Source organism: Helicobacter labetoulli (assembly GCF_003670275.1).
Taxonomy (GTDB): Bacteria; Campylobacterota; Campylobacteria; order Campylobacterales; family Helicobacteraceae; genus Helicobacter_C; species Helicobacter_C labetoulli.
Window position 1 is genome coordinate 1 of record NZ_QXJF01000002.1, and the last position, 57,671, is coordinate 57,671.

The following is a 57,671-nucleotide window of genomic DNA, read 5'->3' on the forward strand; positions in this document are numbered from 1 at the left end:
CACGCATAGGACGGATAAAGTCTTTATAGAGTGGGTTATTTTTAACAAGTTGTTTTAATGTGGATTTTAGTTGCATAAAAGCTCCTTTGGGGAAATGAAATGGTGGAATGATACTATATTTTGATTAAATTAAAAATATCAAACTAAGACTTGGCAACTTGCCTTTTTCTATAATCCCACACAAGAAAAATATACGCACTTAAGAGCAAGATAATACCATTAAGATTTAACATAAAAGGTATGCCGCCATATCGCACAAGGGGCTGTGTGATAAAGGGCGAACAGAACTGCCCCATAAACACACTTGCTGATAAGAATCCTGCTGCCCTAGCCCTTTCACGCTCCTGTGCTACGCTTAAAAGCCACGAGCTATTATTCACAAGGATAATGCCAAGCCCAGAGCCAATAAGCACAAGAGCAAAAAGCAAAATCTCATAACTTTGCACAATACCTATGAGTAAGAATCCGCTCCCAATGCTGCCAAGCGAGATAAAATACAGCACAAAAACGCTGAATCTTGAACGCAGTCTCGCATAAAAAAGTGAAAGAAAAGCCGTGCAAAGTGAGCTTACCGCCAAACTCACACCGATAAGATTCCCGCTTTTATTGAGATTATGCGTGATAAAGTGCGGTATTTGGGTAGGCATCACATAAAACATACTCATCGCATAAAATGAAAAAAGATAAATAGGCAAGAATCTAAAAAAATTAAACTTTGATTCATTCTTGCTGACGGGAGTAGGCACATTGCGTTGTGGCTCAAATAGCACAAAAACCGCCATAAGCAGAATAAGAAAGCCCGAAGTATAGACCAAAAAGGGATACCGCCAATCCACATCGCTTAGCACCCCACCTAGCACCAAAAATACAGCTCCACCCCCTGCCATAAAAAAGCCCTGCAACCCTAAAGCCCTTTCACGCCTTGCCCCTTGGTAATAATCCCCCACCAACGCACTTACAGAAGTCATCACAAAAGCCGTTGCTATACCAAAGATAGCCCTTGAGATAAGAATAAGATAAATACTAGATTCTAAAAAGAATCCACTAGCCCCACTCACACTCCATACAAATATCGCCGGATACAAAAACCGCAGCCGCCCATATCTATCTAGCAAAAATCCACTCAAAGGTGCAAATATCATAATAAATAATGCAGGAAGCGTCAGCACAAGACGAGAGAGCATATCAATATGTGGAATATGGCTAAATTGCTCTTCAAAATGCGGGATAGAAGGTGCGATAATCGTGCCACCTAGCACGGTCATTGAGGCGGTAGCAAAAAGGGCAGTTTGGAATATTATAGAATCTGTGAGTTGTGTTGTTGTGTTTGGCTTATTTGACATATACACTCCTACTATACTTTTATGCTCCGCAAAATAGTTAGGGATCAGCCACTCTTTAGCCTTACCTCCCCCTTGCTCTTACTGCCTTCTACCAAAAGTGATTCCATAAGTCTCATTGCGTATGTCAAATAGCGGATCTTTTGGAGCTTCTACACCATTTGGTAGCATACTTGGCATAAATACATCGCCATTACACACATCGCCCCTATGTTCTTTTACAAGCAAAGTGCCAACCTCAATTTCCTTATGCTTACCGCTCCAAAGGGCTGTGGTATCATCGGTTTTGTCCTTAGGATTTGCTAGGACTAGAATCATCTTATAAGCAATCGGGGCTTTTTTAGCCTTTTCTTTAAAATCAGATTCTAAAAAGTCATTGCTAAGTTTTTGCAATTCATTTTCTTTGAGATAGGCTACGCCACTTGCTGGGACAAATTTAAATCTCGCTGGAATGAGTTTGTTCTTACTATCCTTAAAATAAAATGTGTGAATGCTATGATACATTGTATTTGCCACACTGCCTGTTATACCGACATTTTTCATATATTCTTCAAAGTTTTTGTATGATGCGACCTCACTTGTTCTCTTAGTGATATAGGCGGTATCTACCTTGTCATCTTTTGGGATTCTCATCGCAAAAAATTCGCCAAATTCCTGTGGATTCTTCGCAAAGTTAATCTCCGTATTTAGCATAACAATTTCCCATTCATCTTGCTGCCCTTGAATTTTTAGAGCCATACCTCTAGGCTTTGACTTATCGCTAAGCATCGCCCCACCGAGTGAATACCGCACAAGCGTATTAATGCTCTTTTCCTTTAGCAAGGGGATATTTAGCGTTTTTGTAATGTTATCTACCGGGATAAACTCCCCATTCGCACAAAAGCCCTTTGTATGATTAATCTTTTTATGCGGGTCTTTAGAATCCCCATTCAACGCATAAAATACATCAGCAATGCCCTCTGCATCATATTGTTTTGCCTCATTTGCATAAGCTGACACTGCCGCAATAAGCAAACCTGAAACGATACATTTACCAGTCTTTCTTAAGCAAAACATTTACAATCCTTAGTGTTGAAATAAAAGCACAATCCTACAATATTTTTATGTTGAATCTGCAAATTAAGATTCAAATCTCGCATTATCCCAACCAAGCCAAAACTAAGCATTATCCATACTCTGCTGAATCCCGCTCTTAAGCTCTTCAACCAAGCCTTTTATAGCTGAATCTGTAGCTATCTCATCTTCAATAGTGGCAAGTGCCTTGCTCACAGAGCTGTGGTCTTTCATATTAAGTTCTTTTGCAATCATTGGCATAGAATTAATCGTCAAAGCCCGAGCCAAATACATCACCACCCTGCGTGCAAATGCCACTTTACGACTTCGCCCTTTACCTACAATCTCGCTTGGCTTGATGTTAAGCTCTTTGCCAACAAACTTGATAATATTTTCAAGCGTAATGCCCTCTAAGCGTTCGTTTTGATAGTTTTTCAATACATTCTTAACCACCTTCAAGGCATTTGCTTCAGGAGATAGATTCATATGCGTATTTATAGTAGAGAGAATCCCTTCAATCTGGCGGATATTGCCATAAATATTTGAAGCAATATATTCAATCACTTCTTTATCAAAATCAATACGATTAATTTGGCACTTCAGCTCAATAATAGAGATTTTTGTCTCAAGCTCTGGATTTGTAATCTCCGCCATAACACCACCCTCAAAACGCGACCGCAACCTATCTTCTAGCCCTTTAATTTCCTTTGGCGGCTTATCACTTGTCATAATAATCTGTTTTTGTGTGCTGTATAGAGCATTAAAGGTATTAAGCACCTCTTCTTGCACCCCTTCTCTACCGCCAAGAAACTGCACATCATCAATAAGGAGATAATCACATTTACGATATTTTTCACGGAAGCTATCCATTGTGCCTCGCCTCAACCTATCAATAAAATCATTCAACAGCTCTTCAGCAGTCGTATAAAGCACATTTTTATTCTGCTCTTTGACAACATTCCCCACAGCGTGGAGCAAATGCGTCTTGCCAAGCCCAGATTTTCCATAAAACAAGACAGGATTATAAGCTAGAGCCTGTTGCCTAGCGACAACTTTTGCAATCGTATAGGCGTGTTCATTTGACTTGCCAACGACAAATTTTTCAAAAGTATAAAATGGATTTAAAGAAAGTAAATTTTGTTGAAAATGAGTTTGTATTTTATTGAAGTTTAAACTTTTCACATTCTGCTTTTTTTCTTTAACTTTTATGTGAATTTCTGGGCGAATCCCATTAGCATTTTCCTCCATAAACGCATCGGCGATAGATTCTAAATAGTTACTTTTTATCCAATTTGCTACAAATATATTAGGCACATAAAAAACCTCTAAGTCCGTCCTTGAGGCACTTTCATCATACTCCATAAGGGAGATATAAGAGCTGTATTCCAAATCCGATAGCTTATTTTTAAGTTTTTTTAATATACTATCCAAATGCAATTTATTTCCTAAAGTGAGATGCATAATCTTTAATTCCACGATGTGAATAAAATGTGAAAAGTCAAGAAATCTTTTAAGGTTATTGCCTTAAAAAGTGGAAGTGAAATCATAATGAAAAAATCTTTTAATTTGGATTAAATCGTGTATATTTTAGGTATAGATCCCGGCAGTAGGAATTGTGGCTATGCTATCATTGATGTGCCACATCTCCCACAAAATACTCCCACCACACACCCACCAATGAGACAAGCACAGAATCTTAGGCTTCAACCACAAAGATTAAGACTTGTGGAGGCTGGGATTATTAAAATCAAAGAACGAGCCTTGCAGGAGCAAATTGTAGAGTTTGTGGAAGGCATTGACTTGGTGCTAAAGCAGTTTCACATTGATGAGGTGGCTATTGAGGATATATTTTTTGCCTATAATCCAAAAAGTGTGATTAAACTCGCACAATTCCGCGGGGCATTGAGCCTAAAAATCCTCCAAGATATTGGTAATTTTGCCGAATACACACCCCTACAAGTCAAAAAAGCCATCACAGGCAATGGCAAGGCAGACAAAGCACAAGTTGCCTTTATGGTAAAAAAAATCCTAGGTATCAAAGGCGAAATAAAGCCGCTTGATATTACCGATGCACTCGCCATTGCCATTACACATTCCCAACGCGTAAGCTTAGAATCTAGCCTCAAATCAGCACGATGAAAACGCTTTATTTTTTAGATACCAAAGCCACTTATGCCCTAGCCAATGATACCATTACTCAGCTAGACCATCATAAAAAACGCTGCTTTGATATTGTCTCGCTTGACCCAAATGCCCTTATTCACAGCTGCATTGAAATAGACAAAAAAGATTCTAGCAAGATTCCCACTTTACTTTATGTCAAAGCAAGGCAAAAAGGCATTCTTACCTTGCTAGATGAATCTTATACGCATTATTTTTGCGAACGCGAACATTTATTTGATGAACAAAAATGCGTGTATGAGAGCTTTTTTTACGCTAAAGATAAAAATCTCAAATCACGCATTATTACAAGCGATATATTTTTGCCCCTTGCACTGCCTTGCTATAATGATTTTATCGTGCTTATCCCACCTTATTTGTGCTATTTTGAAAATACCACCTTTAAAGAAGCCCTTAAAATAGAAACGCTTTCTAACATAGATTCAAATACACATCTATATGAAAATCTCATCTCGCTTATTGCCTATCCGCAAGAAGCCTATCATAAGGACTTTGACACACTTTATTATTTTACCGATAAACAATCTTTGCTCGATTCATTACTCACCTACAATGCCACCAACACCGCACAATCTCTCCCCACTCTACTCCCCCTTAGCCACATCACAGAACAAAGCAAGAATCTTGACTTTTACACCCTAAGAGCCTATCTTGGCTTTGAGTATGCACTCAAGCATAAAGCAAATTTACAATCAAGCCACAAATCACATTTGCCAAATTTTACGCCACAGCCATCTACTTATGCGAGATTCTTCCCACTTTTACTTGTGTGCATTGTTCTTTTTGTCTTCATTATTCCCATTGCACTTAAATTTTACAACCACCATTTGCAAAGCCAAATTACAGCCCTAAACACACAAAATGAAATGCTTTTTGCCCCACCTGATTCGCTCTCACAAGCCCAAGATATTCACACCCTAACGCTTAGACACACAGCACTTTCATACACCTTGCAGGAGCTAGAATCTTGGCAGAGAGACTATCCCAAACGCTACGCTTTTATGGAGAGCATCTTTTCACAATGTGCCACAAATGATATTCAGCTAGAATCTGTGAGTTTTGCTTTTGCTCAAAGCCATTTTGTCGCCACACTAAGGCTTAAGAGTAGCTCAAGACTTGATACTTCAGCCTTTTTAGCAAAGCTCAATTCCAACACGCAATACGCCTTTTTGCAACAGAGTTTAGATTCTACAGAATCTAGCACACACGAGCAACACACCTCACACATCATCGTGGTGCAAAATGTCCTCTAAAATCCAAGCCCTTATCACACGCTTTCTTTCCACAAAAACAAAGCGTGAAAAGATTCTACTGCTTGTTGCAGTGATTGTGCTTTGTGTGTTTGTTATGATGGAGTTTATTTATCTACCACTTTTGCAAACCCAAAGCACCCTTTTACAAATCCACAGCCACAGCCTTGCGGAGTTTGCCCTCTCTACAGATTCTATGCACTCTCTTAAAGAGCAACAGCGAAAGCAAACTGATGAAGCTAAAAATTTGCAAGAGCAAATCACCACATTGCAAGAGACGCTAAATCATACAGCCACGCAAGAGCCATTTTTAAATCCCTTTGCCCTTATCCCTCATCTCATCACTTTTGCTAAAAATGAAAATCTCACCCTAAATGCCTTTCACCCACACCCAACACTTAACGCCCTAGATATAGAGGGTAGTGGGGAGTTTTGGCAGATTCTAAACTTACTTTCTTTCTTAGAATCTCATCACTTTTTAAGCCTAGAATCTTTGCAGCTCACTTCACAAGAAAACAATCAAATCCATTTTTATATGCTTGTTATGGATATTCGCCAAGTCTCACTGCAAAAGCAAAGCCCAAAGGAATAATGTGAAAAAATATGCTTTTATTTTGATTATTTTTGCTCTAAGCCAAGCCATAGAATCCCCTTATAGCACATCTACTAAGCACAACATACAAGAATCACTCCAAGCTCTAACAAACCCATTCAAACACAATGATTCAGGGCAGAATCTACAACTTAAAGCCATTGTCAATAACAAAGTGCTATTAAACCAAGAGTGGCACAAGCTTGGAGATGTGGTGGAGGGCTACACTATCATCGCTTTGCACCCTCAAGCCATTATCCTACAAAAATCAAGCAACCGCTTCAAGCTATCATTCAATGGTGAGCTAGAAAAGCTAGAACCATAAAAGCCTTAATCACAGCGTTTAAAAAGTTACAAGATTCCACACAAAGGCTTAAAAACAACGAGCTATTATTTACAATCCCGCGTAAAATTGTAAAATCAAGGAATGCCTTAAGAATTAAGAATCTAGATTCTAAAGACTCGTGAGTGCTTTTACGCTTAAGGCACGACCTTAAGCGTATAAAATAAAATCGCACGCAGTGCCACCTCTTAAAGCGTTGTAGGGGGTGAGCGGCACGACTGCGAACGATTTTTAAGGGGGAGGGAGCGATTTCGCGTGCAGTAGCGAAGCTACACTTGCAAATTTAAGCCCCTCCCCCTTAAAGAAAAAAGAATCCAAATTCTAAAAAAACATTTTGCTACGCTAAGGAATAATATTGAGAGAATCTAGATTCAAAAATGGGGGAATATGAAACAATCAAAACCTTACCAAATCCCTGTGCTTGTGCGGATATGTGGGATATTGTTTTTATTTTTACAAACTAGCCTAGCTTGTAATACCCCCATTAATATCCACTCCGGAAGCAATGTCGCCCTAAGCAAAATCATAGAGGAAATCGCCTCAATCTGTCATCTTAATGTCATCTATCTCCAAGAGCAAACACAATCTATGCTTGATAGCAAGAAAACTTCCATTCATATCAACAATAAACCCCTGCCCCAAGTCCTAGATAGCCTATTAAAAAGCAATGACTTTCACTACACTTTGCAAAAAGACACCTTGCAAATTGGCTTTTTGCTCACAAAAACTTTTGAGATTAGCTACATTGCTACAACACGCGTTGGCTCAAGCAATACCGACATTGTCTTTTCACAGGATAATCAAACACTCTCACCCTACAACACCCACACAAACGCACCGCTTGGCTTTTCAAACTTTGAGATAGAATCTCAAGCCCACAAAATGGCGATGAATAAAGCCACATCAAATACACAAACTATGGGCAAGAGTGGGACGAAAATTTATAGCATTGATGAGATTGACTTTTGGGGCGAATTACAAAATGAAATTACCGGGGTAGCCTACGCTCCGGGCGATAGCTATCAGCCCAAAAAAGAGGAGCTTAAAGGCAAAAAAGACATCATCATCAATAAAGCCGCGGGGCTACTTACCATTACGGCTACGCCAAAGCAAATCCGCCGCGTAGAATCCTATCTCGCCACGCTTAATAATAAGATTCAAAAACAAGTGCTGATTGATGTGTATATTTTTAATATCCAACACAGCAATAACCAAACCTATGGCATAGACTGGAATGAGTTTTACAAACTTGGCAATCTCTTAACGCTCCCGCCAAATGCTGAAGGCTCTAACAATGCCCTTACAGGCATAAATAATGGCGATTTTGCTATTAGCATTTTTTCACAAGGAGTGAGCATTAACCGCATTGTTGAGTTTTTACAAACCTATGGCAAGGTGCAGTCTGTTTCTAATCCAAAAGTTTTGACGCTTAATAACCAACCTGCCATTATATCCGTTGGCAGTGTGCTTCGCTACTTTCAAAACACTACTTATCAAACCACCACGCAAGGCACTTCTATCCAAAACCTTTCTCAAACCTTCCCTTCTGTCTTTGCGGGAATCTTGCTTGATGTAACGCCAAGTGTGAAAAATGACAAAATCATTTTAAAAATCAACCCCTCAATCACCAAAACCAAAGACATCTCTATTGAAAATCAAACCACCGCCCTAGAATCCCCGCCAAACCTCTCCACAAAACAACTCTCCTCTCTCGTGCAGGTTAAAGATGGGGAAAAAATAGTCCTTGGTGGATTGATAGATAAAACTGAAGGGCAGATTCTACGCAAACTCCCCATTTTAGGCGATATACCGCTTATAAAATATCTCTTTAGCTATAAGAAAAACATCAAAGAAACCCAAGAAATGGTGATTATCATATCCCCACATATTGTGCGATTAGACGCAAGAGAGCAAGAACAAGATAAAATTGAAGAGATTATAAACTTTACAAAGGAATCTGATTTTAAGCCACAAGATTCAAAAAATACTACAAAAGATTCTGCCTCGCAAGATTCCACAATAGATACTGACACACATTCCACTCCCCAAAATAAGCAAGATTCTACACAAAGCCTAGAATCTCCATTAGAATCTCAACCCAACAAGCAAGACTCCACACTTTCACAACCCTTAGCCTACAAGACAGATAGTCTCATACCTCCACACAAAGCCCATATATGAATCCCAATAGCCTAAAACCCATTAATCTCCACACCATTACGCTAAGCCAACCCTGCCTACTCGCACTAGATTCTAAATTTATAACAAAGCACAAATGCCTTATTTTTGACTTGCAAGACTCTCACATTTCCATCGCACTCTCTTGTGAAAATGCACCGCTTGGGCTTATCACAAATCACATCAATTCACTTTTTCCGCATAGGCATTTGGAGTTTTTTCTCGCCCCAAATGAAAGCTTTGAAGTACAGCTAGAATCCATTACAGACTTTCAAGCCTTTAAAAAACTTCAAGACAATCTACTTTTTCTCCTGCAAAGCCAAAATCACCACGATGACGATGAAAGAGCAGCCATAGCATTGCTTGATTATATTTTAGAGCTTTGTATTAAGCATAGGGCGAGTGATATACATTTTGAATCTCAAGATTCTATCCATTGTGTTAGAATCCGCGTAGATGGTATGTTGCGAGAGATTTTAAAGCTACAAGAAGCGGTATTTGAATCTTTGAGTGCGTGTTTAAAGCTTGAGTGCAAACTTGATATAAACCAAAAACGACAAGCCCAAGATGGACGCTTTAGCCGAGTTTTTGACAGCAAAGCTTTTGACTTTCGGCTTTCTGTTTTACCCACTTTTAGCGGAGAATCACTCGTGCTTAGAATCCTGCATAAAAATGCAAAAATCGCCACACTTCAAGAGCTAGGATTCCACAAGTTACCATTGCATCTCATCACGCATTTTGCCAACTCCCCAAGCGGACTAATACTCCTATCAGGTCCCACAGGCAGCGGAAAATCAACTACTCTTTATGCGATTTTAGAATCTATAAAATCCCCTAGCAAAAAAATCATCACGCTTGAAGACCCCATAGAATACCGCATACACAACACAACGCAAGTGCTTGTTAATGACAAACACCATTTTGGCTTTTCAAATGCGTTAAAAGCCTTGTTGCGACACGATCCGGATATTTTGATGATTGGTGAGATACGCGATGAAAATAGCCTTGATATTGCCATGCGTGCGTCTTTAACAGGGCATTTGGTGCTATCTACCATTCACGCCAATGACTCTCTAAGCGTGATTGAGCGATTGCTTGATATGGGAGCAAAGGATTATCTTTTAAGCTCTACTTTGCGGCTGCTTATCTCCCAAAGGCTTGTGCGGAGGCTTTGCCCTTATTGTAAGATTCCATTATCATTCCAGCAAATATGTGAAAAGTTTGAATCCTTTAAGCTTGAAACGCATATTTTAGAGCCATACAAAAATGCTAGATTCTACACATCTAGTGGTTGTCAGCATTGCTATATGCAGGGCTATAATGGGCGATTGCTCATCGCAGAATGCCTAGAAAACTCTAACCTCTTACAGCACTACATTCAAGCCCCACAAGATAAAGAAATCATCACAAAAGAGCTTCAAAAAGATGGGTTTGAAAGTATGTTTGAAGCAGGCATAAAGCTTTTAGCTCAAGGTCAAACCTCCTTTGAAGAAATTTATAGAGTGTGTCGGCTATGAAAGAGACAAAAGGCTTTTCAACTTTTTATCCCAAAGATTCTTCCCCACAAGAGCCAAATCCACTCTCCACTCCGCCTTTTTCCATATTCCAAAAACGCATCTCTACAAAAGATATAAGTATGCTCTTTTTGCAAATTGCTACTATGCTGCAATCTCACCTACCACTTTTACACATCATACAAATATGTGCGACAAACACTAAAAATGCAAGGTTAAAAGCGATTTTGCAAGATATAGCCTACCACTTGCAGTTAGGACAGAATCTCTCTTTTGGATTCAAAAAATATGCAAAAGTTTTTGGCGATATAAGCTATCAAATGATAAGCATTGGAGAAAAAAGCGGGGAGCTAAAAGAGATTTTTAATATGCTAAGCACTCATCTCACAAAAGAGCATAAAAACAAAAATAAAATAAAACGCGCTCTTTTTTATCCCACCCTTGTGCTGATAAGTATCATTGTTGCATTTGGTGTGCTTGTGGCTTTTGTGCTACCACAATTTTTAGAGATGTTTGCCTCTATGCACATAGAGCTGCCTATTTATACGCGGATTCTACTTGTTATTGAGCAATTTTTCACAGATTTTGGGCTTATTGTATTAGGGCTTTTGCTTGGGGTTGGGAGCTTAACTTGGTATGTATATAAAAACTCTCTTGGGTTTAAAACTCACATTCACGCCTATGCTTTAAATCTCCCGCTTATTGGGGCAATTATAAAAGCACATTTTTATTATCAATACACTTTTTCACTCGCCTTACAGCTCAAATCCGCCACGCCTATGGATCTAGCCTTATCTTTAAGCAAAGAAATAAGCAATCTCGCTTTGAAGGCAAAATATGAATCTGTGCTAGAATCCCTTAAAAATGGCAAACCCTTATCGGTCAGCTTAAAAGAGCAGAATCTGCTTGATGATATTGCTCTAGCCCTTATTAGTGCGGGGGAACAAAGTGGGAATCTAGCTCAAATGCTTGAAGTATGCTCCCAACATTTTGAAGAAATCACGGAAGAAAAAACCGATACGCTCATCTCTCTCATAGAGCCAAGCCTTAGCCTTGCTATGGGGATTTTGCTGCTCTTTTTGGCATTGGGGATTTTTGTGCCTATGTGGGATATGAGTGCATATGCTTTTGGAGCTTAGGATTCTCTTCAAAAAGCTACAACAACGCCTTGATATGCGAGATAAACATATCTATATCTATGCCATTTTTAGCAAAAAGAGAATCTTGCCTTTCGTATAAACGCGGTTTGGATAGAATATCTACAATGCCATCCACCGCTTCAGCAGCACTTTTAGCGTGTTTCATCAAAGCATTATCAAGCAAAAATCTATCGTGAAAAAGCAAAAGTGAGCGAGTGGAAATCACAGGTATGCCAAGATAACACGCCTCTAGATTCATAGTCCCGCCACCGCCTAAAAGCACATCAACAAAAGGATAAAAATCCTTTGGCTCTAGCTTATGGTGCAAAATCTTGAAGCGACTTTTTGCATCTTGCGGAAGCTCTGCAAGGCAAGATTCTAGCTCATCTTTACCATAGCGGGGCATACACAGCACATTGGCTTTAATCTTTTGAGCCAAAAGGGCAAAGCTCTCATAAATAATTGGTAACTTGTGCTTGACATAATGTGCCTTATACTCCTCTTCACGCACCAAAATAATAGGCAAAGCAGAATCTAGCCCTAGATTCTCACAAAATGCCTTTCTCTGCGAAGATTCTAGCTCATAATGCAAAGGAATAGAATCTAGCCATAATGCCACATCAATAAAGTCATATTCCACCACTTGAGTAGAATCTAGCCCCAAACTTGTATAACAAATCTCAGGCACGACAAAAGGGCGGAATACAAGATGGGAAAGCGGAAGTGTCAAGCGGGATAAAATCGTTACAGATTCTAAAGAGAATTTTTCATCAGCCACCGGCGTATCAGCAAAATGCACCACCGGTATCCCTAGCCCATACGCACACTGCACTCCATCAACACTAGCTCCGGTGATAAAAATCTTTGGCATTGCATTAAGCCTTGCAAAAAGCTCCAAAAAGCCCTTTTGCCGATTGATTCTTGCTTCAAACTTACCTAGTTTGCTTGCCCCGCCATAGCCACCAACACAATAATGCTCTATGTTAAAAAGCTCTAAAAGTCTCAAACACTCATCATAGTTCTTACTCTCACGCGTGGTAACAATCACAGAATCTAAAGCCTTGAGTTTGGGTAAAATGGGCTTAAAAAACAGCACATATTTTGGGTCAATAATATCAAGCCAAATCATTTTTTGCCTTTGTGTTTTGCGTTTTGTGTTGTATTTGTGTAATCAAAAATGCGTTAAGATTCTAGCACAAGTTTAATCCAAATAATCTAGGAGAGCAATATGGCAGAACACGCCCCTTGTAAGATTGACATCACACTTTTACACTACACCCCACTACATATTTGTAGCAACGCCATTCGCACTTGTTGGCAGAGCTTTGATAAGGGCGATTGTGGGGGAGAGAAAGATAGAGAACTCATTGATAGAGTGGGGAATAAATTTAAACACGCAAGCACCTTGGAACATTTATTTTATAATTTTTATATTAAGGGTATTTCAAGGGCGTGTTTGCAGGAGCTTACACGGCATCGTATGGCAAGCTTTAGCGTGAAAAGCTCCCGCTATACGCTAAAAGAGCTAAAAGATGAGCCTAGCTTTTTGCCTATTGATGAGACAAATACGCAAAGAGCGGAAAGGTTTGTCGTTTTCACAAGTAATGAAAAAGTCAATCACGCTTCCATTCACGCCCTAGAAAATTTACGCCAAATTCTAGGTGAAAATATCAGCAACGACATTGCCAAATTTGCTATGCCAGAATCTTACCGCACGGAGCTTAGCTTTTCTATCAATGCTAGAAGTTTGCAAAACTTCCTATCCCTTAGAAGCTCAAAATCCGCCCTTTGGGAGATTCGTGCTTTGGCTTTAGCAATATTTGAATCTTTGCCAGAGGAGCATAAGTTTATTTTCACAGACTGCATAGCACAAAATCCTACGCATTAAAATCTAGCCTTGTGAGCTTTTTGAAAAAAACCAACAATACCAACTTACGCTTAAAGTATATCTTTAAGCGTGTAAAATTAATCGCACAAAGTGCCAACCTCTTAAAGCGTCGTAGGGGGTGAGTGGCACGCCCACGAACGCCCTTAAGGGCAATGGGCGGATATATAAGGGGGAGTGAGCGGTATATCTGCGAACCGACTTCGCATTTTTGCGTAAGCTACACTCGTGCGAAGCACTAGTCCACACTTGCAAATTCAAGCCCCTCCCCCTTATAAAAAACAATAAAATAAAAATAAAAAAACTTAGAATCTAAAAAAACATAAATACTTCGCTCACGCTCAATATGACAAAAACTTACTACATAGATTCAAGGAATTTAAACACTTAATGTATAATCCACGCTCTACATTGCACATTTTCTAAGGAGCCTTGATGTTGGTTTTGAAGCAATATATCCTTATCCTTTTTGTAGCCTTAGCAATGCTTTTTAGAGAGCTAAAATATGAGCTAGATGAACTAATAAGATTTAAAAGCCTTAGCCTTATGGAGAGTGAAAGATATTGGCGAATGATTTTTGCTGAAGTGATTTTAGTGCTGCTTTTAGGCGGGGGCTTAGGGGCGATATTGCCATTGCTTGGCTTTATAGATTCTAGCATTGTCAATGGCATTGTTATTATAATAGCGATTATAGGCATTGTGGGTGGCTTTGTGCTTTTTGCACTCAATGTAAGAATCACAACTAAAAGGCTAAAGACTTTGCATAAGGAATTGATAGAACAATCAGCTCGCCCCATAGATTCTAGCTTGGCAGATTCTAAGCCCTCTTATTTTTCACGCTTTGTTATCCGCTTTATTACACCAAAATATTTTTACATCTCTCTTGTGATTTGTGTGGGGTGTTTATGGGGTGTTTTGGCAGGGGAGATAAATCAATGGGAAAAGATTGCTACTATATTTTTTGCTGTGCTTGGTGCTTTTATAGGCTTATTTTATAGCATTATCCTTTTACCAAATCTCACAAAAGTTTTAGATATAAGGCAATGTAACCAAGATTGTAAAAAAAATGCTTTTAAGCATTGTGCTTTTCTGTGCGGGTTTTTGCTTATAGGCTTTAGTCCTATAATAAATTTTATCTATGCTTATGAATATTCTGTTTCTTTTCTTTATATACTTTATGGTGGAATTGGGCTTGTGCTTTTAGGGCTGTGGCAATATAGCGGGATATATATGAGAATCTGGCTTTTTATAGCGGCGTATAATGTTTTAGTATATTTGATTATAGCTTTACATATGCCATATTCCTTAGATTTTAGATATATGGCAGAAGAAGCAAAGCTCACACTCATCCTGCTATGTTTTTTGCCGCTTTTAATATGGCATATAAGGCAAAGGGCGTTTGTGGGGCTCTTGGCATAATATGGATATATAATCATATAGTGAATGGCTATTTTTTTGATGATGACTATATGTTTTTAGATAGTGTGATTTTTAATGCTATTACATTTTATATTTTTGCGATGATTGGCTTTTATTGCGTGAGATTTTTTAGTGAGAGTGAAAGCTTCTTTGGGAAATTGATAAGGCTATTTTCTAAGCTATGGATATATGGATATGCGGAAGTATCAGTGGGCTAATCTTTCTAGGCTTATTCTTTAATGGACTTGCATTTTTTGCGTTAGGCAAGGGCGTTGCAGCATTGCTTGGCTTCTCTCTTAGCTTAAGTTTGCAAAGGCTAAAAATAGAGTATTTTGCCTTGCTTTTGCTATTTAGCATATATGTGGGCATTTTCTTTTTTAAAAGTTTTGAGCATTTGCACTTTTTTGGCGAGTTTGCATACAATCCTTTCTACACGATACTTGGATTTGATTCTCTACTTGGCTATTTTGTTGTGTCCTTTGTTTTGCTTTTTTTGTTTATTCTCTCAAAGCACACAGGAGCAGATTCTACATATCAAGGCTTTATTCATCTTAGGCTTTGTCTTGTGCTATGATTTTGTTTTGTATAAAATATCTTCATATAGCCCTAAATAGTTATGCTTATAGCCTTTGGGGAGTAATGGAAATCTCCGTGTTTTTTATCATTACATTTAGCGTTGTGCTCTTGGGGCTATTTTGGCGGTATAATGTCTTATTTGCCCTAAGCTTTATGGGCTTAATGGCGGATTTTATATTTTTCCCTAGATTTAGTGTGTTTCTTATCCTACTCTTTTTTGGTGTGTTGTGGGAGATTAAGATTTTATTTTTTAATAGGCAAAAGATAGAATCTATAAGCTAGATTCTATTTAGAGCTTTTAGAGTTGCTTTAAGAGCTTGTCTATCACAAGCTCATTTGCTTTTACAAATTTTGTGGCAAAGCTTTCATCTTCTAGGTTTTGTAGCTCCACTTCTTGCGTGATAATACCGCTTTTGGTGCTTTGTGCTGATGAAGCATTAAGCACTTCATAAAATACGCTTATTTGAGCCTTATATTTGTCGCTATCTTCTATCACTTGTAAGCCAAGCAAAGAGACTTTCAAAATCTTACTTAGCTTTTGTGTGCCAAAGGGCGAGATTGCCACTTGAAAGCAGTTTTGTTCTAAAGCTTGTAGGAGATTAGATTCTAGCATTTGATTAGGAGAGTTTATCCATTTTTTATGCTGAAGTTGAGTGATTTGAAGCGTTTGTGCGTTGTATAAAATAATGGCATTATCATTAAAAGGTGCATTGGCATTGACTTGCAATAGCCCGATTTTACCTTTGCTTATTTTACCTTTATTTATTTGACATTTCACATCACTTGCTTGAGATTGAAGCTTTTGCAAACTTAAGTATGTTACATTTGGAATCTGTGAAGCGATTTTCACATCTACACAACCACCAAATATAAGTATCGCCACTATCCCCAACACGAAGATTCTATATTTTTTACTCATTTGCTCCCCTTAGATTCTGTATTTTGTTTGCCAAAAAGGCTATCATAGGGATTTTTATCCACCTTATCTACAAAATGCGTGAGCGTGTTAAAAAATCTACTCATATCTTGCAAACTCCCCTGCAACTGCAAAAGCGTAGGGCTTAGAATCTCACGCACATTATATTCGCCATTTTTCATATTTTTATCCATTTGACTACTAAGACTTGCTAGAGAACTTGTGCTACTTCTAAGCTCTTTTATCATTTCAGTGAGATTATTGAGATTTTCTTCATTAAAAGTGCGATTAAGATTAGCAAGTAAAGCCGTTATATCTTCACCAATCTCCCCAGCCTTACCTAGAATCTTATCCAATCCGCCCTTATCAAGCATAATCACCTTATTGCCAGATTCATCAGCTTGTAATATCTCGCCCTCGCCCTGAATGAGTGAAAGATAATTCGCCCCGGCTAGTCCTTGTGAAGCCACAACAACTTTTGCATTTTGCTTAATCTCAAGGTTAGAATCCACAAGCATTTCAATGGCAATAATACCACTTTTCATATCTTTAAAGCTCACGCTCTGCACCCTACCAACACTTATGCCCTTATAGCGAATAGGCGTATTTGTGCCTACTCCGCTCACCTCATCAGCACTGAAAGCATAATATCGCGTATATTTTGCTGAATCTAGCTCAAAGCGATTAAGCCAAAACACAAACATTATCATCAATATTAAAATGATAAAAAATACCGCTCCAATCCACACATACCGCACATTTCTTTCCATATTTACTCCTATTACTCTATGAGCTTATTGTGTATGTTCCATATCAAAATCTTGCCAAAATCGCTCTCCTCTTTTGCCTGAAAATATTTTAGCTTGATTAAATCCTTGCTTCTTTTGTGCGTAAAGCTCATTTAAACTCCCTTCAAACACTATCTTTTTATCCTCTAACAAAATAAGCCTATCAACACTATCTTTTATAGAATCCAAATCGTGTGTTACCATTACAATCGTGATGTTCAAAATTTCTTTGAGCTTTACAATAAGCCTATCAAACCGCTCTGCACTTTGCAAATCAAGCCCACTTGTAGGCTCATCTAAAAATAAAATATCAGGGCTTAAAGCCAATGCACGAGCCAATGCCACACGCTTTTTCATTCCGCCAGATAGCTCATAAGGATATTTATCTGCCACCTTAGAATCTAACCCTACTAAATCAAGCCACATTCTTGATAAACGCTCAATAGTAGCATTATCATAATGACTTTTTTGCGTGAGTAGAAAGCCAACATTATCCAAAACATTCATAGAAGAAAATAACGCCCCAAACTGGAACATCACTCCACAACGATTTAAGATTCTATCGCGTTTAGATTCTGCTATATCCCAAATATTTTCATCAAAAAATGTAATTGTGCCACTCTTTGGTTTTTCCAAAAATAGCATATTTTTAAGCAAAGTGCTTTTGCCACTCCCACTGCCACCTAAGATTCCAAATATTTCACCTCTTTTCACACTAAAGCTAATCCCATTGTGAATAATATTCTGTCCATACTGCGTATAAAGCTCTTCAACACGAATAATACTCATATATTTAACCTTGTAGTAATCACTGAAAAAATAGCATTTATCAAAATCACCCAAAAAATGGCATTAACCACACTTTTTGTCATCTCCAATCCCACAGATTCTGTATCACCCTTAACATATAGCCCACGAAAACACCCCACTAATGCTACCGCTGCACCAAAAAATGGAGCCTTTATCACGCCAACCCAAAAATTATTAATCCCCACATACTCATAAAATCGCTCCAAATAATGCACAAAATCTAATCCTGTTTGAATATTAATCGCCAAAAAACACGCAAATAAACTTACCGCATCAGCTAAAAACACAAGCAAAGGCATAATAATGACTAGAGCTAAGATTCTAGGTAATATGATGTAATCAAACAGGCTAAGATTCATCGTTTTTAACGCGTCATTTTCTTCAGTGAGATTCATTACACCTATTTGAGCGGCAAAAGATGATGAGCTTCTCCCAGCTATAACAATGGCTAAGATGAAAGGTCCAATTTCACGCAAAGAGAGCTTAGCGACAATCTCCACACTCATTAAAGGTGCGTCCATTTTTTCTAGCTGTAATACCCCTTGTAACATAATAGTATAGCTCACAATAAAGCAAATGAGTAATGCCACAGGCAAAGCTTTAAAGCCTGATTCATTGATATGATACATAATTGAGCCGAGTTTAAAATGCCTTAAATTCACACAAGAGCGGAAAAAGTAAAATAAGCACATTCCGCAAAAATTTAAAAAATCAAGGGTGTTTTGATAGAATCTTGTGATAAAACTTCCAAAACACAATAAAGATTCTACTAAAAAGGAATGTGATTTTTGAATCTCTAAGGATTCTTCTTTGGGTAGGGCTTGAGTAATGCTTTGAAAAATTTCTTGAGTTTGGGTATCTGCGTTTAAAATCTCATAGTCTTTGCCCTCTAAAAGCCCATAAATAAAAGCACAAAATACAAAATCCACCTTTGTAACCTGTGAAAAATCAAAAATGATTCTCTCATTTGCACTAATAAGTTTGTAAAGAGAATCTCTAAGCTTTTTATCAAGTGAATAATCGCACACCCCTTGAAGCTTTATAAGCATTTTACCACTTACAAAGCTCACTTTAAAATCCATACTTTTCCCTTTAATCTCTCTTAAATTGAACCCGAGATTATAACAAAAGCTTGTAATATTAAGTTACGCAGGATAAAAATCTCGCTCTTTATCCAAGCCAAAAGCCAAAAAATTATGCAAAAATAAGGATTTTTAGCTATAATCAGCGTGAAAATTTGTGATGTAACCTTATGCGTTATTCACACATTCAAATAAAGCTCTAGGCGGTTTTAGAAGCAGTTTTTCACTTTTTCACTTCTCCTACTACCCCTATTACAAATTTATATCTTAAAGGACATTTATGAAAATCTCACTTCCAAAAAGTTTGCTTGAAACAACACTCACAAACTGCCAAAATTTCCTTGATAAGAGAGATAGGTCGCAAATCACATCTCACATTTATTTTGAAACCAAAGATGATAAGCTTATACTTAAAGCTACTGATTATGAGATTTGGCTTGAATCTTACATCAATGTCCCCTCTCAAGCTCAAGGTAATGCTACGGCAAATGGGAAGCAGATTCTAGATATTATCAAACGCTTAAAAGATGGCGATGTAAGCCTTGAAGTCAAAGAAGATACACTCCATATCTCACAAGGACGCTCACGCACTAAACTTCCTATGTTTAACGCTGATGAGTTTCCCAAATTCCCAGAATATGATAACAACGCACAAATCAATATAGAAGCTCAAAAATTCCTCACTTCACTTAAGAAAATTAATCCTGCTGTTGATACAAATAACCCAAAATACGAACTTAACGGCTCTTTACTTGATATTAGAGAATATAGCTTTAACTTTGTTGCCACGGACACACGGCGTTTAGCTGTGATTGAATATAAATCTCAATCCGTTAATGCTCTTTCTCTTATTATCCCTAAAAAGGCAATTAATGAGATTTCTAAACTTTTTATAGATTCCCTTGAGATTTATCATAATCCCACACATCTTATTTTGAAAAATGACGAATACACTTTCTATACAAAGCTCATTAATGGAAAATTCCCTGATTATGAAAAAATCATTCCTAAAGATTTTAAACATAAAATTGTGTTACCAAAGGATAAATTTGTTGATGCCTTGCAATTTGTAAAATCCCTTGCAAATAATATTAAAATCACATTTAGCCTTAATGAAGTGCTTTTTGAATCTTTAAATGAAGAAAGCGGTGAAGCTTCTACACAAATTGAAACACAAACAGGCATAGAATCTTTAACTTTAGGGATTAATTCTAAATATATCCTTGATTTTCTCTCACAAATTGATGGGAATGAATTTACTTTCTGTATCAATGAGCCAAATACCCCATTTATCGTTGCTTACGAAAATTTTTCTACCGTTATTATGCCTACGATTCTATAAGAATCTAGGCTTTTATTTTCTTCTCTTGGAGTTTATATATGGAAAAAAAAGAATATCAAGCAAGTAATATTAAAGTTTTAAAAGGCTTAGAAGCGGTGCGAAAACGCCCGGGAATGTATATTGGCGATACAAACTCCGGTGGTTTGCATCATATGATTTATGAAGTCGTGGATAACTCCGTAGATGAAGCTATGGCAGGGCATTGTGATAGAATCAATATTACGCTCACAATGGAAGGCAGTGCCATTATTGAAGATAATGGACGCGGGATTCCCGTAGATATTCACCCAACTGAAAATCTCCCTGCAGCTACACTTGTGCTTACAACACTCCACGCTGGAGGGAAGTTTGACCAAGATACTTATAAAGTCTCGGGTGGTTTGCACGGGGTGGGTGTATCTGTCGTCAATGCTCTCTCTAAAAAGCTTATTATGACAATTAAGAAAAATGGACATATCTACCGCCAAGAATTTGCCAAAGGGATTCCACAAAGTGAGCTAGAAATTATCGGTAATACAAAAGAGCACGGCACGATTATAGAGTTTTACCCTGATGGTGAAGTAATGGAAGTGCTAGAATTTGATGCTGAAATCCTTACTCGCAGATTCAAAGAAATGGCATATCTTAATCACAATATCACTATTCATTTTAAAGATGAACGCACAGGGCAAGAAGAATCTTATCATTTTGATGGCGGTTTAAGACAATTTATCCAAGATGTGAATAAAAAGCCTCTTGTTTCCTCAATCATTAGTTTTGAAGCTTTAGAGCAAGAAACTGAAGTAGAGATTGCCCTTGCTTATAATGATGGCTATGATGAGAAAGTTTTGAGCTTTGTTAATAATATTAGAACGCCTGATGGTGGGACACACGAGGCAGGATTTAGAGCGGGACTAAGCCGTGCAATTATGAATTATATTGAAGCCAACGCCAACACACGAGAGAAAGATTCTAAAGTTACAGGCGATGATGTGCGTGAGGGGCTTGTAGCGATTATCTCTACAAAGGTGATTGACCCACAATTTGAGGGACAGACAAAAGGCAAACTAGGCAGTGCGTTTGTTAAACCTATTGTGCAAAAGCTCACTTATGAGAAACTCGCTAAATTCTTTGAAGAAAATCCCCTTGAAGCTAAAATCATTATGCAAAAAGCCATTATGGCAGCTCGTGGGCGAGAAGCAGCAAAAAAAGCACGAGATCTAACACGCAAAAAAGAAAGCTTTTCTGTAGGGACATTACCGGGCAAACTAGCAGATTGCCAAAGTAAAGATCCTAGAGAATCTGAGATTTATTTGGTTGAGGGAGATAGTGCTGGTGGTAGTGCGAAACAAGGGAGAGATAGAGCATTTCAAGCGATTTTGCCATTGCGTGGGAAGATTCTCAATGTGGAAAAATCTAGACTTGATAAGATTCTAAAAAGTGATGAAATTAAAAATATGATTACTGCTTTTGGTTGTGGCATAGGAGATGAGTTTAATATAGAAAAGCTCCGCTATCATAAAATCATCATTATGACTGATGCCGATGTAGATGGTAGCCATATCCAAACGCTTTTAATGACATTTTTCTATCGCTATTTGAAGCCTTTAGTAGAAAATGGGCATATTTATATCGCACAGCCCCCACTCTATCGCTATAAAAAGGGTAAGACGGAGATTTATCTCAAAGATGAGAGGGCATTGAGCGAGTATCTTATAGAAAATGGTATTGGAAATTTTAGCTTTGAGGGCATTGGCAATAAAGAGCTTTTAGAAGTGCTTAAATTCATCTCGCATTATCGCTCTATCCTAAAAGAGCTTGAGAAACGCTATCCTATGATTGATGTGGTGCGGTATCTTGTGGAAAATGAGCATTTAGATAATCTCTCTTTAGATGAGCTTAGCCAAAATATAGAATCTTATCTTCAATCACAAGAATGCAATATTTTAAATAAAATCACAAGTGAAGAGCAAATCACGCTTTTTGTGCAAACAAAAATGGGGCTTGTGGAGATAGGGATAAATGATAGCTTGTTTATGGATAATTTCTTCCAAGAAGCCCGATTTATCTATAAAAAAATCGCTGATAGGAATTTAGACTTTTTAAAGGGCGAAGGGCTTATTGCGTTTTTAGAAAAGATTGAAGAGAGTGCGAAAAAAGATGCCTATATCCAACGCTACAAAGGCTTAGGCGAGATGAATCCAGACCAGCTATGGGAGACAACGATGACACCTGCAAACCGCACACTTTTACGCGTAAAAATTGATAATGATGCGGATACTGATGAGATTTTCACACTTTTTATGGGTGATGAAGTAGAGCCAAGACGAGCCTATATCCAAGAGCACGCCAAAGATGTAAAACACTTAGATGTGTGATTCACATCTTAAAACTGCTAAAATTGCTTTAATCGCCTCTGCAATCCCCTTGACAAACACTAGGTGTCAGGCTTTATAATATGTTCTAGATTCTATATGTTTGCCTAGATGTGTATGAATTTGCTTGTTAGCACTTCTTATAAACAAATATTATAGAATCTTAGCTATTTATTATTCAAAGGAAACACTATGCTTTTAGAAGACAATTTAGCCCAAGCCAAAAATGGGCAAAAAATCACCGCAAAAGGCTATGCAGTCGCACATAAAGATGACACATTTAAGCCTTTTAGCTTCACGCGACACGCGATGGGGGAGAATGATATTTTACTTGAGATTCTCTATGCTGGAATCTGCCATAGCGATATACACTCCGCTAGAAGTGAGTGGAAAGAGGGAATTTATCCTATGGTGCCCGGGCACGAGATAGCTGGGCGTGTGGTGGCTGTGGGCAAAAATGTGAGTAAGTTTAAGATCGGCGATTATGCAGGGGTTGGCTGTATGGTGAATTCCTGTGGGGAGTGTAGTGCTTGCAAACAAAGTCAAGAGCAGTTTTGCGAAAATGGCAAGGCGGTTTTCACCTATGATTGCCTTGATTGCTTCCACGATAATGCCCCAACTTATGGAGGCTACTCAAATAATATCGTTGTGAGTGAAAACTTTGCGATTAAAGTGCCGCAAAATGCCCCATTAGACAAGGTCGCCCCATTGCTTTGTGCGGGTATCACCACTTATAGCCCCTTAAAATTTAGCAAAGTCAAAAAGGGTGATAAAGTCGCAGTAGCGGGATTTGGCGGACTTGGGCTTATGGCGGTAAAATACGCCCTGTATCTTGGCGCGGAAGTGAGTATCTTTGCACGAAATACGCTTAAGGCACAAGAAGCTAAAGATTTGGGGATAAAGGCTCTCTACACAAATACGAGTGAGTGTAAGGAGCGATTTGACTTTATCATCTCTACCATTCCTACCGCTTATGATGTCAATAGCTATGTGGATTTGCTGAAGTTTGGCGGAGAGCTGGCAATCGTAGGGCTGCCCCCTGTGGAGCTAAAAACGCATATTGATGTAACGCGTCTTGTCTTTTCTGCTGGGAAAAAGGTGTATGGCTCACTCATTGGCGGCATAAAAGAGACGCAAGAAATGCTAGATATTTCCGTGCAGCAGGGAATCTACCCTGAAGTAGAAATCATTAGTGTAAAGGACATTGACAAAGCATATAGCAATCTTACAAGCGGGAAGGCAAGATTCCGCTATGTGATTGATATGGGAAGCTTGGAGGGATGAGACTACAAGGATTCTGCTAGAATCCTTGCTCTAGATTCTATTACTTTGGGTGAGTGTGGAGACTAAAAATATCAAATACCAAAGGCTTTGGACTTGACTATAACATATATTATTTATAGAATCTCGTTTAGTTTTGTTTTCATAATAACAAACGAGCTATAGATGGCTTGAAAGCAGTGCTAATATATGAGTCTGTAGGCAAAGGAGATACTTCATATTCTTACATTGTAAGTTTTTACACATTACATTTTGCAGTTAGGAGAAGTTATGAAAAATGAATTATTGCAAGATTTAGAAAATCGCTTTGAAACTTTAAAGTATATTAGAAATTTAGCACAAAGCTATGATGAAAAATTGTTTTGTTATCTTTTGGAGCAAAGCACATACAAAGATGAGTTTAAGAATAGATTTTTTATTATGCGAAATAACACTTATATTTTTAAGCTTAATGACTTTTTGACCTTTTTAGACCTTAGAAATTTAAGCGGTAGCTTCACAAGTTATACAAATAAAATAGGACTAGGATTTAAAACAAAAAGCTTTTTAAAAACAAATAATGAAGTCGTGCTAAATTTTGCTTTTAAAGATGGCGTGATAAAAGGCGGACAAAGTAAAGATGAGGATAAAAAGAATGAGATATTTTTCAATGAGATTTTGGCAAAAGATGAAATAGATGTGCTATTTGCTAGAAAAGCACTACAAAACTTTGAGCTAGTTAGTGGTAATTACTTATCTTGTCATACTGAGCATTCCCCTTGTCATACTGAGCGAAGCGAAGTATCTCAAAGAGATTCTTCGGCTTTTTCAAAGCCTCAGAATGACAAAATAAAATCCGCACTCAAAAACACTCCAAATTTACTCATCAAAGGCAATAACCTTTTAGCTTTGCACTCTTTAAAAAAGAAGTTTGCAAATAAAGTAAAGCTTATCTACATAGACCCGCCTTATAATACAGGCAATGACAGCTTTAATTATAATGATAGATTCAACCACTCATCGTGGCTTTGCTTTATGAAAAACCGCCTTGAAATAGCAAGGGAATTTTTAAGAGATGATGGCGTGATATTTATACAATGCGATGATAACGAACAGGCTTATTTAAAAGTGTTAATGGACGAGATTTTCGGGCGGGAGAATTTTGTCGGTTGTATTGTATGGCTTAAAGGTAACGCACAAAATGATGCCGATACAATGCAAAGAAATCAAGAATATATCCTATGCTAAAAATATAGAATCTAAACCCCTTTATAAAATCAAGCAAAAAGTCAATGTAAAAGCCTTTAAAGATGAAAAAACAGGTAGATTCTACTACGAGGGAGCGGGACTTACCACAGGTGGAGCAGGTGGAACACTAAATGCAAGACCAAATTTAGGATTTAGCATTTATTATAATCCGCAAACAAAAGATTTTTTTGCAAAAGATGATTATGATAGAGAATTAGCAAAAATTAGTAATGATGAAAATGAAGTTTATACCAGCGATTCCACTTTTTTGGAGGGCGGTTATGAAATAATCCGTCCTCCAAAAAAGGGTGTTGGACTTGGGCGTTGGACAAATTTAACACTTCTAAAAATGATATTCTTATTCGTAGAAATAATAATGGCTATATTGTTGTAAAAAAAGAGTGGCTAGATTCTAAACAAGTCAAACAAGATGAAAATGGCAACTACTATGCGATAATAGAAAAGGAAAATCCGCCCAAAAGCTTTGCTGACTTTGTGGGAAGTGGCGTAGGAAGCAAGGAAAATAAAGCCCTTTTTGATACAAAAGTGTTTAATAATCCAAAACCAGAAGCACTTATGAAATATATTATTGAAATATCTACAAGGGCGGTGGCGGAAGGATTTTGTGATGATTTTGTGGGTTGTCAAGGTGGAGACGAAGGGAGTTTATTAAACATAAATGACCGAGCCGACAACGCAGACTCCCGCAAAAGCACACAAAAGCCAACGCCTGATTTAGTAATGGACTTTTTTGCAGGAAGCGGGACGACTTGCGCCGTAGCACATAAAATGAAAAGACGCTGGATAGGGATTGAACAAATGGACTATATAGAATCTATCACAAAAGAAAGACTCAAAAAAGTCATAGAAGGGGAGCAAGGGGGTATTTCTAAGGCGGTTGGTTGGCAAGGAGGTGGGAGCTTTATCTATACAGAGCTTATGCCTTTAAATGTAGCGTATAAAGAGAGAATAAAAAATTTAGCTTGTCATACGGAAACTACCCATTGTCATACTGAGTTTCCCCCTTGTCATACTGAGCCTTTAGGCGAAGTATCTAACAATGCAGAATCTACAAGAGATTTGCATAAAGATATTTCGCTATCGCTCAATATGACAAATCCACAGAAAGATTTTTCGCCTGTTTCACAGGCTCAAAATGACAAGACAAGAGCATATCACAATGTGGAATCTAGTAGTGAAAAGGAGCTTGACAAGCTGTATAAAGATTTAGAATCTAAAGCTTTTTTAGATTATCGTATAGATTTACCAGAAATTTTAGAAAATAAAGAGTTTAAAGAATTAGATTTAGAAAAGAAAAAAGAAGCTTTGCTAAGCATTTTAGATTCTAATATGGACTATGTGTTATATGGGGATATAGAAGATAAGGATTATGCAATATCTAGCGAAGTTATAGAGCTTAATAAAATATTTTATGGTGATGATAATGTTTAGTAAAAAGTTACATGAAACCTTACTAGAAGAGTTTGGAAAAAGAGGGTTGGAAGATATAGAGATACCTTTGTATATCAAAGAAAATTTATCTAAAGAGTTAAGAATCTACCAAGAAAAAGCACTGAAATATTATTATGCTAATGTAGATTCTATAAAACAAAATCACTTAATGTTTAATATGGCAACGGGCAGTGGGAAAACGCTGATAATGGCGGCTTTAATACTTGATTGCTATAAAAGGGGATATAGAGATTTTATTTTCTTTGTAAATTCTAATTCTATATTGGAAAAAACTAAGGCGAATTTTGCTGATAAATATTCAAGTAAATATCTTTTTAAAGAGAGTATCAATATAGATTCTGAAAATGTAGAGATTAATATTATTAATAATCTAAGTGAAAGTAAAGATGAATGTATCAATATACATTTTACGACTATACAGGCTCTATTCTCTTTATTTAAAACAGAAAAGGAAAATTCTTTAAGCTTTAGTGATTTAGTGGATAAAAAGATTGTGTTATTAGCTGATGAAGCACATCATTTAAATAGCGATACTAAAAGTAAAAGCGAAAAAGAAAATAAAGAGGGTTGGGAGACAATCATAACAAAGGCTTATGAAAGCAATAAAGAAAATTTATTATTTGAATTTAGTGCTACGATACCACAAGAGGCTAATGTTTTAGAAAAATATACAAATAAAATAATTTATGAATACGCTTTAAAAGAGTTTTGCAAAGACGGCTATTCTAAACGGATATTTCTAACAAAATATAACAATGAAACCTTAGAGTATAGAATCTTAGGCAGTATGCTAACAAGCCTTTATAGAGAGCTACTCGCACAAAAGCATAATATCATACTAAAACCTGTAATAATGTATAAAAGTGAATCTATACCTAACTCAAATCAAAATGAAAAGTTTTTTATAAATTTTTTAGAAAATTTAGAAGCTTCTCAAATAAGTAGCTTTTATGAAAATATTGATAAAGAGAGTGATCTTTTACATAAAAGCTTAGAATTTTTTAAAAGAGAATATGGCTTATCGTATGCAAATAGTATTATCAACTTTTTAAAGAATAATTTTAAATCATTGTATATATTAAATACAAATGATGAAAAAGAGCTTGAAAAAAATCAAGTATTATTGAATACTTTGGAGGATATAAATAATGAAATAAGAGTGATTTTTTCAGTAGATAAACTCAATGAGGGTTGGGATGTGCTAAACCTTTTTGATATAGTTAGACTTGGTAGCAATAAAGCTAGTAAGGCTATTACGACTAAGGAAGTGCAACTCATAGAAAGAGGTGCTAGATATTATCCTTTTAAAGACCCATCATTTATGTTTGATAGTGATTCTATTTATATAAGAAAATATGATAACGACTTAGATAATGAGCTAAACGCCCTAGAGAGACTAAGCTATCATACCATTAATGATGTTGCATTTATTAAAAATCTTAATGAAAGTATGAATAAGCAAGGCTTGCTATTTGAAGAAGAAAAAAGGCGTGTAGATTTAATTGTCAATGAAAAGATAAAGCCTATTATTGACAATAACAAAATTTATTATGCCAATAATAAAAGGATTAGAAGAGGGGATTTACAACTTTTCTCTATGACAAGAGCTGAAATAGAGCAGAAAATAAAAGGACTGCAAATACCACTTTTTTCAAACTCCATAAAAGAAAGTGAAGAGAAATTTGAAATTGTGAAAGAAGAATATGATTTACAAAACTCTTCAACACTTAAATCTATTATAGATACTAAATATTTTTTAAAAGCAATGAATATGTTAGGGCTTAGCTTTAAAGAAATTAATAAGAATCTTGACTTTAAAAGCAAAAGGGATTTTATAGAAAATTATTTAAAAAAAGTATATGTATGCTTTTCAAAGAAACAAACATTTAATATGGAAAATAAACTTGAAATAGCAAAGTATATTTTGGAAAATTTTAAATCCTTAAAGCAAATCATTAAGCAAGAATATGAAGTAAGTGAGTTTCAGTCTCATAAATTTAATATAGGTGATAGAATAATTTTTAAAAATGATGATAATTTTGAAGATTCTAAATTCACTTGGCTATATCATAAGACATTTTGTTATGATAGTGAGCTAGAAAGAGAATTTTTGGAATTTATAGAGAGCAGAAAAGATGATATTGATAAGATGTTTTCTCAATGGTTTATTATAAGAAATGAGGGATTTAAAGAATTTAAAATTTATGATAATCGCGTAAATGAAATAACTTATGGAATGGGCTTTGAGCCTGATTTTATTTTCTTTGGCAAAAAATTGAGTGAAAGGAATGATAAGTTTTTAAGTATTCAATGTTTTATGGAGACAAAGGGAGAGCATTTAGCCCCTAAAGATAGTTGGAAACAGGATTTTCTAGCAGTGCTAAAGGGCAAAAAGCTTGACACAGATACAAATCAAATATTGACATTAGAATCTTTACCATTTTTTATAAATAAAGATATAAGCAAAAATCAAACATTTATTGATGAATTTGATGGGTTTTTAAATAAGCAGAAATAAGAGATAGAAAGCTTAGTAATTTATTAATGGCAGATTAAACAACTTTGTGAAAAAGCATTAAGCTTTGCAAACTATGATTACACAAGGCAAAATAAAGGTTGTGGTATGTTTGGCGGTATTGAAGTAGTTTGGTATATTGTGCTATTTGTAGCTTCTATCTTTGGTGGGCTTGTAGGCTCACTCTCTGGCGGGGCTGGAATGATAACTATGCCCTTGCTTTTGTTGAGTGGATTAAATCCGCTTCAAGCCTTAGCGACAAATAAACTTCAAGCCTGTGTGGGCTCATTCACAGGAGCAGCTCATTATTATAAAAGTGGGCTAATGGACTTTCAGCAAAGTCGCATATACATTGTAATAGCCATTGTGTTTTCTAGTTTGGGGACGGCTTTAGTGCAGTTTGTATCGCTTGAGTTTCTCTCTAAAATTCTGCCTTTTGTGATGATTTTTGTGGGAATGTATTTTTTATTTTCGCCAAAAATAAGCGATGAAGATAAGACAAAGACAAAATATCCATTATTGCTATATGTCTCTTGTGCGGCGGCAAGTGTGTATGGTGGGCTACTAGGCGTGGGGATAGGCTCTTTTGTGTTGATGATTTTTGTAAGTGTAGCAGGGTATGGTCTAAGCAAGGCTTTAGCACATTCTCGCACTTTTGTGTTTAGTATCAATCTCTCTTCGGCATTGCTTTTTATTGCAGGTGGGAATGTGCTGTGGATTCTAGGCATAATGATGTGTTTAGGGCAGATAATAGGGGCGAGTTTGGGAGCGAGACTTGCTCTTAAATCGGGGGCAAAGATTATCCGCCCTGCGGTGATTTGTTTGTGCTTTGCTCTCTCTATCCAGTTGATTATTAGAGAGTTTTTCTAAGTTTAGCTTTGTTAATCTCTCAAAGCAAGTGAGACAAAAAGCTCGCCCCTTTCTTTGTATGAGCTAAACTGATCTAGGCTTGCCGCAGCGGGGGAAAGCAAAACAACATCTTTAGAATCTAGTGTGCGTTTGGCGTGGATTTTACCCATAGCATTGTTAAGATTTTCACATTTTGTAAGGGGGATACCATACTGCTTTGCTAAAGTGGCTAGACGCTCTTCATTTGCCCCAATGCTAAAAATTTCAATCCCCGCCCCCTGCATAGATTCACACATAGATTCAAATAAAGGCGTGAGATTTGCCCCCTTATCATCACCGCCTAAGATAAGCATAAGGTGCGTGTTGGCATAGCGTTTAATCGCTTGAATGGTGGCATCTACATTTGTGCCTTTGCTATCATCAACCCATAGGCGATTATACTTGTCATAAAACTCTTCAATCCTATGCTTACCTATGCTAAAGGTGTTTAATCGCTTAATATCATCAGCCTTACAGGCAAGTTTAGCAATGCTTAAAGCAATCACGCTATCAAGCAAAAAAGGCTCTTTAAATACAATATCTTGCAGGGCGATAGAGCATTTTTGGGCAAGATCAAGGCTAGATTCATAAGTGATAAGATTACCTTTGTATTGGGCTACTATCTCGTGATTGGCAAATTGTGCGGGGATAATAGTGTGAGTTGAACTATCCATAATTGTAAGCGGACTAAGCTTGTCGCTAATGTAGTTTTCAAAACTGCTGTGCCAAGTGATATGATCTTCTCTCACGGGCAAAAGTGCGTAGATTCTAGGATAGGCTTTGTGCGTGTAGTGCAGGGCAAATGAGCTTGTCTCTAGCACCCATATTTTTGTGGCTTTGTTTTGGTATAAAAGGGCTAGGGGTGTGCCGATATTCCCTCCGCTTTGTGCAAAAAATGGCTCTAAAAGCAAAGTTGTCATTTCCGTGGTGGTCGTTTTACCATTTGTGCCACTTATCCAAATGCTTAAAGGCGGATTTGCCTCCTTTTGCAAAAGTGTGTCAAAGTAATCATACTCACTTATAAGATTTTGTGCTTTACGCACGAGCTGATGATAGGGCGGAATACCCGGGCTTAGAATCTCCATATCGCTAGATTCTGGCTCAAAAGTAGATGAAGGGAGCAGGGCATTCCCAAAGTTATCTGTGCTTGTAGATTCAAACTTGTCATCATAAATACAAAGTTTATACCCTTGATTGTTAAGAAAGCTTACAAGCGGAGTGGTAGTAACCCCATAGCCAAAAATACTAATACGCATAGATATTCCTTTAGATTCTATTAGCGGATTTTGAGGCTTAAAATCGCAACGAGATTTGCCAAAATCGCAATAATCCAAAATCGCACGATGATCTTATTCTCCGCCCAACCTCGCACTTCAAAGTGATGATGTATAGGTGCCATAGCAAAGATTCTTTTCTTTCTATATTTGTAACTTCCCACTTGCAAAATCACAGAAAGTGCTTCAATCACAAAAATAATGCCAATGAGTAAAAGTAGAATCTCATTATTTGAAATAATCGCCATAAATGCGATAAAGCCCCCAAGGCTAAGGCTTCCACTATCGCCCATAAAAACTTGAGCAGGGTGGCAGTTATACCACAAGAATCCAAAAAGCGCACCAATTAGGGCTACTGATAAAATAGCTAATTCCCCACTATCTACGACTTTTGGCCATAAAAGATAGCCAGAAAATCCTGCGTGTCCAGCCACATATACAAAAATGGAGAGTGAAAATAACGCACAAATGCTAGGCACAGTAGCCAACCCATCAAGTCCATCGGTGATATTGACCGCATTGCTTGTGGCTAAAAATACAAGTATCCAAAATCCCAATGCAAGGATAGGGATTCCAGCGATTTTAAATGCACCCAAATCAAAAAGCGGATATTTCATAAAAGGCACATAAAGATTTGTATTATGCCCGATATATAAAAGAGCAGAAGTAACAAGAAGTGCTACAACAAAAAGCAAAAAGAATTTCATTTTTGCACTCATTCCTGCATTACTTTTTGCTGATATTTTCATATAGTCATCTCTAGCGCCAATGAGTGCAAAACTCACAATACAAAATAGCCCAAGCAACACATAGGGATTAAAAAGATTTGCACAGAGTAAAGAGGCAAAGAGCATACTTACAATAAAGACAATTCCACCCATTGTGGGGGTATTTTTCTTGCCTTCGTGTGCGGCTACATAAGTGGATATGGGCTGATTAGCCTTTTTTGCCTTTGCCCATTTGATGAAATAGGGCATAAGTAACACGCTACTTCCAAAGGCGAGAAAAAACGCCATTCCCGCACGGAAAGTAATATAGGAGAAAATATTAATCCCAAAATGTTGATAAAGCCAATAGAGCATATTTGAATCCTTTGGTAGTTATGTGAATCTCACATAAAGCTAGGGAATTTGATTTGGTTGGTGAAAGATTTTTGATTTTAGCTACAATTAGTTAATTTCAATCAAATATTTAAAGGAACATAAATGAAAGCGATTCTTGTGATTACTGATGGGATAGGTTATAGCCACAAAACAACGCATAATGCCTTTTATCACGCCAAAAAGCCAAACTATGATTATTTATTTGAAAATGTGCCTTATGGTATGATTGATACATTTGGTTTGAGCGTGGGGCTGCCGGAGGGGCAAATGGGGAATTCGGAAGTGGGGCATATGTGTATAGGCTCTGGGCGGATTTTGTATCAAGATTTGGTTAGGATTGCAAATGCCATTACAAGCGGTGAGTTAGCACAAAATCCTGCGTTGCTTGGGGTGATTAAAGATTCTAGCGTGGTGCATTTATGCGGGTTATTAAGCGATGGCGGGGTGCATTCGCATATCTCACATTTTAAGGCGTTGATAGAGATTTTTTCACTTCAGGGCAAAACTATCAAGCTTCATCTTATCACTGATGGGCGAGATGTGCTTCCACAAAGTGCGTTAGGGTATTTAAGCGAGATAGAAAAGCTGTGTAATGAAAAAGTAAGTATCGCAAGTATTTCAGGGCGATTTTATGCGATGGATAGGGATAAGCGATGGGAGCGAGTGCAACAAGCCTATCAAAGCATAGCACAAGGTAAGAATTCTAGCTCTCTTTCTCCGCAAGAGTATATCAAAACTCAATATGATGAGGGTATATTTGATGAGTTTATTATCCCGGCGAGTTTTGGCGGATATAAGGGTATGGAGGCAGGAGAGGCTTTTATCTTTGTGAATTTCCGCTCTGATAGGGCAAGAGAGATTGTAGAATCTTTAGGCAATCCACACTTTAGCGAGTTTGAGCGGGAGTTTATCCCACTATCTATCGCCACGATGACAGAATATGATGCGACATTTCCCTATCCCATACTTTTTCCCAAGCAAAAGGTGCAAAATACCCTTGCAGAAGTCATTGCCACAAATGGTTTAAGGCAGTTTCACACCGCTGAAACAGAGAAATACGCACATGTTACATTTTTCTTTAATGGTGGGCGGGAAGAACCCTATCCCAATGAAGAGCGTTGCCTTGTGCCTTCACCTAATGTGAAGACCTATGACTTGCAACCGGAGATGAGTGCGAATGAAGTGGGGCAATGTGTGCTAGGGGCGATGAAAGAAGGCTATGACTTTATTGTTGTAAATTTTGCTAATGGCGATATGGTGGGGCATACGGGTAATTTTGAAGCGGCGATTAGGGCTGTTGAAGCGGTGGATTATGAGCTTGGCAGGATTATAGAATCTGCCAAAGCAAACAACTATGTGTTATTTATCACAAGCGATCACGGCAATTGCGAAGAGATGAAAGATGAAAATGGCAATATGCTCACAAACCACACAATCGGGCAGGTATGGTGCTTTGGAATGATTAATGGAGTGGAGCATATCGCAAATGGTGGGCTAAATAATATCGCCCCAAGTATCCTAAAAGCAATGAATCTGCCTATACCGCAAGAGATGGACAAGCCATTGTTTTAGATTCTAGCCACAAGGACAAAATGGCATATTGTGAGTTAAGAAAAGATGAGCGTATATAGCGATAAGAGCATCTAGGCTTAAGTAGGATTATTGCAAGTTTAGAATCTGCTATAATACACGCTCTAAAATCATAAAAGCACCGATTTTGCTACAATACAAACTTTAATCACAAAATAAAAGCGAGTAAAAATGTATCCCATAAATCTCCCAGAAGAAGAGCTAAAAAACAAAGTGGCAGCTGATTTTTTCAGCCCAAATCCACAGAGTGAGCTTATAAAGCTAGACAAAGATTCTAAAGCATTGCTAAAAATGCTAGATTCTACGCAGATTCTAGGACGGATTGATTTTTGTATAAGCTACAACGCAAAGACACTTTTCCAGCCCATAAATTTCTTATGGGCAGAAGCCAAAAAGGGTAACAAGGCGGATATTATAGAATCTTTTATCCAGCTAATCCTAACCATAGGCAAGGAAAAAACTTATGAAAACAATCTTCCGCCCCTTTTCTTAGGAGCTTTTGATTGCGAGAAAATCGCCTTTATCCCCTACCACGAGCTAGATTCTATCTTTAGCCAAAATGACTTTAATTGGAATGTAACCCCAAGCAACCACGACACAAAAGAGTTTAAAACACTCCACGCCCTAGCAAAAGGGCTTTTAGAATCTAAAAAATATCAATTTAACTTCAAAAGTGATACCAAAGAATTACAATCTTTCATACAAGCAAACTTCACGCTAAATAACCAAAACATCACCAAAATCCCCATAACCAAAAACAACTTCACCACCATTTATCAAAAATGGCTTACAAGCGTAGCCCCTAGCATTGGCATTGATTGGAATCTTGCTAAAAACGCAGGGATTTTAGACGCAGATTTCTACCTAGCAGATTTACTAAGCGCTGAAAATCAAAGCCTACTAGACAAACTCTTTGTCGTGCTAAAACAAACGCATTATGAGTTTAATAAAACCACCACATTTATGGGGACACAGCAAAAAGATACCGCAAGTTTTAATGATAATCAAAAAGCCCACACAGCCTTTTGGAATCTCTATGAACGCCCACCAAAAGAAGAGTATTGGAGCTACATTATAGATAGGCGAGATTTGCTAGTCCCTAGCGATATCAGGGAGAGAAAGGGAGCATTTTTCACCCCGCAAATTTGGGTTAGCAAAGCCCAAAGCTACCTAGCAAAAGCCTTAGGTGAAAACTATCAAAGCGAGTATTATATATGGGATTGTGCCGCAGGGACAGGCAATCTGCTTACAAACCTTACAGAATCTCACAGGCTCTATGCTTCTACCTTAGATAGGGCTGATGTAGAGATTATGCAAGAATTATCAAGCAAAAATGCCCTGCACCTACTGCCAAAGCATATTTTTCAATTTGACTTTTTAAACGATGAGTTTTTTGACAAGCCTTGTGAGAAACACGCCACCACTTGTCATACTGGGCGTGAGCTAGTATCTAAAAATACAGAATCTAAAAGAGATTTTTCGTTTGCTACGCAAACTCAAAATGACAATAGGAAAAAGCAAAGCAACAAAAATGGATTAGATTCTAAATGTCCTCATTGCGTAGAATCTAAGCTGCCAAAATCCCTGCAAGAGATTCTAAAAAATGATGAAAAACGCAAAAAGCTTATTATTTTCATCAATCCTCCCTACGCGGAAGCTGGCACAACCGCACAAACCACAGGCACAGGCAAAAATAAAGATGGCGTAGCCTTAGGCAATATCACTTATGAACGCTACAAAGATTCTATGGGAAAGGCGAGTAATGAGCTTTTCGCGCAATTTTTTATAAGAATCTACAATGAGATTCCACACTGCCACCTAGCTGCCTTTTCAACGCTTAAATATGTCAATTCTAGTAACTTCATAAAGTTTAGAGAGACTTTTCAAGCAAAATTTTTAAAAGGCTTTATCGCTCCTGCTTATACTTTTGATAATGTTAAAGGAAACTTCCCCATAGGCTTTTTAGTTAGGCTTTTTAGTGTGGAATTTAGCCCAATCTCAAATCATAAAAAGCATTACGCTAGATATTTTTAACGACAGCGGAGCAGGTTTAGGAAAGAAAAAATTCTATACTATGCAAAATACGACCGCAAATATAGGCAAATGGATAGCAGGGTATAGGATTAAAAATCCACCTCTTGATTTAGCGATGTTAAATTCTGGGCGAGTGGATTTTCAAAATCAAAAGCTTGTGTATATTAAACATTATGTAGGCGATGAGAGCCACGCTCTTACTCTTACTCTTACTAATCTAATCCCTTGTGCAGTGTTTTTTGCTGTGCGTCATTGTATCAAAGCCACTTGGATAAATGATAGAGACCAGTTTCTAGCCCCTAATAAAAAATGGGAAAAGGACGAGGAATTTCAAAACGACTGCCTTATTTTTATGCTTTTTCACGGACAAAATAGAATTACTGCTAAAGAGGGTATAAATCACTTTATCCCCTTTAGCGAAAAAGATTTAAACGCTGGGGAAGCCTTTGAAAGCCACTTTATGCTTGAATTTATACAAGGTAAAATAAAACTAGATTCCACTTGTCATACTGATTCTACCCCTTGCCATACCGACTCTACCCTTTGTCATACTGAGCGGAGCGAAGTATCTCACACAAAATCTAAAAGAGATTTTTCGTTTGCTACGCAAATTCAAAATGACAATACTCACACTTGCAAAAACGACAAAACAAAATCCAAACTCTTGCAACAAAGTCTTTTTAACGATGAGCAAGACTTTATCCCCACAAAGCCACTTGAATTTGGCGATGAAGCAAAAGAAGTGCTACAAGCAGGAAAAGAGCTTTTTAAGCACTACCACGGACAAGCAAAAGATTCTAAAGACTATAACGCAAACGCCGCACTCTATGACATTAAAGCCCACTTTCAAGGCTTTAATGATAAGGGCAAAATGAATCCACCCCAAAGAGCCGATGATGAAACCTACAAAGAAAAGCTAGGCATACTCAACTACGCCCTAAAAAACTTAGCCAAAAAGATAGAAGTAAAGGTCTATGAATACGCCTTTTTGCTACCATAAGGTTGTGTCATTGATACGCCTTGTCATATTATCTTATTCAAAAAGACACACAAGGTATATTGGAATCTAAGTATCAAACCCTAAATGCTCCCATACACCGCTAAGGCTGTGAGAATAAAGCCAATGCCCAAAACGCTAAAAGCAATTTTGCGTTTGCCCTTACAAAATGAAGTAACAATAAGCCCTGATAGGTAGAAAAGGAGCATTGAAAGTCCAAAGCCAATGGCGATGAAGTCAAAATATGAGAGTTTGAATCCAGCTATTTCGTGTTTGCTCCCACTGCTTTTGTGCATAAGCATTAAGATTCCATATAGTCCCCTATCTATCGTGCGTAGGATAGGCTTACCCTCTTTATCTTTGCTTAAAGTTACGCTGTATTTGATATTTCCCATTGAGAGATTGCCTTTCATCATACGCACTTGCGTATCTTCGGGGATTTGGAGATTCTTATTTTTAAGAATGGTTATGATAAACTCCTCTTCTTGCCCCTTTTGTGGCATAGAATCTAGTGGAATATCAATAATGGTTGCACCAGAATTTTGACGAATTTCAAAAATGTAAAGCACACCTGTTATCGCATATATCAACGCTGCTGGGAGAAAAAATAAGTTTAGATACAAGTGCAGTTGCATCCAAAATTTACGATGAAGTTTCATAATGTGAAAGTCCTTAAGTAATGATATAAATTCTCACAATCCTATCTAAAGATTGTGAGTTAAGTGTGAAATGCGATGCTTAAATTCTAAATCATAGAATCTAAAAGTCCGCCCTAAAGCTTATCCAATAGTTTCGGCTTGGCAAGATTCTTTGGTATTTGTTTTGTGCGTTGGTTGTAGAGCTGTTGCCACTTGTTGTGTAGCTTGCATAATCCATAAAATACACATCAAAGAGATTATTAACCGCTAGAGTTAGGGCATAGTGTTTGCCGATTTTGTAGCTTGCTGCAACATCTACAAGCTGATAGTCTTTGTAATACTGCCCTACAATCTCTCGCACATTTGTTCGTGCATTGGATCCTGCATAAGGTGTGGGCGTTTTGTATTTCCCGCTCCATCGCACATACATATCAAAATTGCCATATTGATATTTTGGGGTAATAGTAAAGCTGTGTCGCGGGATAGAATTTATCGGCTCTCCTTTGCCCGAGCCACTTAGAGCTTTTGTATAGGTAAATCCATATCCTGCATCAAGGGAAAATCCACCAATAGGCTTAATCTTTGCACTTAGTTCTGCTCCGCTTACAAGACTTTTTTCCACATTACGATAAGTAGAGCAGGTGCTAGAACCGGGGCAGATTTGGTTTGTCCCGGGGATTTGTGTGTTACCTGTTATACCTTGTAATGTTTCAATTTGATTATTAAAATCTGTGTAATAGCCTGTGAGAATAAACATCGCTGGATCTGTATCTACAATCGCACTAAGCTCGTAGTTCCAGCTTTGCTCGGGCTTTAGGTTTGGATTCCCATAAGATTCTGTTGTAGAGCTACCGCTGCTAGTGCTTGTGGTAATAACACCATCAGTGGTTTGCAAAAGTGTAGGGATAAGCATACCATTTGCTACACCTGCTTTAAATGTCAGCCAATCTGTGGGATTATAATTTACATAGAATCTAGGATTTGGCACGGTGGCGAAGCGATCGCTATAATTATATCGTAAGCCAAGCGTAGTGCTAATAGTTTCATTTATGAGATATTCTCCCTCAGCAAAGATAGCAGCTTGATTTTGGTGCATATTTCTATGTTTGCTAGAGATTGTGCCTATAAGATTCTCAAATTGATAATACACCCCTCCATTAAAAATAATCGCCCCATAATTATTTAAATCAAAGTCATTTGTATAAGTGCTTTGGAATATGGCATTTTGGGCGGTGCGTTTGTTTGCCCAATTGATATAATCCCCTTTATCTGCACCAATGCCAACTTTTGCGTGTGGGGCGATTAAGTTGTAAGAGTGCTGCACATAGCTAGAGAGTTTCCCCCACTCATAGTTTCCATCGTGGCTAAGCACGGAATTAACCTTAAAAAGCTCTTGTATGGAAGTAATGCTACTGCTAGAGGTATTGAGCGTTCCAAGCCGTCCATTATAGACTTCGGAATCTAGATAGATATAATCGCTACTTGTTGGCGTGTAGTTGAGCCTAAAGCCACCGCTAAAATTGCGAGAGCCTGTGGAGGAGTGTGCCGCATAAGGATTGCTATTTTGACTTGGGCTTACCCACGAGGGCTTTAAAAATTCATTTGCATCATTGTATCTTGCAGAGCCACGGAGATTCAGCGAGAGCTTATCTTTGAGAAGAGGGATATTCATATAGGCATTTGTGCCATAGACATTCCCCCATTCACTATTTGGCTCAAAAAGCTTTGTTTCCATTTGGATTCCGCTTGTGAATGTATTTGTATGCTTTTTAGTGATAATATTGATAACCCCCCCCATAGCATCAGAACCATAAATTGTGGAGGCAGGACCACGAATAACTTCAATCCTTTCTATCATTGAAGGTGGCGGCATAAAGGAAGTTTGATTCCCAAGCCCATTTTGCACAAAGCCACGCGTGGTATTTTGGCGTTTGCCATCAATAAGGATAAGCGTGTATGTCGAGCTAAGCCCACGCATAGAGATTGAGTTTTGCCCTGTTTTGTCCTGCTCCACATACACGCCCGGGACATCTTGCACCGCATCACCTATATCGCGAATGGGGCGGGTTAAGATCTCTTCTTTGGGGATTATGGAGATGGACGCTGGAGCGGTTTTCATATCCTGCTCATAGCCCGAAGCGGTAACGACAGATCGTCCAAGATTCACTTTTCTTGTCTCATTGTCAGGGCGAGTTGCGTTAGATTCTAAGGTATTAAGAGAATCGGCAAAAGCACCACTAAGCACAAAACTAACAATGAGAGATATTTTTAAAAGTGGTTTTGTTTGAGAGGAATAATGAGAAGTTAAAGGCTTCATTGTAAATCCTTTTATTAAAATTACAAACAATTCTTATTATCTAAAAAGTTTGTGCGTGGAACTATAGCAGTAAAAAGTTTAAATAAATCTTAACAAAAACTTTTCTTTTAACATCTTGAGAGTATTTTCATAATCCGTAATAGTATGGTAAAAATATGGTGGAAATACGAATCTTTATTATTAAATTACACTGACTTAAGCTCACTTCAACTTCTCTAAAACTCAAACAAGCTATAATCAAGGATTTTATTTGATAGGCGGATATTATGGCAAAGAAACTTCACACCTTTATGGGCGATACTCCAGCTCAAGCACTCAAAAAAGCACAAGAAACCTTTGGGAGCGATATTTTGCTTGTTGAAAACAAGGAGATTCGCAAAAAGTCTCTTACGCAACCGGGCTTATATGAGATTGTTATCGCCGTTGATGAAATAGAGGGTAAGGCTGATACGCAGGATAAAATAGAGCCTAAAGCAGAATCTAGCACGAGCCTAGCCCTAGAGCTTCCGCAAAATAGTGTGCAAAAAAAGCTTGATGAGATTGCTGAAAAGAAAATGGCAAAAAAACGCCAAGAAGCAAACAAGCCCAGAATCTATGATGAAGTAACTTTGCAGCTTTCAAACGCAGTCAAAGAAATCTCACAAATTGCCAATGTGCCTAGCAATATGCCAGAATCTCCAAGTATTATGCCCAAAGATTCAATGCCAGAATCTCCAGTCCTAAGCTCAAATGCCGCGCGTCCATATCCCATAAATGCCGCTCCCAAACCGAGTAAAGCCCAGATTATGCAAAAGCTTGATGAAAGGGCAAATGAAAGGATTCAGGATTTACAGCAAACGCGTTTAGAACAGCACATCAACGAAAGGCTAGAGCTTAAAGAGATAAAAAATGAGCTTGATGATTTAAATGATAGGCTAAAAATCATTCAAAATATGCTATGGGAGGAGAAAAGCCCAAAAAATGAGGGCATAAATATCCCTCAAGAATTTGCTGAAATTTATAGAATTGCTAAAAGTAGCGGAATGAGTAGAGAGCATTTAGATACGATTATGCAGCTATCCTTAGAGCTTATGCCTTTAAAAATGCGTTCAAGTTCAACGACTATCAAGCGGTATTTCCGTGAAGTGTTGCGAAAGATGATTTATTGTAGGAGTGAGAATCTTAACAATAATGATAAAAAAATTATGATGCTTGTAGGACCCACAGGTGTGGGGAAAACAACCACTCTAGCTAAACTTGCTGCGAGATATTCGCTTATGCTTAATAAACGCTATCGCGTGGGTGTGATTACGCTTGATACTTATCGTTTAGCAGCAGTAGATCAGCTTATGGCGTATGCGCGTATGATGAAGCTAAGTATTGATACGGTTGTTGAGCCAGAGGAGCTACCAAAAGCCATAGATTCACTCAAACATTGTGATTATATCCTTATTGACACAGCGGGGCATTCACAGCACGATAGGGGTAAATTGCAAAATATCAAGTCTTATTTGAATACGGATTATAAAATTGACATTAGCCTAGTGCTTGCACTCAATGCCAAGTATGAGGACTTGAAAGATACTTATAATGCCTTTAGTGAGCTTGATATTGATACTTTGATTTTTAGCAAACTTGATGAAAGTCGCAATTTTGGGAATATGTTTTCACTCGTGTATGACACAAAAAAACCCATTTCATATCTTTCAATCGGGCAGGGTGTGCCTAATGACTTAATTTTGGCGAGTAATGATTATTTGGTAGATTGTTTGCTTGATGGATTTAAGTCTCCAGAATCTAAATAGAATATCAATAGGAAAAAATATGATACAAAATCAAGCCCACGAGCTACAATCTCTAATGCAAAGCAAGGATAAACGCAATTTTAGCAATACAAAGTTTATCGCTATCACTTCAGGCAAAGGCGGTGTGGGTAAGTCAAGCATAAGTGCCAACCTTGCCTATTGCTTATGGAAGCTCAAAAAACGCGTAGCCGTATTTGATGCGGATATTGGACTAGCCAACCTTGATTTAATTTTTGGCGTTAAGACTCAAAAAAATATCCTTCACGCATTGCGTGGGGAAGTGAGCTTTGAGGAGATTATCTATCCTATTGAAGAGGGTTTATATCTCATTCCGGGCGATAATGGAGAGGAGATTCTCAAATATGCTAATAGTGGCGTTTTGGAACGCTTTGTAGAAGAGAGTGATATTTTAAATTCCATTGATTATATGATTATTGATACTGGAGCTGGGATTGGCGGGATAACGCAGGGCTTTTTAAATGCGAGTGATATGCTTATTGTTGTTACAATGCCTGATCCTTCGGCATTAACCGATGCGTATGCGACTATAAAGCTTAATGCCAAAATGCGTAATGAGATGTTTATGATTCTTAATATGGTCAAAAGTCAAAAAGAATCTCAAGTAGTGTTTGATAGAATCTCAACCCTAGCGAAGAAAAATATACCTACACTTACATTGCAGAATCTTGGGTTTATAGAGCAAAGTCAAGTGGTGGCAAAAGCGGTGCGCGCTCGTGAGCTTTTTGTCAAAGCCGAGCCACTAAGTGCGGTGAGTGGGGAGATACAAAATATCGCACAAGGGGTTGTTATGAAGTTGGAACAAAATATGCTTAACTTACCACAAAAGCAACGATTTGCGGATTTTTGGCGGCGGGTGCTTGGCTATATTTGATAGCTTGAATCTTTAAAGAGTTTATCTTTTTGGGGCGGAAATGAAACCAGATAATTATATGAGCTTTAGCGTTGTTGCAGGATTTTTCGTTGGACTTGCGTTTTCTATTACGAAGTTTGATGAACCTGAATTTATGGTGCTATGGGTGATTATTACAACAATGGGCATATATTTGATTGTGGCAGTGTGTGTGGCATTGTATTTTTGGTTTTTGGATTTTGAAAATACAAAACTCAAGAAAAGTAAGCTTGAAAGCAACCTTGAATACTATCGCCTTGAGTTTGATAAGCGTGAGAAAGAATCTGCAAAGATTCGCAATTTCATCAAAAGTATAGAATCTGATGATGAAGAAATGGCAGCTCAACAGAATGCAAACTAGAGGCGAAAAGGTCAAAAGGGTGGGAAAATGAAAAGTATGAAAAGCAATAATGGCTACAATCAAACGCTAAAATACGCACAAGATGAACTTGCCCTGCAGTATCTTCCCGCAGTTAAGGCAATGGCATTCCGTTTGAAAGAGCGTTTGCCTAGCTCCATTGAGATGGCGGATTTGGTTTCTATTGGCACAGAAGAGCTGATTAAACTCGCAAGACGATATGATAGCAGTCTTAATGATTCTTTTTGGGGCTATGCTAAGACGCGTGTGAATGGAGCAATGCTTGATTATTTGCGTAGCCTTGATGTGCTATCCCGCGCTAGTCGTAAGCTTGTTAAAGCGATTGATTATGAGGTCTCAAAATATTTTAATGATTATCAAGAAGAGCCAAGCGATGAGTATTTGGCAAAGATTCTAAACGAAGATGTAGCAAAAATAAAAGAAGCAAAGGTGGCTTCTGATGTGTATGCTCTCGTGCCTATTGATGAGCAGTATAATGCGATATGCGGAGAAAATATCTTAGAAGATGTGCAAAAAGATGAGCTAATGGAGATTATCCACAATGTCCTAAAAAAGCTTGGCAAGAGAGAACAGATGATTATCCAACTCTACTACTTTGAGGAGTTGAATCTTAAGGAGATTAGTGAGATTCTAGAAATTACTGAATCTAGAATCTCACAAATCACAAAAGAAGTCATCAAAAAAATAAGACAAGCACTAGGAGATATAAATGGCTGATATATTAAGTCAAGAAGAGATTGATGCCCTCTTAGAGGTTGTTGATGATGATGGCGATACTGCCGAGATAGAAAAGCAGGACATCACACATCAAAAGCAAGTTACGCTTTATGACTTTAAGCGTCCAAATCGTGTAAGTAAAGAGCAGCTCCGTGCGTTTAAGTCAATCCACGACAAAATGGCAAGAAGTCTCTCTTCTCAAGTGTCTGCGGTGATGAGAAGTATTGTTGAGATTCAGCTCCATAGTGTGGATCAAATGACTTATGGGGAGTTTTTGATGAGCTTACCCTCCCCCACAAGCTTTAATATTTTTTCAATGAAGCCACTAGAAGGTGCGGCGATTTTAGAGATAAATCCTAGCATTGCTTTTCCTATGATTGATAGGCTTTTAGGCGGTAAGGGCGACCCGTATGAGAACTCACGCGAATTTAGCGATATTGAGCTAAACCTACTTGATACGCTTTTGCGACAGATTATGCAAAATCTCAAAGAGGCGTGGAGCTCTATCACGGAGATTTTCCCCAGCGTAGATGCCAAAGAATCTAGCCCAAATGTTGTGCAAATCGTGGCACAAAATGAAATTGTTATTATGGTGGTTATGGAGATTATCATCGGGCATAGTAGCGGAATGATGAGTATTTGCTATCCGGTTATCTCCCTTGAGACCGTGCTATCCCGCCTAGCAAGTAGGGATTTAATGCTCAGTGATACAAGCTCAAAAAAGAGTAGAAACAAAGAGCTTCAAGCCCTTATCGCTGGAGCAAATGTCGTTGTCTCTGGCTATTTGGGTAATGCTACCCTCTCTCTTAAGGAAGTGCTGGACTTGCAAGTTGGCGATATTGTGAGGCTTGATAGGGCGGCTGATGATACGATTTTGGTATCTGTTGATGGGCGAGAGAAGTATGTTGCAAGTATCGGGCTGCAAAGGTATCGCAAAACACTGCAAATCAAAGAAGTGATTAAGACAGAAAAAGATCAAGTCAAAGAAGTGCTTGAAATGCTAGAATCTCAACGCAAAAATAGAATTGCAAATATTGAAGAGGAGGGAGAATGAAGCCTTTTATAGATTTAATCGTCCAAGAAACCACAGCCACCATTGAAGGGCTTATGGGCAAGACGCCTAGTGTTACACACACAAGCGATAGCAATGTAAGTCTTGAAAATCTCTCAATCCCTTATTCAATCAGTTATATTCAAGCAAGTGGAGATGGTAACGGAGAGCTTGCGATGATTCTGCCCGTGGCGATGGGAACAGCTCTAGCGGATATGATGTTGGGGGGTGAGGGTGAGAGCAAGCCAGAGATGAGCGAAGATGACTTAGATGCGATAAAAGAGATTAGTGCAAATATTTTTGGTGCAATCTCCACATCTTTGAATTCACAAAAAGAGTTACCAAAGCTTAATTTTGCGTGTAGCAATATTGAGTTTGTTACCCAAAGCATAGAGTTATCGCGTTTTGATAAGGCATATATTTTTAATTTTTCGCTTGATTCTATTCAGTCAAATTTTACGATTTTAGCTAATGCGAGTTTTGTGGGGCTTTTTGAAGGGGGAGGGGCTGCTCCTGTGGCTCACGCAGAATCTAGCTCCGCTCCTGTAGCCCCTACACTTAGTCCAACAGAATTTAAAAATATCAATATGATTTTAGATGTGCGGCTTAATGTCAAGGTGCGTATCGGGCAAAAAAGAATGCTTTTAAAAGATGTCATCGCTATGGATATAGGAAGCGTGATAGAGCTTAATCAACTTGCCAATGACCCTTTAGATATACTTGTAGATGATAAAGTGATTGCCAAAGGCGAAGTGGTCATTGTAGATGGGAACTTTGGGATTCAAATCACTGATATTGGCACAAAACGCGATAGGCTAGAGCAACTGCGTGGGTAAATTCATCTAAGATTCACATTGAGATAATGGATATTATGTATCGCATAGTGTTTGCTTTGTGTTGCATATGGTGTTTTGCAAGTGTGCTGATGGGCAAAAACCTATCACAAGAAAATACACTTGATTTACTCAAAATACCGCTCCTACAAACCTATAAAATCCTATAAATAGATATAAAAATCTATAAACAAGATTTTTATTGTATTCCTGTTTCAACCTTGCTGGTTGCTAAATGATTTATTGCTAAATCATTTAGCATTGCCGTTAAGTCCGCAGGTGTAAATTCGGGCAGAGCTTGCCCTATTGTTTTTTTGATTAAGGCATAGAGATTTAAACTTGCGTTATAGTCTCTATCTATCCTTAATTCACAAGCATCACATATATAGATTCTATCTCCTAGTGTTAAATTTTCTTTAACATTACCACAAGCAGAACAAGTCTTTGAACTAGGATAGAATTTATCAGCTATCACAATGTTTTTGTTGTTGTAGTTTGCTTTATATTCAAGCATTCTACGAAATTCATAAAAGCTCACATCACTTAAAGATTTAGCAAGTTTGCGATTACTCATCATACCTTTGACATTTAAATCCTCTATGGCGATGAATTTATAATTTCTAACCACACTGCTTGATAGCTTATGTAAAAAATCAGTGCGGATATTAGCAATCCTTTTATGAACCTTGTTAAGCTTCATTGTAGCTTTGATATAATGAGCAGACTTTTTAATGCCCTTTAAAGACTCACCTTTGGTTTTTGGGTGTTGCTTTTTAGATAGCTGCCTACTTCTTTTTATCATAAGCCTTGTGAGCTTATTTAGTGGCTTTGGTGCTTTAATTGATAAGCCATTAGATAAACACACAAATGATTTTAAGCCTATATCTATGCCTATACCTTGTTTGTTTTGATGTATTCTCTTATGTGTCTTGTTATATTCATCTTGTGATATTTCCACACTAAAAGAAGCATAAAATTTATTAGCATTTTGTGAAATGGTTACGCTGTTGATTTTACCATTAAAGCGTAAAGACTCTCTCATTTTTACATAGCCCAAATTTGGCACTTTAAGATAAATCTTTTCTTTGCTTTGAATGATAAGCCTTTTAGATATTTTAGGTTTATTTGTAAGCACTACTTGGTCTCCACCTATGTAGTAAGAGCCATAGTTTAATCGTTTCTTTTTAAATTTTGGATAGCTGACTTTGCCTTGCTTTAAATCTCTAAAAAAACTTCTTAAAGGCTTCGTTTAAATTCAAAAAAGGCTGTTGAGTGGCATATTTACTTACTTCATACACAAAGGGGAATTGTTCTTTTTTAATAGCGTTAAATTCTTTCTTTAAGTCCAAATAAGATTTTTAATGCCAGCTTTGTAGTTTTCTTGCCACTTGGCAAGTCCCCAATTATAAGCAAGTCTTGCACAGCCAAAGGCTTGTTTAAAATGTGTTTTTGCTTTATTGTTTGGGATTAGTTCTATTTTATGAGAGATTGTCATTGATAAGCTCTTGCATAGAATCTAAAAGCTTTTTGTTTTTCTTTGAACGAGAACCATAAAGCCTTGCTGAAAATACAGTGATGATTTCTAGGACATCTTTGGCTAATTCCTCTTCAAATTTAACATTCTCATCACCTTTATTGATGATAATAACTTCGACATTTTTAGCTTCACATATAGCAAAGACTAATTCAGCTCCAAAGCGAAGTAATCTATCTTTATGAGTAAGCACAAGGCGTTTAACTTGTCCATCTAAAATAAGATTTAAGAGTTTGGTTAAGCCTTTTTTATAACAATTCATTCCACTGCCTAAATCTTGAATTATTTCATATTTAAATCCAGCCTTAGCACAATAAAGCTCTAATACTTGCACCTGTCTTATCAGGTCGTCTTTTTGATCAGAGCTTGATACTCTTGCATAGGCTATGGTTTTTAGATTATCCACATTAAAGACTATGTTTTTATTGATATTGCGCAAGGTTTCTAGTTTATATCTGCGTTCTCCACCACGAGTGAGTTCATCGGGTTTAAGTAAGCCTTGCTTGTCCCAATTACGCAAGGTTTGAATGGTAACGCCAAGTAGTTTTGAAGCCTGTCCTATCGCTAATAACTTATCCATAGGAGCATTTTATCAAACTTTTATAATAATGTTAAGTAAAAACTATAAATAATTAATATATATTTATAGTTTTTTGTAGATTATTTGAATCTGTTTTTAACCCCCAAATGATACAGGGGCAAATTATAGAATCTCATAAGCTAGGTTTTGAGATAGATGAGATGCAACACAGCATATTGCCTATGGCACTTTGGGGTGGCACTCTGCTACAAATCATAAGCTTTCATCTTGGCTACAATGCTATACAGCTAGATTCTAAGATTCAAATTTGCCCTCAATCGTGCTAGGTGGTGGGTGGATTATCAACGCTCAAAAACAAACAGAGAATGGCTACATAACAAGCAATGGCTCATATATTGAAGCGGGACTAGCATTTTTCAAGTGGGTTTCCTGTGGGGAATGTGGATATTTTGTATAGAGCGAGTTTTTATGATAATCCGCTTGTTTTTAGCACAGATAAAGCTGTGCATAGCATAAATTTTGTTTTTACATTTTTTTAGAATATAGAATCTGCGTTATCTCTTTTATAGAATCTTGCATAATTTAACCACAGATTCTATAAGATTTTATATTTTTAGTTTATAGATTTGTTCTTTTGGCAATTTCATTCATAATATCATAGCTATGCTTGATGGCTAGGGCGATTGAGCCGCCACTTTTTAGGGCAATATCTCCTGCAACAAAGATGTTTTTAACACTGCTTTCTAGGGTTTGTGAAACAAGCGGCACACCTTTTTCATCGGTTTGTATTCCACATTTTTTGAGAAAATCCACAGGTGTTGCGCCTCCAATGGCATAAATCACGCGATCAAAGACCTCTTTGCTCTCATCACTAAACTTCACAGCTACCTTGCCATCTTCATCACTTAGCTCAATAATATCAATGCCAAATCGCCCCATAAGTTGCCCATTACTCAAAGCAGATTCTAGCTCTTTGGCATTTATATCATTGATACGGGTAAATTCCTTGCGGCGGTAGTTTAGCGTTACGCTTCCACCTTGTGTATTTTGAGCTAAGTCAATGGCGTATTCCACAGCGGAGTTCCCACCACCTACAACAAGAATATTCTCTTCACTCCTAGCGTCATTAGCATTAAAATTCACACTCTTGCGGATTGTAGGAGGGATAGCATAGCTTGGCTTATTTGGTTGCCCCATTTTGCCAATACCTATGATGACAAATCTAGCTTTAAAGCTGCGATTATCGCTTGTATTGACACTAAAGATTCCATCACTTTGGCTCACAGATTCTACATCACTTTGGTATTCTACATTGATGGGTTTTAAAAGTGTGTCAAAAAACTCTAGTGTGCTTTCTCTATTGCCATCTTGAAAGTCAAGCTCACCTTTTAGCTCCACAACTTGCCCTTTGTAGTCCCTATCTACTCTCTTGCCTTCTTTATAGAATTTGCGGATACTCATATTATGAGATTCACCTTTTTCCAGCACAAGCACACTGAGATTTTTAGCTCTCGCCTCTAGTGCGGCACTCATTCCTGCCGGTCCACACCCAATGACAATGACATCATATATTGTATTCATTCTTTCTCCTTGTTGTCTTTATTGTTTTTCTTTTGGGCTTGTGCAGCAAGGTTGAGATCCTCAACAGAATCAAAAAGCACACCCTGCATCATTTTGTTTGCGTCATCAAATTGCCCATTTTTTAATCCCCAAATAAATGCTAAAAGTCCAAACAACCCAAGCACGAGCGACACGCCAAGCATAACAGCAATCATTTCTGTATTCATATTAAGCCTTTATTTGTGGAAAAAATGGTGGGGATTCTAGCATAGTTTGTAAATTAAAGTCAAATAAGGCAGTTTTCGCGTTGGTTGCGTTGGTGTTATGGATAAATATTTATTAAAAAGTTATACAATCCACGATTAAATTTATGTGCAGAATCTTACATAAGGAGATAAAAATGTCAAATGATTCACAAAACATAAAACCAGAGAAAAAAGTGAGTGTTGGCGTTATGCTGGGCTTTGGCTTTGGGGTGCTGATTTTATTTTCGTGTATTATGGTATTTATCGCACTTAATCGTGTGAGTGAGATAAACGCTTCGCTTAGTCAAATTAATGACATCAACGCCCTAGCTCAACGCTATGCGATTAATTTTCGTGGAAGTGTGCATGATAGAGCGATTGCTGTGCGTGATGTGGTGCTGATTGATAGTGAGAATACAAAAGGTTTGCAACAGCTTTTGGAGCAAATAGCCACATTGGAAAAATTCTACAAAGAAGCAGAATATGATATGAAAGAGAAATTCATCAATACAAATCTGTTTAATGAAAAGGAGCTTAGTATTTTACAAGCTATTGAGGCTACTCAAGCTAAGTCCATTCCACTTATCGTGCAGATTAGCCAAGCCAAACTTGCTGGAGATTCACAAAAAGCTTATAATCTTTTAAAAACGCTATCCCCATATTTTACGCAATGGCTTGCCGAGATTAACCAGTTTATTGACTATCAAGAAGATGCGAATTCTGCTTTGACTGCGGAGCTAAGAAGCAATGTTAATGAGTTTAGAATCGTGCTTTTGGTGCTTTTGGCTTTGAGCGTTGTTTTTAGTGTGATTGTGGCTATTGTGATTATACGCTCATTGCTGCGTTTGCTTGGTGGAGAACCACATATTGCTTCACAGATTATCAGCAAAATAGCAAATGGCAATTTGTCCGAGCCTGTGGCATATAAGGGCGAAGATTCTATGCTGTCTTCTATTGCCACAATGCAAGGTAAGCTTAAAGAGATTGTGGAGTTTATCACACGCTCTTCAAATCAAATCAACGAAGTCGCCCTAAAAGTCTCTCAAACCTCAAATCAAGCCCAAGATGCCGCTAGAATACAAATGCAAAGCTCAACACAAGTGGCAGATAAAATAGGACAAATGAATGAAAGTGTGATTGAGGTTTCAAACATTGCCCAGCAAACAGAGAAGAACTCCACAAAGAGTGTGGAAATCTCAACAAAGGGCGTTGAGATTATTAATATTACCGCCCAAGAGATTGGCAAGATTACAGAGATGATTAGCTCTTCAGCGGAAAATATCCGCGGATTACAACAGCAGTCTGTGGAGATTGGTGGAAGCGCGAGTTTGATTGCTGAAATTGCTGACCAAACTAACCTTTTAGCTCTTAATGCTGCTATTGAAGCCGCACGAGCAGGGGAACACGGGCGGGGCTTTGCCGTTGTGGCTGATGAAGTAAGGAAACTTGCTGAACGCACCGCCCAAACAACAGCAGAAATTGCCAATATGATAAAACTTATTCAAGATGGCATAGGCACTTCTGTTGATGCGATTGAAGCTATTGTGCCTCAAATTGACAAGGGGCAAAAGCTCATTATAGATTCAGTGCAGACACTTGAAGAGATTCAAAATCAAGCCAAAGATTCACTCCAAAAAGCTAAAGTTGTGGCAAACTCATCAAGTGAGCAAGAAGATACTATGCAAAGTATTGCAAATGATATGCAAGGTATCTCTACGCTTTCACAAGAGACAAGCCTATCACTTGAAAATGCCAATAAAACAATCAGTGAGTTAAAAAATATTTCAGACTCGCTTAAAAACTATATGGCGTATTTTAAAATCTAAAATCGCCATTGAAGATGTTGAAATGCACAAGCCAAAAGTAAGGAGAAAGTAAAATGAGATTTTTGGCAATATGTGCCATTGTGGGCTTTTTTGGTTTTATAGATGCAAGAGAATTAACAGAAAGACTCCAGTTGAAAAAGTGGAAAAACAGACTTGAAACAGATATAACAATTAATCAAAAAATAGCAGAGATAAAGGCAAAGCCTGTGGAGACTATACCTGCGAATGTGGGCGAGATGAGCTTTAAGATTCTAGCTGATGAAGATGGCTTTTACACGCTGTATTTGGGAGATGACAAGACAAATGTGAGTATCAATGCCCCGCAAGATTTTTTCTCCGCCTCGTTTGCAAGTATGGAAGCTTTTAATAAAGCCTATGAGATTCTCACGCAGCATAATGCGTCTATGCGAGAATCTAGGATTTTAAAGGTGTTTAAAACATATCCGCAATATGTGCTAGACTTTAAAGCAACGACGAAGACAAAAACAACGCTCTATATGACCTTACCCCATTTTGTGAGCCTTGTAATGAAAAGATAAGAGAGCTTGCAAGGCTTATAGAACAAGCACATATAAAAATCATTTTTTGTTGCGGCAAATAATGAAGTCTATCATAAAGTAATGTCCTTATATGCGGCAATGCAAGGCTATAAACATAAAAACCAAGAAGATAAAATCGCCAAACTTCAAACACTCATAGATGACATAAGATTTTTACCTCCGGTCAAAGATGATGATAAGAATATTATGAATATGTATGAAGCATTAAGTAAGGCTAGAATCTCCTGTGTGCCATACATTATTGAGACTAGCAAATAAGTTTTAAGTGCTACTCATTCTTGTGGATAGGATTTAAGCGTAGCTATAAGGCTTTTAAACTGCTCAAGATGATGGGCGTATTTTTCCACATATTGCGTGATTAACTCGCTTGTATTTTTACAAAGCTCGGTATATTCCCGCTCAAAATGCCAAATGCTCTTTTTATGCAAAGGCTGGGTTAAAAGATTTTCTTGTAGGAAATAAAAATGAAAGCCAAGATTTAACTCATCGCGGATATTTTCTAGGCTTGGGTTAAAAAGTGGCAATGTATCAGGGCTTTTGCTGTGTTTTGCCTTTGCCTCTTCAATTTTCAGCCCTATATGGCTAAGACACAAGGCTATACTCAAAGGATAATTAAGACTTAGAATCTTATGAAAGAGCATAAGATTTGCACTCAAAGTGGCATTATGGCTAAGTGCAAGGGTATGAAAACTCTGCACAATTCCATCAAGGCTTTTTTGCAAAAGAGGGCTTTGCAAGGGCGGGAGAAAGGCAGCATACCATTGTATGAATAATTCTTGCAAAAGCTTTGTTTGCGTATCAAGTAAAGATTCAAACTCTTTGCCACTCTCCATAATGTCAAACCCAAGCTTTGTAAAATCTCTCGCAAAAGTAGAATCTGCATTATTCAGGCTCAAAGACAATCGCTCCCTTGGCAAAAATGCCACCTCTTTGCTTTGTTTTACTTCTTTTGTAAAGCCAAAGTTTTTTTCTATGCGGACAAATTCTTGCGGTGTTCTTTCAATGGCATTGTAGATGTATTGACTAAGCGATTCAAGGTGAGATTCAAAAGTATCAAAAAGCTTTGGAAATGACTTATAAAATGGGCTTTGCATAGCATTGCTATTAAAGGTTTGGATTGAATCTTGTAAAAGTGAGTTCAGGTTAGAAAATCGCAATTTAGCGTGTAAGCTCAACCGAGCATAGTGAAGCAAAAGTGTGCGAAGCTGTGTGCAAATCGTGCGTGTTTTGGCTATCTGTGCTAAGGGTGTGATATGCGTATGTAAAAATGTTACAACCGATTGAATATTAGAATCTTGGAATAATTGCTCTGCTTGAGATGTGCTAAGATTCTCACTTGGATTATAAGAGTGCAAGGCATTTTTTGCCGAGATGGCAATAATGTCCTCAAACAATCCGCTAAAAGCCTTTTTGGCATACTCTAGGCTTGTATGTATCTCATCTTCATTTTTTAGCCTATCTTTTTGATTCAGCACACAAAGGCTTTTACTTGCGTATCTTTTGATGTGCGTGGTGATAATTTCTCTCTCACTTTGTTTGCCGACATTATCAATAAGGGCAAGCCAAATGATCCCATCTACACTTTCTAACACCGCATTTGTCGTGTCTGTATCACTTTGATTTTGCGAGTTAAAACCGGGCGTATCTAAAAAACTCATAGACTTAAGCAGCTCTAGGGGTGCATAGAGCTTGTAAAAGGTGATTTTTGCATTTTGGTCTTCACTCACTTCACTCATATAATGCAGTGGCTTTGTGGCAATATTGCCATTTTTATAGTGAATCTCTAGAGCATAATCATTACCATAGACGATATGGCAAATTTTTGCCGTGATTGGTGTAATACCACTAGGGAGAATCTCCTGTCCCAAAAGAGCATTTAAAAATGTAGATTTTCCACTGCTAAACTGCCCGATAATAGCGATTTTCATCGGTTCTTGTATGCTTTGTGTGAGATTTTTGAGTGCTGTTGAACTGCTAGAGCTTAGGGGTATCATCTGCTGAATGACATAACGCGTCTTGTCAATCAACGCATACAGCGGATTGCTCCCTTGCAGTACTTTGTTTTTTGCCTCTAAATACTCATTGACAAAGACTTCAAGTAAAGCCTCATTGGAATCTTGGTGTTGCGAATCTTGTTTGCTTTGAATATCTGTTATGGTTTGTGTGAATGTATCCATTAGCTTAACTCCTCTAAAGTATGCGCAATCTGCTCTATAATATTTTGAATCTGGCTTTGCTTTGTTGCAATGATGGTTTGTTGCTCTTGGGTATTGCCGCTATTTTTTATTTCCATAGCTGATTGTAGGCTTTCTTGTTTATTGGCAATTTCACGCTCAATCTCTTGCCTTCTTTGTGTTGTGATTTGCTCAAAATGTGTCATAAAAAGCGTTTTTATATCTGTATTTTTTTCTTTTATAAGTGTGTCAAAGCCATCAAAAATATTTTTAAATAAAGAATCTAAATTTGTTTTTAAACGCTCTGGCTTAGGGCTTAGGGCTTGTGGCAAAGACTTTAAAGATTCTAAGATATGCGTAATCTCACTGCTTTTAAGCTGAAAATGTATATTTGGCAGTGCATTATTGCTCTCTTGCATAGAATCTTGTGGGGCAATATCATTTTTAAGCTGCGTGATTTTGCGGCTTAGCTTGTATTTGTATTCACGCAAAATATCAGCAAAACAATCCTTTAGCCCTTGCTCTATCATCGTGCGTAGGCTCTGCTCCTGTGGCTTTACACCTCGCTCAAAATCATAAATAATGTCATTCAATACTTTGTCTTTAATCAAAGCAGCAGCTTTTGATAGGGTATTATTACTTAAAATCTCAAGTGAGCTAAGAAAATCCACAAGTTCGGTATTTAGCGTAAAAAGTTGAGATTCAAAGTTATTTAGCGTATCTAAAAGAACTTGGTTTTGAGCAGTATATTTTGCAATGAGCGTATTGAGTTCTTCCCCACTTGCACAAAGCAAGGAAGATTCTATCTCTATAAGCTCTTCTTGTGCGTGGGCGATTTTTAGCATTGTTTTAAATGCGAGATACAGCTTGTCTTTTGCCTTAAGGCTATCTTGCCCTAAAAGCATCGTTTGTAGATACGATTCAATTTCTAATATCCCGCTTTCTTCAAGGCTAAGAGTGGGCTTTTGCTTAGAATCTTTAGAATCCCCACTTTGTGTGCGATGAAGCAATGCCACATATCCAGCTAATGGGATAAAATCAATCCGTTGGATAAGGGATTGTATGTCGCCTTTATATTTGGCTTTTTTGAGCTGGGCAATAAGGCTTGATTTTGTGTAATGAAGAGAATCTTGCAATTCTTTTTGTGAAAGCAAATCAATGCGTGTAAGCACCACAAGCAAACGAGAGATATTCTGCTCCAAAAGGGCTTCTAAGATAAAATCAATATCCTTTTGTGTCGCTGCACAACTCGCATTCATCACGTGGATAAGCATATCGCAATGCTCAATGTATGCTCGCGTAATATCCTCTCGCTTTGTGATAGTGTCATCAAGTCCGGGCGTATCCACAATCTCTACACCATTTTGTAAAAACGCTAAAGGCATAAAGAGTTCAACCTCTTCTACAAGGTTGCAAAACTTGCTTGTGTGATTAGCTGAAGTATAGGATCTTAGCTCACTTAGCTCAATGTCTCGTGTATATTTTGGCGATGTGATAAATGTTTGTAGCTTTTCTTTAAAATGCTCTTTGCTCTCTTTGACAAATTCTTTAAGATTAGAATCATACTCACTTTGAGATTCTAAATCCTCCCATTGCTCCTTGCTCCAAAAATGCACCCTAGCTTTTGGCGATTCCCCATATCGCAGTATGCTAAGATTTGCTGTCTCTGGCACACTTGAAGTGCCTAGAATCTCTTCTCCCAAAAGCGCATTTAAAAATGTAGATTTCCCTGCACTTAGCACCCCTGTAATACCTATGCAAAATCGCTGTTCTTCTAGTTTGGCAAGATTTTTTCTTAATGCTTGAAGCAAAGAATCTTTGCTTAAAAGCGGCGTGAGCGTATCAAAAAGTGTATGAAACTGCGTGTGAAATTCTTGTAAATGCTTTATCTTGCTAGGACTGCTTGTGGTTTTGTGTGAGGTGTGTGAAAGGGTAGAGGGTTTAAGCATACTAAAAAGTCTTAATTGCTCATCATCAATCACCCCCGCGAGATTGAGATTTGCAAAATAAGGCATAAGCTCTTCAAAAATATGTTGATTGTGTGTGATGATATTTGTCTGCATAGCAAGGATATAATCAAGTGGGTTAGAGGTGTAGCCTAGAGCGAGATTAGAAGGAATATGCCTTGAATCTGGCAGGAGATTAACAAAACTTGGGCATTGCATAAAAAGCTCAATATTATTTGCATTCACGCACAAAACAATACTCAAAGCACTTTTTGAAGAATCTGTGATAAAAGGGAGATTTTGCTGCATTGGCGGGGGCAAATGATGAAAGCTACTAAAAAAATGTTGCAAGATAGACACTTGAAAAACTCCGTATGTAGAATTTGATTTGGGAATTTTACCCCAAAATGTAAAAAGTAAAGTAAAAGCATAATTATCTTAGAAAATGTAGCGAGTTTTTTGCAAAAAACGCACACTTTACCATATTTCAAATCTATAAAAATGATACAATCACCCTTTGTGTTTGTAAGTGGGGAAATATAGAATCTTTAGAATGCAAATGCAAGTGTCAAAATGGAGGTTTGTGTGGGATTTTTCAAAAAGGCATTAATGCTGTATGTAGATGGATTCAAAAACTTAAAAGTTGGCAAGATTCTATGGAAAGTTATTTTCATCAAACTGCTTGTGATTTTTGCTCTGCTGAAAGTTTTTATTTATGATAAGAATCTTTCACAAGTTGGTGATTTTGAGCAAAAAAGTGCCTTTGTTTTAGACAATCTCACACAATCCTCCATAAAACCTTAAGGAGCTGTTATGGATATGGTAAATGATATTGCAAGTGTGGATTGGGCAAGAGCGCAGTTTGCTTTGACAGCGTTATATCACTTTTTGTTTGTGCCTTTGACTTTGGGGCTTTCTTTCATTGTGGCAATAATGGAGACTATCTATGTTAAAACAGGCAATCCACAATGGCGTAAAATCACGCGTTTTTGGCTTACTCTTTTTGCGATAAATTTTGCCATTGGTGTGGCTACGGGTATCATTATGGAATTTGAGTTTGGCACGAATTGGGCGAATTATAGCTGGTTTGTGGGCGATATTTTTGGTGCTCCTTTGGCAGTTGAAGGCATTATGGCATTTTTCTTAGAGGCGACTTTTTTTGCAGTAATGTTTTTTGGCTGGGATAAGGTATCTAAAAAATTCCATTTGCTCTCCACTTGGTTTGTGGCTATTGGGAGCAACCTTTCTGCATTTTGGATTCTTGTGGCAAATGGCTGGATGCAATATCCCATTGGCACGATTTTTAACCCCGATACCGCACGAAACGAAATGAGCAGCTTTGCTGAAGTAGCTTTATCGCCTGTGGCAGTTTCTAAGTTTTTGCACACCGTGGCAAGTGGCTATGTCATCTCTGCACTTTTTGTAATGGGAATCTCCGCTTTGTATCTTCTAAGAGGCAGATTCATAAGTGAAGCCAAAAAAAGTTTGATTGTGGGAGCAAGCTTTGGGCTT

Annotated in this window: 53 protein-coding genes and 2 pseudogenes (1 of these 55 running past the window's edge); 36 read left to right on the plus strand and 19 right to left on the minus strand. The window is 37.7% G+C overall.

Features of this window, described 5'->3' with window-relative positions:
- Nucleotides 1-143 precede the first annotated feature (143 nt).
- The 3 genes from EBF12_RS00735 to dnaA form a co-directional block, all read right to left on the minus strand.
- Nucleotides 144-1,343, minus strand: a complete 1,200-nt coding sequence (locus tag EBF12_RS00735; protein ID WP_121725955.1) for an MFS transporter — start codon at nt 1,341-1,343, stop codon at nt 144-146.
- Between the two features lie 78 nt (nt 1,344-1,421).
- Nucleotides 1,422-2,396, minus strand: coding sequence for a catalase (locus tag EBF12_RS00740; RefSeq protein WP_121725956.1), 975 nt, complete (start codon nt 2,394-2,396; stop codon nt 1,422-1,424).
- Between the two features lie 102 nt (nt 2,397-2,498).
- Nucleotides 2,499-3,830 carry a chromosomal replication initiator protein DnaA gene (gene dnaA, locus EBF12_RS00745; protein ID WP_121725957.1) on the minus strand — a complete coding sequence of 444 codons (1,332 nt, stop codon included), beginning with the start codon at nt 3,828-3,830 and terminating at the stop codon, nt 2,499-2,501.
- A gap of 240 nt (nt 3,831-4,070) precedes the next feature.
- Here dnaA and ruvC point away from each other — a divergent pair, with 240 nt between their 5' ends.
- The 4 genes from ruvC to EBF12_RS00765 are packed head-to-tail and all read left to right on the plus strand — an operon-like array spanning nt 4,071 to nt 6,741.
- Nucleotides 4,071-4,532: a crossover junction endodeoxyribonuclease RuvC gene (ruvC, locus tag EBF12_RS00750; protein WP_415580022.1), complete on the plus strand. Its 462-nt coding sequence runs from the start codon at nt 4,071-4,073 to the stop codon at nt 4,530-4,532.
- Nucleotides 4,529-5,827, plus strand: a complete 1,299-nt coding sequence (locus tag EBF12_RS00755; protein ID WP_121725959.1) for a hypothetical protein — start codon at nt 4,529-4,531, stop codon at nt 5,825-5,827. The genes ruvC and EBF12_RS00755 overlap by 4 nt, the downstream gene beginning before the upstream one ends.
- Complete coding sequence (locus tag EBF12_RS00760; protein ID WP_121725960.1) at nt 5,817-6,416, plus strand: hypothetical protein; 600 nt, start codon at nt 5,817-5,819, stop codon at nt 6,414-6,416. The genes EBF12_RS00755 and EBF12_RS00760 overlap by 11 nt, the downstream gene beginning before the upstream one ends.
- Before the next feature lies 1 nt (nt 6,417).
- On the plus strand, nt 6,418-6,741 hold the full coding sequence (locus EBF12_RS00765) for a hypothetical protein (protein WP_121725961.1): 324 nt from the start codon (nt 6,418-6,420) through the stop codon (nt 6,739-6,741).
- On the opposite strand, the gene EBF12_RS11365 is transcribed toward EBF12_RS00765, so the two are convergent.
- Entirely contained in the window at nt 6,710-6,934 is a 225-nt protein-coding gene (locus tag EBF12_RS11365; RefSeq protein ID WP_157979021.1) for a hypothetical protein, read from the minus strand. The two genes, EBF12_RS00765 and EBF12_RS11365, sit on opposite strands and share 32 nt — an antisense overlap.
- Nucleotides 6,935-7,146: 212 nt before the next feature.
- Here EBF12_RS11365 and mshL point away from each other — a divergent pair, with 212 nt between their 5' ends.
- Genes mshL through EBF12_RS00780 form a run of 3 tightly spaced genes read left to right on the plus strand, consistent with a single transcriptional unit; the run spans nt 7,147 to nt 11,590 of the window.
- A complete protein-coding gene (mshL, locus tag EBF12_RS00770) occupies nt 7,147-8,940 on the plus strand; it encodes a pilus (MSHA type) biogenesis protein MshL (RefSeq protein ID WP_121725962.1) in 1,794 nt (597 codons plus the stop codon).
- On the plus strand, nt 8,937-10,454 hold the full coding sequence (locus tag EBF12_RS00775; protein ID WP_121725963.1) for a GspE/PulE family protein: 1,518 nt from the start codon (nt 8,937-8,939) through the stop codon (nt 10,452-10,454). Before mshL ends, EBF12_RS00775 begins: the two co-directional genes overlap by 4 nt.
- On the plus strand, nt 10,451-11,590 hold the full coding sequence (locus tag EBF12_RS00780) for a type II secretion system F family protein (RefSeq protein WP_121725964.1): 1,140 nt from the start codon (nt 10,451-10,453) through the stop codon (nt 11,588-11,590). The genes EBF12_RS00775 and EBF12_RS00780 overlap by 4 nt, the downstream gene beginning before the upstream one ends.
- A 16-nt stretch (nt 11,591-11,606) precedes the next feature.
- Here the strand turns inward: EBF12_RS00780 and EBF12_RS00785 are convergent, their stop codons facing one another.
- A complete protein-coding gene (locus EBF12_RS00785) occupies nt 11,607-12,719 on the minus strand; it encodes a DUF354 domain-containing protein (RefSeq protein WP_121725965.1) in 1,113 nt (370 codons plus the stop codon).
- Nucleotides 12,720-12,818: 99 nt separating this feature from the next.
- Between EBF12_RS00785 and thyX the strand changes: the two genes are divergently transcribed.
- The 5 genes from thyX to EBF12_RS11555 all read left to right on the plus strand — a co-directional run bounded on the left by thyX (nt 12,819) and on the right by EBF12_RS11555 (nt 15,752).
- Nucleotides 12,819-13,478, plus strand: a complete 660-nt coding sequence (thyX, locus tag EBF12_RS00790) for an FAD-dependent thymidylate synthase (protein ID WP_121725966.1) — start codon at nt 12,819-12,821, stop codon at nt 13,476-13,478.
- Between the two features lie 432 nt (nt 13,479-13,910).
- Entirely contained in the window at nt 13,911-14,894 is a 984-nt protein-coding gene (locus EBF12_RS11540; RefSeq protein WP_244196278.1) for a hypothetical protein, read from the plus strand.
- Nucleotides 14,895-14,914: 20 nt separating this feature from the next.
- On the plus strand, nt 14,915-15,112 hold the full coding sequence (locus EBF12_RS11545) for a hypothetical protein (protein ID WP_244196279.1): 198 nt from the start codon (nt 14,915-14,917) through the stop codon (nt 15,110-15,112).
- Nucleotides 15,076-15,468 (plus strand): hypothetical protein, encoded by a 393-nt coding sequence (locus tag EBF12_RS11550; protein ID WP_244196280.1) that lies wholly within the window; start codon nt 15,076-15,078, stop codon nt 15,466-15,468. Before EBF12_RS11545 ends, EBF12_RS11550 begins: the two co-directional genes overlap by 37 nt.
- A 65-nt stretch (nt 15,469-15,533) precedes the next feature.
- Nucleotides 15,534-15,752, plus strand: a complete 219-nt coding sequence (locus tag EBF12_RS11555; RefSeq protein WP_244196281.1) for a hypothetical protein — start codon at nt 15,534-15,536, stop codon at nt 15,750-15,752.
- A gap of 16 nt (nt 15,753-15,768) precedes the next feature.
- Here EBF12_RS11555 and EBF12_RS00800 read toward each other — a convergent pair whose 3' ends face one another.
- From EBF12_RS00800 to EBF12_RS00815, 4 genes are read right to left on the minus strand one after another with little or no spacing between them, the layout of a single operon-like run.
- The gene (locus tag EBF12_RS00800; protein ID WP_121725967.1) at nt 15,769-16,389 is read right to left on the minus strand and encodes a hypothetical protein; all 621 of its coding nucleotides are present in this window, start codon (nt 16,387-16,389) and stop codon (nt 15,769-15,771) included.
- The gene (locus tag EBF12_RS00805) at nt 16,386-17,156 is read right to left on the minus strand and encodes an MlaD family protein (protein WP_121725968.1); all 771 of its coding nucleotides are present in this window, start codon (nt 17,154-17,156) and stop codon (nt 16,386-16,388) included. The genes EBF12_RS00800 and EBF12_RS00805 overlap by 4 nt, the downstream gene beginning before the upstream one ends.
- A gap of 24 nt (nt 17,157-17,180) precedes the next feature.
- A complete protein-coding gene (locus EBF12_RS00810) occupies nt 17,181-17,963 on the minus strand; it encodes an ABC transporter ATP-binding protein (RefSeq protein ID WP_121725969.1) in 783 nt (260 codons plus the stop codon).
- Nucleotides 17,960-19,066: an MlaE family ABC transporter permease gene (locus tag EBF12_RS00815; protein WP_121725970.1), complete on the minus strand. Its 1,107-nt coding sequence runs from the start codon at nt 19,064-19,066 to the stop codon at nt 17,960-17,962. Before EBF12_RS00815 ends, EBF12_RS00810 begins: the two co-directional genes overlap by 4 nt.
- 280 nt (nt 19,067-19,346) lie before the next feature.
- Here EBF12_RS00815 and dnaN point away from each other — a divergent pair, with 280 nt between their 5' ends.
- The 8 genes and pseudogenes from dnaN (at nt 19,347) to EBF12_RS00850 (ending at nt 30,128) form a co-directional block, all read left to right on the plus strand.
- Complete coding sequence (gene dnaN / locus EBF12_RS00820) at nt 19,347-20,408, plus strand: DNA polymerase III subunit beta (protein ID WP_121725971.1); 1,062 nt, start codon at nt 19,347-19,349, stop codon at nt 20,406-20,408.
- A gap of 38 nt (nt 20,409-20,446) precedes the next feature.
- Complete coding sequence (gene gyrB / locus EBF12_RS00825; protein ID WP_121725972.1) at nt 20,447-22,765, plus strand: DNA topoisomerase (ATP-hydrolyzing) subunit B; 2,319 nt, start codon at nt 20,447-20,449, stop codon at nt 22,763-22,765.
- Between the two features lie 189 nt (nt 22,766-22,954).
- Nucleotides 22,955-24,046, plus strand: coding sequence for an NAD(P)-dependent alcohol dehydrogenase (locus EBF12_RS00830; protein WP_121725973.1), 1,092 nt, complete (start codon nt 22,955-22,957; stop codon nt 24,044-24,046).
- 417 nt (nt 24,047-24,463) lie between these two features.
- Nucleotides 24,464-25,267, plus strand: a pseudogene (locus EBF12_RS00835) (DNA methyltransferase); the annotation flags it as partial.
- On the plus strand, nt 25,224-25,664 hold the full coding sequence (locus EBF12_RS11560) for a hypothetical protein (RefSeq protein ID WP_244196282.1): 441 nt from the start codon (nt 25,224-25,226) through the stop codon (nt 25,662-25,664). The pseudogene EBF12_RS00835 and the gene EBF12_RS11560, both read left to right, overlap by 44 nt.
- Nucleotides 25,595-26,722: a DNA methyltransferase gene (locus EBF12_RS00840; RefSeq protein WP_244196283.1), complete on the plus strand. Its 1,128-nt coding sequence runs from the start codon at nt 25,595-25,597 to the stop codon at nt 26,720-26,722. Before EBF12_RS11560 ends, EBF12_RS00840 begins: the two co-directional genes overlap by 70 nt.
- A complete protein-coding gene (locus EBF12_RS00845; RefSeq protein WP_121725974.1) occupies nt 26,715-29,261 on the plus strand; it encodes a DEAD/DEAH box helicase family protein in 2,547 nt (848 codons plus the stop codon). The genes EBF12_RS00840 and EBF12_RS00845 overlap by 8 nt, the downstream gene beginning before the upstream one ends.
- Before the next feature lie 105 nt (nt 29,262-29,366).
- Entirely contained in the window at nt 29,367-30,128 is a 762-nt protein-coding gene (locus tag EBF12_RS00850) for a TSUP family transporter (RefSeq protein WP_121725975.1), read from the plus strand.
- An 11-nt stretch (nt 30,129-30,139) separates the two neighbouring features.
- On the opposite strand, the gene murD is transcribed toward EBF12_RS00850, so the two are convergent.
- Entirely contained in the window at nt 30,140-31,402 is a 1,263-nt protein-coding gene (gene murD / locus EBF12_RS00855; RefSeq protein WP_121725976.1) for a UDP-N-acetylmuramoyl-L-alanine--D-glutamate ligase, read from the minus strand.
- A 20-nt stretch (nt 31,403-31,422) separates the two neighbouring features.
- Complete coding sequence (gene mraY / locus EBF12_RS00860; protein ID WP_121725977.1) at nt 31,423-32,502, minus strand: phospho-N-acetylmuramoyl-pentapeptide-transferase; 1,080 nt, start codon at nt 32,500-32,502, stop codon at nt 31,423-31,425.
- A 123-nt stretch (nt 32,503-32,625) separates the two neighbouring features.
- On the opposite strand from mraY, the gene gpmI reads away from it, so the two are divergent.
- The 3 genes from gpmI (at nt 32,626) to EBF12_RS00880 (ending at nt 37,147) form a co-directional block, all read left to right on the plus strand.
- Nucleotides 32,626-34,095 carry a 2,3-bisphosphoglycerate-independent phosphoglycerate mutase gene (gene gpmI / locus EBF12_RS00865; protein ID WP_121725978.1) on the plus strand — a complete coding sequence of 490 codons (1,470 nt, stop codon included), beginning with the start codon at nt 32,626-32,628 and terminating at the stop codon, nt 34,093-34,095.
- Nucleotides 34,096-34,284: 189 nt separating this feature from the next.
- Nucleotides 34,285-36,147, plus strand: coding sequence for a hypothetical protein (locus EBF12_RS00870; protein WP_244196284.1), 1,863 nt, complete (start codon nt 34,285-34,287; stop codon nt 36,145-36,147).
- Nucleotides 36,092-37,147, plus strand: a complete 1,056-nt coding sequence (locus EBF12_RS00880; RefSeq protein WP_244196285.1) for a hypothetical protein — start codon at nt 36,092-36,094, stop codon at nt 37,145-37,147. Before EBF12_RS00870 ends, EBF12_RS00880 begins: the two co-directional genes overlap by 56 nt.
- 80 nt (nt 37,148-37,227) lie before the next feature.
- Here the strand turns inward: EBF12_RS00880 and EBF12_RS00885 are convergent, their stop codons facing one another.
- Both EBF12_RS00885 and EBF12_RS00890 read right to left on the minus strand, forming a co-directional pair.
- Nucleotides 37,228-37,803 carry a hypothetical protein gene (locus EBF12_RS00885; protein ID WP_121725979.1) on the minus strand — a complete coding sequence of 192 codons (576 nt, stop codon included), beginning with the start codon at nt 37,801-37,803 and terminating at the stop codon, nt 37,228-37,230.
- A 100-nt stretch (nt 37,804-37,903) separates the two neighbouring features.
- Entirely contained in the window at nt 37,904-40,099 is a 2,196-nt protein-coding gene (locus EBF12_RS00890; RefSeq protein WP_121725980.1) for a TonB-dependent receptor domain-containing protein, read from the minus strand.
- Between the two features lie 266 nt (nt 40,100-40,365).
- Between EBF12_RS00890 and flhF the strand changes: the two genes are divergently transcribed.
- The 6 genes from flhF to fliY are packed head-to-tail and all read left to right on the plus strand — an operon-like array spanning nt 40,366 to nt 45,776.
- Nucleotides 40,366-41,883 (plus strand): flagellar biosynthesis GTPase FlhF, encoded by a 1,518-nt coding sequence (gene flhF / locus EBF12_RS00895; protein WP_121725981.1) that lies wholly within the window; start codon nt 40,366-40,368, stop codon nt 41,881-41,883.
- Between the two features lie 19 nt (nt 41,884-41,902).
- Nucleotides 41,903-42,775 (plus strand): MinD/ParA family protein, encoded by an 873-nt coding sequence (locus EBF12_RS00900; protein WP_121725982.1) that lies wholly within the window; start codon nt 41,903-41,905, stop codon nt 42,773-42,775.
- A 40-nt stretch (nt 42,776-42,815) separates the two neighbouring features.
- Nucleotides 42,816-43,154, plus strand: a complete 339-nt coding sequence (locus tag EBF12_RS00905; protein ID WP_121725983.1) for a hypothetical protein — start codon at nt 42,816-42,818, stop codon at nt 43,152-43,154.
- A gap of 27 nt (nt 43,155-43,181) precedes the next feature.
- A complete protein-coding gene (locus tag EBF12_RS00910; RefSeq protein ID WP_121725984.1) occupies nt 43,182-43,889 on the plus strand; it encodes an RNA polymerase sigma factor FliA in 708 nt (235 codons plus the stop codon).
- Entirely contained in the window at nt 43,882-44,943 is a 1,062-nt protein-coding gene (gene fliM, locus EBF12_RS00915) for a flagellar motor switch protein FliM (RefSeq protein WP_121725985.1), read from the plus strand. The genes EBF12_RS00910 and fliM overlap by 8 nt, the downstream gene beginning before the upstream one ends.
- A gap of 53 nt (nt 44,944-44,996) precedes the next feature.
- The gene (fliY, locus tag EBF12_RS00920; RefSeq protein ID WP_425269264.1) at nt 44,997-45,776 is read left to right on the plus strand and encodes a flagellar motor switch protein FliY; all 780 of its coding nucleotides are present in this window, start codon (nt 44,997-44,999) and stop codon (nt 45,774-45,776) included.
- 196 nt (nt 45,777-45,972) lie between these two features.
- On the opposite strand, the pseudogene EBF12_RS00925 reads toward fliY, so the two are convergent.
- Together EBF12_RS00925 and EBF12_RS00930 are read right to left on the minus strand one after the other, a co-directional pair.
- A pseudogene (locus EBF12_RS00925) lies at nt 45,973-47,268 on the minus strand (RNA-guided endonuclease InsQ/TnpB family protein).
- Nucleotides 47,252-47,887, minus strand: coding sequence for an IS607 family transposase (locus EBF12_RS00930; RefSeq protein ID WP_121725987.1), 636 nt, complete (start codon nt 47,885-47,887; stop codon nt 47,252-47,254). Before EBF12_RS00930 ends, EBF12_RS00925 begins: the two are co-directional and overlap by 17 nt.
- 107 nt (nt 47,888-47,994) lie before the next feature.
- On the opposite strand from EBF12_RS00930, the gene EBF12_RS00935 reads away from it, so the two are divergent.
- Nucleotides 47,995-48,174: a hypothetical protein gene (locus EBF12_RS00935; protein ID WP_121725988.1), complete on the plus strand. Its 180-nt coding sequence runs from the start codon at nt 47,995-47,997 to the stop codon at nt 48,172-48,174.
- On the plus strand, nt 48,156-48,305 hold the full coding sequence (locus tag EBF12_RS11000) for a hypothetical protein (RefSeq protein ID WP_157979022.1): 150 nt from the start codon (nt 48,156-48,158) through the stop codon (nt 48,303-48,305). The genes EBF12_RS00935 and EBF12_RS11000 overlap by 19 nt, the downstream gene beginning before the upstream one ends.
- 161 nt (nt 48,306-48,466) lie before the next feature.
- Here the strand turns inward: EBF12_RS11000 and EBF12_RS00940 are convergent, their stop codons facing one another.
- Together EBF12_RS00940 and ccoS are read right to left on the minus strand one after the other, a co-directional pair.
- Nucleotides 48,467-49,429: an NAD(P)-binding domain-containing protein gene (locus tag EBF12_RS00940; protein WP_121725989.1), complete on the minus strand. Its 963-nt coding sequence runs from the start codon at nt 49,427-49,429 to the stop codon at nt 48,467-48,469.
- On the minus strand, nt 49,426-49,635 hold the full coding sequence (gene ccoS, locus EBF12_RS00945) for a cbb3-type cytochrome oxidase assembly protein CcoS (RefSeq protein ID WP_121725990.1): 210 nt from the start codon (nt 49,633-49,635) through the stop codon (nt 49,426-49,428). The genes EBF12_RS00940 and ccoS overlap by 4 nt, the downstream gene beginning before the upstream one ends.
- Before the next feature lie 173 nt (nt 49,636-49,808).
- On the opposite strand from ccoS, the gene EBF12_RS00950 reads away from it, so the two are divergent.
- The 3 genes from EBF12_RS00950 to EBF12_RS11570 all read left to right on the plus strand — a co-directional run bounded on the left by EBF12_RS00950 (nt 49,809) and on the right by EBF12_RS11570 (nt 52,297).
- Entirely contained in the window at nt 49,809-51,479 is a 1,671-nt protein-coding gene (locus tag EBF12_RS00950; protein WP_121725991.1) for a methyl-accepting chemotaxis protein, read from the plus strand.
- Nucleotides 51,480-51,532: 53 nt separating this feature from the next.
- Complete coding sequence (locus EBF12_RS11565) at nt 51,533-52,018, plus strand: hypothetical protein (protein ID WP_244196286.1); 486 nt, start codon at nt 51,533-51,535, stop codon at nt 52,016-52,018.
- Between the two features lie 81 nt (nt 52,019-52,099).
- On the plus strand, nt 52,100-52,297 hold the full coding sequence (locus tag EBF12_RS11570; RefSeq protein ID WP_244196287.1) for a hypothetical protein: 198 nt from the start codon (nt 52,100-52,102) through the stop codon (nt 52,295-52,297).
- 14 nt (nt 52,298-52,311) lie between these two features.
- Here the strand turns inward: EBF12_RS11570 and EBF12_RS00960 are convergent, their stop codons facing one another.
- Nucleotides 52,312-54,216, minus strand: coding sequence for a dynamin family protein (locus EBF12_RS00960; protein WP_121725992.1), 1,905 nt, complete (start codon nt 54,214-54,216; stop codon nt 52,312-52,314).
- Nucleotides 54,216-56,519 (minus strand): dynamin family protein, encoded by a 2,304-nt coding sequence (locus EBF12_RS00965; protein WP_121725993.1) that lies wholly within the window; start codon nt 56,517-56,519, stop codon nt 54,216-54,218. The genes EBF12_RS00960 and EBF12_RS00965 overlap by 1 nt, the downstream gene beginning before the upstream one ends.
- 225 nt (nt 56,520-56,744) lie before the next feature.
- On the opposite strand from EBF12_RS00965, the gene EBF12_RS00970 reads away from it, so the two are divergent.
- Nucleotides 56,745-56,963 carry a DUF4492 domain-containing protein gene (locus EBF12_RS00970; RefSeq protein ID WP_121725994.1) on the plus strand — a complete coding sequence of 73 codons (219 nt, stop codon included), beginning with the start codon at nt 56,745-56,747 and terminating at the stop codon, nt 56,961-56,963.
- 15 nt (nt 56,964-56,978) lie between these two features.
- A protein-coding gene (locus tag EBF12_RS00975; RefSeq protein WP_208630929.1) for a cytochrome ubiquinol oxidase subunit I crosses the window boundary here: on the plus strand, nt 56,979-57,671 show its 5' end (the start). 876 nt of this gene lie beyond the right edge of the window; only the first 693 of its 1,569 coding nucleotides appear in the window; it begins with the start codon at nt 56,979-56,981; its stop codon lies off the right edge, out of view.

Bases quoted from the DNA above. Each gene is read 5' to 3' on its own strand.
- EBF12_RS11555 (WP_244196281.1), top strand. From the start codon at position 15,534: ATGGAAATCTCCGTGTTTTTTATCATTACATTTAGCGTTGTGCTCTTG.
- EBF12_RS00785 (WP_121725965.1), bottom strand. From the start codon at position 12,719: ATGATTTGGCTTGATATTATTGACCCAAAATATGTGCTGTTTTTTAAG.
- EBF12_RS00900 (WP_121725982.1), top strand. From the start codon at position 41,903: ATGATACAAAATCAAGCCCACGAGCTACAATCTCTAATGCAAAGCAAG.
- EBF12_RS11540 (WP_244196278.1), top strand. From the start codon at position 13,911: ATGTTGGTTTTGAAGCAATATATCCTTATCCTTTTTGTAGCCTTAGCA.
- ruvC (WP_415580022.1), top strand. From the start codon at position 4,071: ATGAGACAAGCACAGAATCTTAGGCTTCAACCACAAAGATTAAGACTT.
- EBF12_RS00950 (WP_121725991.1), top strand. From the start codon at position 49,809: ATGTCAAATGATTCACAAAACATAAAACCAGAGAAAAAAGTGAGTGTT.
- murD (WP_121725976.1), bottom strand. From the start codon at position 31,402: ATGCGTATTAGTATTTTTGGCTATGGGGTTACTACCACTCCGCTTGTA.
- EBF12_RS00830 (WP_121725973.1), top strand. From the start codon at position 22,955: ATGCTTTTAGAAGACAATTTAGCCCAAGCCAAAAATGGGCAAAAAATC.
- EBF12_RS00735 (WP_121725955.1), bottom strand. From the start codon at position 1,343: ATGTCAAATAAGCCAAACACAACAACACAACTCACAGATTCTATAATA.
- ccoS (WP_121725990.1), bottom strand. From the start codon at position 49,635: ATGAATACAGAAATGATTGCTGTTATGCTTGGCGTGTCGCTCGTGCTT.
- EBF12_RS00775 (WP_121725963.1), top strand. From the start codon at position 8,937: ATGAATCCCAATAGCCTAAAACCCATTAATCTCCACACCATTACGCTA.
- EBF12_RS00800 (WP_121725967.1), bottom strand. From the start codon at position 16,389: ATGAGTAAAAAATATAGAATCTTCGTGTTGGGGATAGTGGCGATACTT.
- fliY (WP_425269264.1), top strand. From the start codon at position 44,997: ATGGGCAAGACGCCTAGTGTTACACACACAAGCGATAGCAATGTAAGT.
- EBF12_RS00940 (WP_121725989.1), bottom strand. From the start codon at position 49,429: ATGAATACAATATATGATGTCATTGTCATTGGGTGTGGACCGGCAGGA.
- gyrB (WP_121725972.1), top strand. From the start codon at position 20,447: ATGGAAAAAAAAGAATATCAAGCAAGTAATATTAAAGTTTTAAAAGGC.
- flhF (WP_121725981.1), top strand. From the start codon at position 40,366: ATGGCAAAGAAACTTCACACCTTTATGGGCGATACTCCAGCTCAAGCA.
- EBF12_RS00845 (WP_121725974.1), top strand. From the start codon at position 26,715: ATGTTTAGTAAAAAGTTACATGAAACCTTACTAGAAGAGTTTGGAAAA.
- EBF12_RS00930 (WP_121725987.1), bottom strand. From the start codon at position 47,887: ATGGATAAGTTATTAGCGATAGGACAGGCTTCAAAACTACTTGGCGTT.
- EBF12_RS00760 (WP_121725960.1), top strand. From the start codon at position 5,817: ATGTCCTCTAAAATCCAAGCCCTTATCACACGCTTTCTTTCCACAAAA.
- EBF12_RS00810 (WP_121725969.1), bottom strand. From the start codon at position 17,963: ATGAGTATTATTCGTGTTGAAGAGCTTTATACGCAGTATGGACAGAAT.
- EBF12_RS00780 (WP_121725964.1), top strand. From the start codon at position 10,451: ATGAAAGAGACAAAAGGCTTTTCAACTTTTTATCCCAAAGATTCTTCC.
- EBF12_RS00935 (WP_121725988.1), top strand. From the start codon at position 47,995: ATGATACAGGGGCAAATTATAGAATCTCATAAGCTAGGTTTTGAGATA.
- thyX (WP_121725966.1), top strand. From the start codon at position 12,819: ATGGCAGAACACGCCCCTTGTAAGATTGACATCACACTTTTACACTAC.
- EBF12_RS11550 (WP_244196280.1), top strand. From the start codon at position 15,076: ATGGATATATGGATATGCGGAAGTATCAGTGGGCTAATCTTTCTAGGC.
- mraY (WP_121725977.1), bottom strand. From the start codon at position 32,502: ATGCTCTATTGGCTTTATCAACATTTTGGGATTAATATTTTCTCCTAT.
- fliM (WP_121725985.1), top strand. From the start codon at position 43,882: ATGGCTGATATATTAAGTCAAGAAGAGATTGATGCCCTCTTAGAGGTT.
- EBF12_RS00960 (WP_121725992.1), bottom strand. From the start codon at position 54,216: ATGGATACATTCACACAAACCATAACAGATATTCAAAGCAAACAAGAT.
- dnaN (WP_121725971.1), top strand. From the start codon at position 19,347: ATGAAAATCTCACTTCCAAAAAGTTTGCTTGAAACAACACTCACAAAC.
- EBF12_RS00885 (WP_121725979.1), bottom strand. From the start codon at position 37,803: ATGAAACTTCATCGTAAATTTTGGATGCAACTGCACTTGTATCTAAAC.
- EBF12_RS00905 (WP_121725983.1), top strand. From the start codon at position 42,816: ATGAAACCAGATAATTATATGAGCTTTAGCGTTGTTGCAGGATTTTTC.
- EBF12_RS00805 (WP_121725968.1), bottom strand. From the start codon at position 17,156: ATGGAAAGAAATGTGCGGTATGTGTGGATTGGAGCGGTATTTTTTATC.
- gpmI (WP_121725978.1), top strand. From the start codon at position 32,626: ATGAAAGCGATTCTTGTGATTACTGATGGGATAGGTTATAGCCACAAA.
- EBF12_RS11565 (WP_244196286.1), top strand. From the start codon at position 51,533: ATGAGATTTTTGGCAATATGTGCCATTGTGGGCTTTTTTGGTTTTATA.
- EBF12_RS00910 (WP_121725984.1), top strand. From the start codon at position 43,182: ATGAAAAGTATGAAAAGCAATAATGGCTACAATCAAACGCTAAAATAC.
- EBF12_RS00850 (WP_121725975.1), top strand. From the start codon at position 29,367: ATGTTTGGCGGTATTGAAGTAGTTTGGTATATTGTGCTATTTGTAGCT.
- mshL (WP_121725962.1), top strand. From the start codon at position 7,147: ATGAAACAATCAAAACCTTACCAAATCCCTGTGCTTGTGCGGATATGT.
- EBF12_RS00890 (WP_121725980.1), bottom strand. From the start codon at position 40,099: ATGAAGCCTTTAACTTCTCATTATTCCTCTCAAACAAAACCACTTTTA.
- EBF12_RS11570 (WP_244196287.1), top strand. From the start codon at position 52,100: ATGTCCTTATATGCGGCAATGCAAGGCTATAAACATAAAAACCAAGAA.
- EBF12_RS00815 (WP_121725970.1), bottom strand. From the start codon at position 19,066: ATGGATTTTAAAGTGAGCTTTGTAAGTGGTAAAATGCTTATAAAGCTT.
- EBF12_RS11560 (WP_244196282.1), top strand. From the start codon at position 25,224: ATGATGCCGATACAATGCAAAGAAATCAAGAATATATCCTATGCTAAA.
- EBF12_RS00740 (WP_121725956.1), bottom strand. From the start codon at position 2,396: ATGTTTTGCTTAAGAAAGACTGGTAAATGTATCGTTTCAGGTTTGCTT.
- EBF12_RS00755 (WP_121725959.1), top strand. From the start codon at position 4,529: ATGAAAACGCTTTATTTTTTAGATACCAAAGCCACTTATGCCCTAGCC.
- EBF12_RS00870 (WP_244196284.1), top strand. From the start codon at position 34,285: ATGTATCCCATAAATCTCCCAGAAGAAGAGCTAAAAAACAAAGTGGCA.